The following is a 51526-nucleotide window of genomic DNA, read 5'->3' as shown; positions in this document are numbered from 1 at the left end:
GTGGCACAGCTGGGTAGCTATGTGCGGAATGGATAAGCGCTGAAGGCATCTAAGCGCGAAGCCAACCTCAAGATAAGATTTCCCACTTCATAGAAGGTAAGATCCCAGAAAGACTATCTGGTTGATAGGCCCAGGGTGTAAGTGCAGCAATGCATTCAGCTGATGGGTACTAATAGATCGAGGACTTGACCAATAATATTAAAACTTTGCAGTTTTGAAGGTTCGATAAATCTTCATAATGCAGTCATTATAGCGAGGAGGATACACCTGTTCCCATACCGAACACAGAAGTTAAGCTCCTTAGCGCCGAAGGTACTCGGACCGGAAGGTCCCGGGAGAATAGGACGTGGCTGCGTAAGTAATGAACTCTGGAAAATATTCCAGGGTTTTTTTGTTATATATGCATAAAATCAGGGGGAAGATATGAAAAACATTACAATAATAAAGGGTAATATAGCATACACAAAGACACTGGAAAAATTTGAAATACATGAAGATAGCTTTATTGTCGCCAAAGATGGAAAAATAGAAGGCATATATGCTGATATTCCGTCTAAATACAGATCGTTTGAAATCGAAGACTATGGAGACAGGATAATAATACCTGGATTTGTAGACCTCCATGTTCATGCTGCGCAGTATATGCAAAGCGGAATTGGAATGACAAGGCAGCTTTTGGAATGGTTAAACGACTACACTTACAATCTGGAGAGAAAATTCCAGGATGAGGAGTTTGCCGAGATGGCATATGAGGCTTTTGCAGACAAGCTCCTTTCAGTGGGAACGCTTAGGTCTTGCATTTTTGCATCATCTTCAACAAAGGGCACTCAGATACTCTTTGAAGCCCTAAGGAAAAAAGGGCTGGGCGCTTATGTGGGCAAAGTCAACATGGATACAAATGCTCCTGGCTTCATAATAGAGAGCACAAAAAATTCCATTGAGGGAACAAAGCAATTGATAGAAATGTATAAGGGCGAAGGGCTCGTAAAGCCAATAATAACGCCAAGATTTGCGCCTACAAGCACAAAGGGACTGTTAAAAGAGCTGGGGGATTTGGCTGTAAAATATGGCATTCCAGTGCAGTCCCATGTGAATGAAAACAGGGAGGAGATGGAGTGGGTAAGAGAGATTTTCCCAGACAATAAAAGCTATATAGATGTGTATGATTCAAACTCACTTTTCGGGCAGACTCCAACAGTTATGGCCCATGCAATATATCTTGAGGAAGAAGAGATAGAATACATGAGGGAAAAAGGCGTGTTTATAGCTCATTGTCCTGATTCGAATATAAACGTGCGAAGCGGAATAATGCCACTTAGAAAGTATATCGACAGAGGGCTTAAGATAGGCCTTGGAAGCGATGTGGCTGGAGGGCACAAAATAGGAATGAACGAGGCCATAGTAAGGGCGGTGCAGCTTTCCAAGATACTCAACATAATGGACAAATCGTATAGGCCTGTGGAATTTTCAGAGGCGTTTTACATTGGAACAAAAGGCGGAGGAGAATTTTTTGGAAATACGGGAAGCTTTGAAGACGGATACAGCCTGGATGCGCTTGTAATAGAGGATGAAAAGGCCATAGCGCAAAACTACTCTATATTGGACAGGCTTGAAAAATTCATATATACGGGAGACGACAGGAATATATGCGCCAGATATGTGGAAGGCGTGAAAATAGGATAGCATGAATATTCATGTACATGCTTTTTTCAGAGGCTTAATGTTATCCAGAATCTATATAGACTAAATTAATGAAAAATTAATTAAAATGGTTTTGATTTATGATAAAATGAATGTTATGGGGAAAATAAGCGGTATGTAAATAAATAGAAACACATGAATTGGAATTTTATAGAATGTAAAATACAAAATAAAGACTGCGAAATGAGGTACATGGTTATGAATTTTTTAAAAGAGCTTATATTTGGAGGAAATAAAAAAGAAATAAAAAAAGTAGAAAAGTTAGTAGACCAGATAGAGGCAATAGAGGACAGATTTACAGCTTTGAGCGACGAAGAGCTAAAAGGAATGACTGGAAAGTTTAAGGAAAGAATCCAAAAGGGAGAGAGCCTTGACGATATACTTCCTGAAGCGTTTGCAACCGTCAGGGAAGCAGGAAAGAGAGTACTTGGAATGAGGCACTACAGGGTCCAGCTCATAGGAGGAGTTGTGCTTCACCAGGGAAGAATAGCGGAGATGAAAACGGGAGAAGGTAAGACGCTTGTTGCAACGCTGCCAGTGTATCTAAACGCACTTACTGGAAAAGGCGTCCACGTTATAACTGTAAACGACTATCTTGCAAAACGTGATATGGAATGGATGGGCAAGCTTTATGAATTCTTGGGACTTTCAGTGGGGGTGGCTGTTCATGGACAGTCTCCGTCGGAAAGAAAATATGCTTATGCATGCGACATAACTTACGGTACAAACAACGAATTCGGATTCGACTATCTTAGGGACAACATGGTCATATACAAGGAGAGAATGGTCCAAAGGGAGCTAAACTTCGCAATAGTCGATGAGGTTGACTCAATACTTATAGACGAGGCGAGAACCCCTCTTATAATATCTGGGCCTGGAGACAAATCCACAGGACTTTATATACAGGCGAATACATTCGTTCAAATGCTACAGGGAAGAAAAATGGATCCGAGCGAGGAAAAACAGAGTAAATTCGACAGGGAGTACAAGGAAGAAACTGTAGACTTTGTAATAGATGAAAAGGGCAATTCGGTAATGATCACTGAAAACGGAGTGGAAAAGGCCGAGAAGTTCTTCGGGGTTGAAAACCTTGCAGACTCAAGCAATATGGAGCTTTCACACCATATAAACCAGGCCCTCAAGGCAAACAACCTTATGAAAAACGATGTAGACTATGTTGTCAAGGACGGCGAAATTATAATAGTTGACGAGTTCACAGGAAGGCTTATGTTTGGAAGAAGGTATTCAGACGGGCTCCACCAGGCCATAGAGGCAAAGGAAGGCCTTGACGTGCAGAGGGAATCCCAGACACTTGCAAGCATAACATTCCAGAACTACTTTAGAATGTACAGTAAGCTTTCGGGTATGACAGGTACGGCAAAGACAGAGGAAGAGGAGTTCAGGTCTATATACGGCATGGATGTAGTACAAATACCCACAAACAAGCCTATAAAGAGAAAAGACGAGCCTGACGTAGTATACAAGAGCGAAAAGGGAAAATTCAAGGCTGTAGTTGAAGAAATAGAGGAAAGATACAAGACAGGCCAGCCCATACTAGTGGGTACAATAGCTATAGAGACATCTGAAATGCTTTCTTCGGTTCTAAAGAGAAAGGGAATAAAGCACCAGGTCCTAAATGCAAAGCAGCACGAAAAAGAGGCCGAAATAGTGGCTCAGGCGGGAAGGCTTGGAAATGTAACAATAGCTACGAATATGGCCGGAAGGGGAACCGACATAGTACTTGGAGGAAACCCGGAGTTCATGACTAAAAAAGAGATGAGAAAACTTGGATATAGCGAGCACATAATATCGCTTGCAACAGGCTTTGCGGAAACAGATGATCCGGAAATACTTGATGCCAGAAATCACTATAGTGAAGTATATTCAAAAATAAAAGGTGAAACGGATGCAGAGCAGGAAAAGGTGAAAGCTGCGGGAGGACTATGCATACTTGGAACTGAAAGACACGAGTCAAGAAGAATAGACAACCAGCTGAGAGGTCGTGCCGGACGTCAGGGAGACAACGGTATGTCAAGGTTTTATATAAGCCTTGAAGACGACATAATGAGGCTTTTTGGAAGCGAGAAAATAAAGGGTGTAGTAGAAAAACTGGGAATGGACGATGACACTCCTATAGAACATGCTATACTTTCAAAGTCTATAGAGAACGCACAAAAGAAAGTCGAAGGAAGAAACTTTGGAATAAGAAAGCACGTACTCCAGTTTGACGATGTAATGAACAAGCAAAGGGAGATAATATACAAGGAGAGAAGAAGCGTTCTAGAGGGCGAGAACATAAGGGAAAACATAGTGTCAATGATACAAAAGACCATAGAGCACTATGCGGATATTTACACATCTGACGGAAGCTATCCAGAAGAGTGGGATATTGCGGGGCTTAAAGAGCATCTTTATTCGACATTCCTTCCAAAGGGAAGCATAGATTTCGGAGACATAGAGCAGCTTGACAGGCAGAAGATAAAGGATATGCTTATAGATACTGCAATGGGTATATATGAAGAAAAGGAACAGATGATAGGCGAAGAGCGAATGAGGGAGATAGAAAGGATAATGCTCCTTCAGGTAGTGGACACGAAATGGGTCGATCATATAGACGCCATGGACCAGCTTAGACAGGGAATAGGCCTGAGGGCGATAGGACAGGAGGATCCGGTAAGGGCGTACCAGTTCGAAGGATTTGACATGTTTGAAGATATGATAAGACTAATACACGAGGACACTATAAAATATCTGTTTGGATTTACAGTAGAGGAAAAAATAGAAAGAAAACAGGTAATAGATGTAGACAACCTTTCTCAAAGCTCGGGTGAAGACCAAAGGCAGCCTGTAAGCAAAGAGGACAAGGTTGGAAGGAACGATATTTGTCCATGCGGAAGCGGCAAGAAATACAAGAAATGCTGCGGTAAAAACAAATAAAAAGGGGTGATTATATGCTTAATCTACAAGAATACAACCAAAAGCTTGAAGAGATAAGTGAATCAATAAAAGAACTGAGGGTTTCTCTTTGACATAGATGCCATGAAAGAAGAGATGGAAAACCAGGAACAAAAAATGCTTCAGCCAGACTTTTGGAATGACAATGAAAAAGCCCAAAAGATGCTTCAAAGCAACAAGGCTCTTAAGGAAGACCTTGAAAACTACAGGGGGCTTTCAGATTCATATGAAGAGATACAGATAATGATAGAGCTTGCCCAAGAAGAAGATGACATGTCTCTTGAAAAGGAAGTGCAAAATGAAATTGAATCGCTTGAAGTAAAAATAGAGGGGATGAGAATAAAGACACTTCTTTCAGGGGAATATGACAAAAATAGCGCCATACTCTCAATTCATGCAGGTTCAGGTGGACTTGACGCCCAGGACTGGGCCCAGATGCTATTGAGACTTTACAAGAGATGGGCTGAAAGCAAGGGATTTTCAACTTCAATAGTTGACATTATACAAGATCCTGAAGCTGGAATTAAGAGTGCAACAATACTCGTGGAAGGGCTAAATGCATATGGATATCTGAAGGGCGAAAAAGGTGTCCACAGGGTGGTAAGGATTTCGCCGTTTGATTCTTCAGGAAAAAGGCATACCTCATTTGCATCTATAGACGTAATACCTGAACTGGATGAAAATGTTGAAATCGACATAAACCAGTCGGACCTTAAAATAGACACGTACAGGGCTTCGGGTGCAGGGGGGCAGCACGTCAACAAGACAGACTCGGCGGTCAGGATAACCCATATGCCTACGGGAATTGTAGTTCAGTGCCAAAACCAAAGGTCACAGCACAGTAACAAGCAAATGGCCATGCAGATGCTTACGGCAAAGCTCATAGAGATAAAGGAGCTTGAAAACAAGGAAAGAATAGAGGACATACAGGGCGAATACTCCCAGATAAGCTGGGGAAGCCAGATAAGGTCTTATGTATTTCATCCGTATAATCTTGTTAAAGACCACAGGACAAATGCTGAAATGGGGAACATACAGGCTGTAATGGACGGGGATATAGACCTCTTCATAAATGAGTATTTAAAGTCATTAAAGAATTTGAAATAAAAAGTGCAAAACGTAAAAAAGCTGGCTAGTGGATTATAACAATCTACTGTCAGCTTTTTGCTTTACATCATAACGTCCACTAAAAGCCCTCTTATGGAATCTATGCTTTTTAGAACTCTGGCGTGATCAATATGGTTTGTTATGAAGTCGCGGGTTATGGAGTCAAGCTCCCTGTCTACTTGCTTTACAATTGAGTAGACCCTGTGCCTTCCTCTTCTGTCAAGGAAGTTTTGCTGTGAGAAAACGTGTGAGTTTTCAACGGCAACTCCAAGAAAGTGCTTAACAAGTTTTTTATACTCCAAAACATCCTTAAGATACAGGTTGTCTTTGAGATGATCCGACTTTTCAACGATTTTTTCAAATATGCCCTCAAGCTTTTTTCTGACGTCGTCAGATTTTATCTTTTCAAATGTCTTGAGGAATTCGCTCTGTTTGGGTTTTAGTTTTTTTTGAACTGAATCCGTACCTTGAAGATTATGTATTTTAGGAATTTGAGATATATTGTTTATGGGTGCCAATTCATCACATCCTTATTAACGTGTATATAATACTATTATATATTATCGGCATATATTTTCACACTCTTTAATGGAATTTGCGACAATAAGCCCAAAAGCGGGGCGAACGGTTATTTGTTTTATTGTGTGGAATTAAAATTAAACAAATGCTCGTGGAATGACGATAAATAAATATAAGTAAAATACGCGAGGTGGCTTCGTATGATGGAAAAAGTTTTACAAGGCAAAGTCAGTGCCGCGGCAGACGCATACACTGCGCTTACCGCAGCGCCTAAAATAAGAGGAACATTGATTGAAAAGGATGAAAAAAACATAAAAATCGACATGGGTGATAATACCGTTTTGGAAGCTCAAGTTAAAGAGGAAATAGATTCAAGTGTCGGGGAAGTTGTGCTCATAGACAGAAAAAACATAGTAAAGTCAAAGCTGACAAGCAAAAAAGAGGACACGAGAGTTGAAAATGGAGAAAAACTTTTTTACTTTGAAATACTTAAAAAACATGGCATTGAGGCCAGCGAATATAACTTGAATGCGGCAAAGGAGCTTAATGTAAATGGAGTCGACCTGACTAGAGAGAACATCCAGTCTTATGCGGCAGGCAAGGTCTACCTTGACGAAATTGCAGCTTCGCTTGACTATGACAGTGCCATAAAGCTCGCCAAAATGGATGTTGACATTGAAAATGCATCCCTTCAAGAAATTGCCATTTCGCTGGAAGAGCTGAAGGAAGAAAAAGAGGGCTTTTCTATACTGAAGATGTTTGGCAAAAAGGAGATTACGACAGAAAAGGCGGAAAGCATAGCAAAGAGAATATATGGAAGCAGTATGGGAAAAGATATAACGGATATAATAAAATCACTTCACAAAAGAAATGTAAATATCACAAAAAAGAACATAGAAAAGATAAACGACGTGTTTTACAAGCTGGATAAGCTGCAATATGTAGAAAACTCCACTTTCATAGATACGCTTAAGAACAAGTTGGATGTAAGCATAGGAAACCTGTATAACATAAAAAGATTCGTAAAAAAGGGAAGTATAGAATCGGCCGGATTGGAGCAAAAACTCAATTTAAAGGGATATGCACCGGTCAAAATTGGAAAAACAAGGGTTACTGAAAAGGAACTTAGGCTTTTGAAGGAAGACATAGTGAGATTGCTTGGAGAATCTGGATTTGAGGCGTCTGATGAAAATATTAAGATCTCAAAGGATTTCATAAAAAGTGAAATAGATATTACAAAGGAGAACATAACCGGCATAAAAGATATGAAATCGGCGCTTTCAAGCATAATAAAGAATCTGGACAGGGACAAGGCGGCGCAGCTTGTAAAGGAAGGCGTGGACATAGAAAAAGTAGATATAAGGGAGATTGCAAAAAAGATAAGCCTGATGGAAAAGCATGCCAAGTCTGAAGCTGTGGAAACAGATGGAATGAAGATGGCGGAAAAAAAAGCCGGCGAAATACAGATAAATCAGGTGGCTATAGAGAATAAATACAGGCAAATGGAGAAAAGAGACTTTAAAGAAGCTTCAGCTCAAAACAGCTCAAGTGAAGGGAAGCAGTCTGAAAATACTCAAAACAATGACATTCAAAGCATAAAACCTGAAAAAGCCCAAAGGCCGCAAAATGGCGAAGATATAAAGCCTGTAGAACAAAATATGGAAGCAGAATATGAACAATTAAAATCAGCAGAGGATAAAGGCTTAAAAACTGAAACAAAAAACAGCGTAGAAGATATAATTGAAAAGGTTGAGATGCTGAAAAAAATAGATGAAAAAGACCTGTTAACGCTCATCAAAAAGAATGTAGACTTCAAGATAAGCAAAATAGAAAAGGTGTTGCTTGGAAAAAATGAAACTTCGCTTCAGCCGTCAGGTTCAGACTATTCACAGATACTGAGATTTCAAACAGGCACAGAATCAAATACATTCGCCCTTACAGCCTCCAAAGCAGGCAGCCTGGCGGCGGCGTTAAAAAACATAGGGGAACTTGATTTTAACGTAGTGGCGTTCCAGATGAAAAATCAAATCCCAATGACTATTAAGAATATTGAATCTAGCAGTGTTTTGCTTATGAGGCAAAACACACAAACTGATATTAAAGAGAAGAGATACATTAAAGATATGCAGTTTCCAAAGCTGCTGAGCGGTGAAAGTGAACGGGAGGTCAAAAGATATGTAAATCAACATATTGAGCCAAACAGGAATGCTTTAGAAGTTGCAAAGGCACTTGTTCAAAATGGGCTCGGCCTAAGCAGGTCAAATATTCAAAGGGCATATGATGTCTATGGAAACTATATGAATGTAAGAGGCAAACTGTCGGCGCCAATGGTTTTGGATAGTATTGTGAAAAATATAGATGTCGAAAACATGGATATCGATATGGTGTCTAAATACGTTGACAAATACGAGGAGCAGCATATTAAAAATGAACACTTAAACCCAAAAGTCAAACAAGAATCAGCAATAAAAAACCAACCGGAAAGCTCATTGGAGAATCCGGATGAAATCGCAAACTTAAGGGATTCAATTTTAAAAAGACTTGTTGACGACATAGGAACATCGGGTGCAAAGAGAGAAAGCACTTTGGCATTTTTGATAAAAAACAAGAGGCATATTTCACTGGGGGAGCTTCAAAAGACATACTCACTTGTGGAAAACAAGGGACAGCTAGGGCACAAGGTTTCGGAAATCATCAATTTTATAGATGAAAAAGGAGATATGGAAAGCCGAGAAAAGATAGATGGAGTTAAAAATACTATAAAAAAAATATCAAAGAGCATAAGGGAGTCAAACTGGAAGTTTGAAAAAGAATATGCAGATATTGAAGAGGCCCTAGGCGAGATTGAAAGCAGTATTAAACTTTCAAATGAAGAAGAAAGCAGCGCACTTAAAAGAAAATTCAAAGAACTGTCAGAGAAAATGCAAGAAAGCCAAAGGCTTAGCAGAGAGAGCAAAATATACCAGATCCCAGTATATATGAACGAGCAGCTGACAAATCTTAACATGTATTTCAGGGATAGAAAAAAAGGGTTATCAAGACTGAGCAGTGAAGACATGTCGGTAGTGCTTAGCATAGAAACGGAAAACCTTGGAAATGTAAACATGAACATAAAAGTTGACAGGAATAATGTGAATGTGAAAATAGGGCTTGAAAACGAGCAGGATAAAGGCCATATAGAAAATTATAAGGATATTCTGGAAAATCTTCTTGAAAAAAGCGGATATTCAATGGGTGAGATTTCATTTTATGATGAAGGAAACGCAGGCATATTGGATGCGAATATAAGTGAAGGTGAAGAAGAAAACCGAGAGCTATTTGAAAAAAGGGGAGTTTTAGACCTTAAAATATAGGAGTGTTGGCCTTGGACAATAGATTAAAACCTAGGAATTTAGAAGGATTTATGAAAAAAAATGCAGACTCTAAAGAATTTAAAATGCCTGATGAAGTCCCCAAAGAGCTGTTTGACATAGTTTCACAGGTTTTAAGCTTCTTAGAAAGAGTAGATGAAATTAAAAGCAAAAGAGATTAAAGTGTATAGGTGTTCCAGTCGATAAAGTATATGTAAACTTTAAAAATGCAGGGAGGAATGTTAAATTGAGAATAAATCACAATATATCAGCTATGAATGCCCACAGGCTTTTGAACAGAAACAATGCCGTGGGAAGCAAGACACTTGAAAAGCTTTCATCAGGAAAGAGGATAAATAGAGCAGGAGACGACGCTGCGGGAATGGCAATAAGTGAAAAAATGAGAGCCCAGGTTAGGGGACTTCAAATAGCTTCGAGAAACTCCCTTGACGGCGTGTCGCTTGTTCAAACGGCAGAAGGTGCAATGGCGGAAGTTCATTCTATGCTTCAAAGGATGAGGGAGCTTTCAGTACAGGCGGCAAATGGAACATCGGCAGAGTCAGACAGACAGGCGATACAGGATGAGATAAACCAGCTTACATCTGAAGTCAACAGGGTGGCAAACGGAACGGAATATAATACGAGAAATGTACTTAAAGGAAATGAAGGACCTGACTCAAATGCGCTAGTACACAGAATGTCTACAGGAGAGCCGGCACAGGTTACTGGAAACGTAGACGTTGAAGCGCTGGGAGCTGGAGACTTCAATCTTGCAAGCGAGCAGCTTTCCGTATGGGTAGACGGCGAGGAGAAGGTTGTAAACCTCACTCAGACAAACAATGCGACTACGCTAGACAACTTCATGGACCTTGTAAATGATGCTATTGGAGATTCTGCAAAAGCTGTTATAGACAAGAACGGCTTCATAGAAATAACAACGGCTTCCATGGGAGGACTTAGTAAAATTGAAGTAAAGGGAAGTGGAGATGCGGTCAAAATGATAGACTCTACATTCGACTCGGCAGCGCCAGTATACCCTACGGATACAGGCGTGGCGGAAAATGCGACAGGAACAGCTGCGGGAAGCTTTTATTTCGACGATATGCCTGAAGTTGGATCCACAATAAAAATAGGAAATGAGACCATAGAATTTTTTGACAGCAGCGTGGCGCCATATGTGGGTTCAAACAGACCTATAGACATAGCTGGCAAGGCGACTCCTGAAGCAGTTGTTGATGAGATAGTAAACAAATTTGCAACGGGTATAGATGGAGTTACAATGAGCAAGGACGCAAAATTTGACTCGGGAGCAGGAACATCTGACAATGCAAGGCTTATAGTTACATCGAATACAGCGGGGTTTGACGGAAACCTCATCTATCTTGAGGCAACGCCTAAAGAATTCACTACGAGCCTTCAGGTGGGTGCCAACACAGGTCAGGGGTTCAGGCTTGAAATCGGAGACATAAGGGCTCAAAAACTCAAGCTAAGCGCAGACAACCCTACAAGAAACCCGGGGGTAAAGGGAGCGTCGTATGTTAAGACGGGAGCGACTGTAACTGACGGAATTTCAGCAAGCATGGTTGAATATGCAGTGGACGTTACTTCGGAAGAAAAGGCTTCTGCTGCAATATCGGTATTTGACAATGCTATAGTACAAATTGCATCTGAAAGGTCAAGACTTGGAGCAACTCAAAACAGGCTTGAGCATACAATTGCAAACCTTGACAATACTGCTGAAAACCTTACTGCCGCAATGTCACGTGTGGAAGATACTGACATGGCTCTTGAAATGGCGAATTTCCAAAAGGTAAACGTGCTTCAGCAGGCCGGGGTTTCAATGCTTGCGCAGGCCAACCAGCAGCCGCAGTCGATACTTAAACTTCTAGGATAAAAGAGGTGCATTAGATGATAGAAAAGGAATATCTGGCAGGCAGGGTGGCGTCGGCCAATGATGCCCAGCTTGTGGCAATAGTATACGAGGGGCTTATAGATTCTTTAAATGAGTCCATAGACAATATTAAAAAGGGCGACATTCAAAGACTTGGCGAATCCATAAACAAATGCAGGGAGATATTGGCCGAGCTTATTGCAACCCTGAGCGGAGATTCTGAGATAGCAATGAACTACAAGAGCCTTTACATGTATGTAAATGAACTCATAACGAAGGCTCATATTTCAATGGATACAGAGAAACTTTACGAGGCCGTGAAAGTGGTAACTCCGCTTCACGAGGGCTGGAGCGAGCTTGGAGAAAAATTGTTCAAAGAGAGCATAGAAAATGGAAAAGCATCTCAAGCAGTATCTGGAATGACTTATGGAAACGGCTACCTGAACGAACAGTTCACAGGAAGCGGAAACAAATGGGAAAAAGGTTAAAATCAAAGGGTTAAAAACTAAAGGTCATTTCACTGGATTATATAAACTCCAGTGAAATGGCTTTTTTGTTGACTCCATATTTAAATGTCAAATTATAATCTGTTTTTTTCACCAGAAATTCCATATGTGATATAATTTATAGGACGAAAACAATACGATGCAAAACAGCATAAGTTGGGAGAGATTTTATGGACTTGATAAAGGTTCTTCAAGATGAATTTGAAATTTCAAAAGGTCAGGTTGAAAATACTGTTAAACTTATAGATGAAGGAAATACAATTCCATTTATAGCAAGATACAGAAAGGAAATGACGGGCGGTCTCAGCGACATCGTGCTGAGGCAGTTTGGAGAAAGACTTTCATATATAAAAAATTTGGAGGGCAGAAAAGAAGAGGTCATAAGGCTTATAGGCGAGCAGGGAAAGCTTGACGAAAATCTCAAAGATAAGATAATAAGGGCAAATACACTTCAAAAGGTGGAAGACTTTTACAGGCCTTTCAGGCAGAAAAAAAGCACAAGGGCCTCAAAGGCCAAGGAAAGGGGACTTGAGCCTCTTGCAGATGCGATAATGGATGGCCGGGAAGATATAGAAAGCTATGCGATGAGCTTTATAAATGCGGAAAACGAAGTGGGCTCAGCCCAGGATGCCATTCAGGGGGCCAAGGACATAATAGCTGAGGTCATATCAGACAAGCCTGAATACAGGGAGTGGATAAGAAAGGCTTCTATGAGAGAAGGGATACTCTCATCGAGGGCTGCAAACAGTGAAGAAAAGAGCGTATATGAAAACTATTATGAATACGAGGAGCCTGTTTCAAAGGTGGCCGACCACAGGATTCTTGCAATAAACAGAGGAGAAAAGGAAAAGTTCCTCAAGATCAAAGTGCTCATGCCTGATGACAAGGCGCTGGAGTATATAAAGAAAGGCGAGGCAATTGAGGGCAAAGTGTTCCAACAGGTTGAGGATGCAATAGAAGACGCATATAAAAGGCTCATACAGCCTTCGATAGAAAGGGAGATAAGGTCAAGCCTTACAGAACGCGCCCAGGAGAATGCGATAGAGATATTTGCCAAGAACATGAGCCCTCTTATAATGGCTCCTCCTGTAAGGGGAGTTAGAGTTCTTGCGATAGACCCAAGTTTTAGGACGGGATGCAAGCTGGCTGTTCTTGACGAAACTGGAAAGCTTCTTGAATATGCGACCATATATCCCAATGAGCCGAAGAATGAAACCCAAAAGTCAAAAGAGGTTCTTTTAAAGCTCATACAAAAATATGACATAGACATAATACCGATAGGAAACGGAACCGCTTCAAGGGAGACGGAAAGTTTCGTGGCTGAGAGCATAAAGGAGATTGAAAAGAAGGTATGCTATACAATAGTCAGCGAGGCGGGGGCATCTGTATATTCGGCTTCAAAACTGGCAAGCGAGGAGTACCCCGATGTGGACGTATCCATAAGAGGGGCAATATCGATAGGAAGAAGGCTTCAAGACCCTATGGCAGAGCTTGTTAAGATAGACCCAAAGAGCATAGGAGTAGGCCAGTACCAGCATGACCTCAATCAGAAAAGACTTGACGAGACTCTTGCCGGAGTTGTAGAGGATTGCGTAAATGCAGTGGGAGTCGACCTCAATACTGCAACAGTATCTCTTTTGAAATATATTGCGGGAATATCGGAGAGCATAGCCAAGAATATAGTTGCATACAGGGAAGAAAACGGAAAGTTCAATTCAAGAAAGCAGCTCAAGAAGGTAAAAAGACTAGGGGGAAAAACTTTCGAACAGTGTGCAGGATTTTTGAGAATATGCGACGGCGAAAACCCTCTTGACAATACATCGGTCCATCCAGAGTCCTATGAAGCTGCAGCATCACTGCTTGGCATGATCGGAATGAGCATAGGGGATATGGACAGAAAGACACTGGATGCTGTAGATATTGAAAACACGGCAAAAGAGCTTGGAGTAGGGGAGATGACACTCAGGGACATAATAGACGAGCTCAAAAAGCCCGGCAGGGACATAAGGGATGAAATGCCAAAGCCTATATTCAAAAGCGACGTATTAAAGCTTGAGGATCTTAAAGAAGAGATGATACTTTCGGGTACGGTCAGAAACGTAGTGGACTTTGGAGCCTTTGTTGACATAGGCGTTAAAAACGACGGACTTGTTCATATATCCCAGATAAGCAACAGGTTCATAAAGCATCCTATGGAGGTTTTAAGCGTTGGAGATGTTGTAAGCGTAAAAGTAATATCCGTAGACCTGGAAAGAGGAAAGGTGTCATTGAGCATAAAACAAGCGAAATAGAAGGAGAAAACATATGTTACTTATAAAAAATGGAAAAATATACACTATGGCCGACCAGATAATGGAAGGAGCAGATATACTTGTAAAAGACGGGAAAATACAAAAAATAGAAAAGAACATACAGACATGTGAAGATGTTCAGGTTATAGATGCAAGCGGCAAATACGTATTCCCTGGGTTTATAGACGCACATACCCATATGGGACTATGGGAGGACGGAATGGGTTTTGAAGGGGCTGACGGGAACGAGGAGACGGATCCCATAACGCCTCATATGAGGGCCATAGACGGAATAAATCCTATGGACAGGACCTTTTCAGAGGCGCTGCAGGGAGGAATAACATGCGTGGGCACGGGCCCAGGAAGCGCAAATGTAATGGGGGGGCAGTACATCGCGATAAAGACGCACGGGGACAGGATAGACGAGATGGTAATAAAGGACCCTGTGGGATTCAAGATAGCGTTTGGGGAGAACCCAAAGAGCGTGTATGGTAGGGATGACAGAACGCCTCAGACGAGAATGGCCATAGCGGCCCTTTTGAGAGAGACTCTCAGAAAGGCGGATGACTATATGGAGGAAATGAAGGAGTATATGGAGGACGAGGAGGCTGAGAAGCCTGAGTTTGACATTAAGCTCGAGTCTATGATGCCCCTGATGGAAAAAAAAGTTCCCCTGAAGGCTCATGCCCACAGGACTGACGACATATTCACTGCGATTAGGATTGCAAAGGAGTTTGGCCTCAAGCTGACGCTGGACCACTGTACTGAAGGCCATCTGATAGCGGACCATCTTTCAAAAGAGGGATATCCGGCGCTTGTGGGCCCTTCGCTTGGGGAAAGGTCTAAAATAGAGCTTAAAAATCTTGACTTCAAGACTGCCGGAGTGCTTTCGCAGGCCGGTGTAAAGGTTTCTATAATAACAGACCACCCGGTGGTTCCAATTCAGTACCTTCCGCTTTGCACGGCCCTTGCTGTCAAGGCTGGAATGGACAAGTACAAGGCGTTAAAGGCCATAACTATAAATCCAGCTGAAGTGCTGGGAGTATCAGACAGGGTCGGAAGCCTTGAAGAGGGAAAGGATGCAGACATAGTTATATGGGATGGATTCCCTCTTGAAATCCAAAGCAGGCCGGTATGCACAATAGTGGACGGAAAAGTAGTATACTCTGAATAAAGAGGCTGTAAATAATGATATGAGTGTATAAGCTTATATTGACATTTATTCCCTCGTATAATAGAATTAAGATGTAAACAAAATAAAATATTGATTGTTTCATAATCTTCAGGGCAGGGTGAGATTCCCGACCGGCGGTTAAAGTCCGCGAGCCGATAGGCTGAACTGGTGAGATTCCAGTACCGACAGTAAAGTCTGGATGGAAGAAGGTTTATAGATTTAAATTTTTAGGAAGCCCAAAGATTGCGGCTTCCTTTTTTGTTACCTGGATTAGGACAATCATATAGAGGAGGAAAAGAAATTGGATAGAGTTTTGGGTTTAAAAAGGGAAAGGCTTTTTACAACGTCAAACCTTGTGAAGATATCGGTGCTTGGAGTGCTTTCGTTTTTAATAATGTATATAGAGTTCCCTATAATGTTTTTCCCGGAATTTTTGCAAATTGACATATCGGACATTCCAGCAGTAATAGGAGGATTTGCACTTGGACCGGTGGCGGGACTAGTGATAGAACTCATAAAGAACATACTACACTTCATGTTCAAGAGCCAGACTGCAGGAGTAGGCGAAGTGGCAAACTTCCTTGTAGGAGGAGCTTTTGTATTTGTATCTTCTGGAATATATTTTGCATCCAAGACTAAAAAAATGGCTTTAATAGGATGTATAGCAGGAACTTTGGCCATGGGAATTGCGGGAGGGCTTGCAAACTATTTCATACTGCTTCCATTTTACACAAAATTCATGCCTATAGAGGCTATAATCCAAATGGGAGCCAAGTTTAACAATGCCATAGTCGATATTAAGACGTTCATATACTACTCCATAATACCGTTCAACATAATAAAGGGCACCATCGTGTCAATACTTACACTTTCAATATACAAGAAGATATCGCCGATTATAAAGGGATAGGCAGACAGGACATGGTTGGCATAAACGTTTGGATATTTTCAAGACTATATAAATAGGACAACATACTACAAAAATACGGCAGCAGGATTATGATTTTCCTGCTGCCGTATTTTGATTTTAGTCAGACTGCATAAATAAAAGCTCAAAAAAATAGTTATAAGCACGTCTTTTTTGTTATAATGAAGATTGGCAAATATGTTTTTATTTAATTATTTAAAATGAGGATTGGCAAATATATTTTGCCCGCTTAATTATGATGAATTTAAGGAGCTTTAAGATATGGAAAAGATTATACTAAATGGAGAAGGTGAAACCGCCAGGCTGGGATTAAAGCTCGGGCAGATACTCAAATCACCGTCTATCGTATGCCTTACAGGGGATTTGGGGGCAGGAAAGACCACCTTCACAAAGAGCATAGCTAAGGGGCTTGGCATTGAAGAGCACATAACGAGTCCTACGTTTACTATAGTGAATGAATACGAGGGAAGAGAAAAGCTTTACCATTTCGACGTGTACAGGATATCGTCACCAGAGGAAATGTATGAAATAGGGTTTGAGGAGTACCTGGCTGCAGATGGAGTATGCATAATAGAATGGGCAGATATGATAAAAGAGCTTTTGGAAGGCGTAGAGCTTTTGTGGATAGAGATAAGGTATACTGAAGACATGCAAAAGAGGGAAGTAGAAGTCAGTGCAGTAGGGGAAAAATACGAAAAAATTATCAGGGAGCTGTTATAGATATGAATATCCTTGGAATAGATACATCTTCTGAAGTGGCTGCAGTTGCAGTGATTAACGAAGAAAAACTCATAGCTGAATATATACTTAATTATAAGAAAACCCATTCTAAAAATCTAATGCCCATGATAGACCAGCTTTTAAAGTCATGCGACATGAAAATGGACGATATAGACCTTATAGGTGTGTGCACGGGCCCGGGTTCGTTTACGGGGCTTCGTATAGGGGTTGCAACTGCAAAGGCCATGGCCCATGTCAAAGACATACCTCTTGTATCTGTGGATACGCTAAGCGCGCTTGCTTTCAACATGAGCACGTCAAAGGGATATATAGTGCCGATATTGGACGCCCAAAGGGGACAGGTATACTCAGCATCATATTTATGGGAAAGTGGAAAGCTTCAAATGGTAAGGGAAATAAGGGTTGAAAAGCTGGAAGAGCTTATAGATTATGTTAAAACTCTGGAAGGCATTGCTGTAGTCCTCGGAGAGGCTGCAAATCTCTACAGGGAAAGCCTTGAATTGGTCCAAAACGTAGAGATACCGCCATCAAGCCACAGGCTTCCAAGGGCGTCGAGCATATGTGAGATAGCAAAGGAGAAATACAGCAGGGGAGAGACTACAAGCCATTTTGATATGAGTCCCCTGTATATAAGAAAGTCACAGGCTGAAGTGCAGTATGAAGAAAAGATGAAGAGGAAGAAGGCGAATGAGTAATATATTTTCAATTAAACAAATGGAAAAATCGGACATAGACGGTGTGATTGAGGTTGAAAATAAGAGTTTTTCAATTCCATGGAGCAGACATTCGTTTGAAAAGGAAATGGAAAATGAACTGGCCTACTATGTAATAGCCAAATATGGGGATGACGTGGTAGGCTATGGAGGCATATGGTTTATAGCCGGAGAAGGGCATATAACAAATATAGCAGTGCATCCGTCAGGCAGGAAAAAGGGAATTGGAAAAAAGATACTTGATGAACTTATCAGGGAGTCGCTAAAGAGGAATGTGCTTGCTATGACACTTGAGGTCAGGGTTTCAAACGAGGTGGCAATAGGGCTTTACAGCTCTTATGGATTCAAGCCGGCGGGCACAAGGCCTAAATACTACCATGATAACGGAGAAGACGCGCTTATAATGTGGAAGGAGCTAGACAATGAGCAGTATAGTGACACTGGCAATTGAAAGCAGCTGTGATGAGACATCCGCAGCCATACTTAAAGACGGAAGGCAGGTACTTTCGAACATAGTGGCCACACAGATCGAGGAGCACAAAAAATTCGGAGGAGTCGTGCCGGAAGTAGCCTCAAGAAGACATATAGAAAATGTTCAGCAGGTTGTGCAGGAGGCTTTAGACAGTGCAAATATGACGTTTTCAGATATAGACATAGTGGGGGTGACTTACGGAGCGGGGCTTGTAGGCGCGCTTCTTGTGGGGCTTTCAGCTGCAAAAGCGATTTCATTTTCACTTGGAGTGCCTCTTGTAGGGGTGAACCACATAGAAGGGCATATATGCGCCAATTTCATAGCACACAAGGAGCTTGAGCCTCCATTCATGTGCCTTGTGGTGTCGGGAGGGCACACCCACCTTGTGGAAGTAAAGGATTACGGAAAATACGAAATACTTGGCCAGACTCGTGACGATGCGGCAGGAGAGGCCTTTGACAAGATAGCAAGGGCGATAGGCCTGGGATATCCCGGCGGGTCAAAAATAGACAGGGCGGCAAAACTTGGAGACAAACAGGCGATAGACTTTCCGAGGGCATATCTTGAAAAGGACAGCTATGACTTCAGCTTCAGCGGGCTAAAGTCTGCGGCGCTCAACTATTTAAACAGCAAGAAGATGAAGAATGAAGAGATAGTTATAGAGGACATAGCGGCCTCATACCAGGAAGCCATAGTAGATGTGCTTGTGGAGAAGTCTGTAAGAGCATGCAAGGGCAAGGGGTTAAAAACCCTAGTGCTTGCAGGTGGAGTTGCTGCGAATTCAAGGCTCAGGGAAAAACTTGAGCAAAATGCCGCGGAAAACGGAATCGATGTAAAATACCCGCCTATAGACCTTTGTACGGATAATGCAGCAATGATAGGTTGCGCCGCATATTATGACTATAAAAATGGAAGGGTGTCGGGGCTGGATCTCAATGCAGTCCCAAACCTTAAAATAGGAAAACACATGGGATAAATACAAAGACCTCATATGCGTCAGTACATGACTGCCGCATATGAGGTCTTTTACATATCAGTTGAAAATTATATGAAATTTTCCCATTCAGAGTAAAGCTCGTCCAGTTTTTCCTGTACCTCTATTTTTCTATTGTGTATTTCCCTTGACTTTTCAGGATTTGAATAGACATCCTCTTGGCACATCAGCTCGTCTATGTCCTCGATCTCTGATTCTAGAAGCATTATTTCATCTTCTATGGATTTTCTCTGCCTGTCAAGCTGTTTGATCTCATTTTGAAGCTGTTTTTGCTTTCGCTTTTCTTCTTTTACCTGGGTTTTAGTCTTCTCGGCTGCATCCTCAGGAGAGTCCATTTCCTCAAGTAGTTTTTTCTTTTCGACATAATAGTCGTAGTTTCCAAGATACTCTGAGCAGCCATCATCTTCAAGCACTATTATCTTGTCTACAACCCTGTTTAGGAAGTATCTGTCGTGGGATATTACAAATACAGTGCCCGAATAGTTTAAAAGAGCTTCCTCCAAAACCTCCTTGGAGTCTATGTCCAGGTGGTTTGTAGGCTCGTCCAAAAGCAGAAGATTTGCCTTTGAAAGCATGAGCTTTAGAAGTGAAACCCTTGCCTTTTCTCCTCCGCTCAAAGAAGATATGCTCTTGAACACCTCCTCTCCTTCAAATAGGAATGCACCTAGAAGCGTTCTGATTTGAGTCTGCAAAAGAAGCCTGTTTTCCTCCCATATCTCGTCTATTATTGTATTTTGGGGGTTAAGATTGGACTGTTCCTGATCGTAATAGCCTACAGAGACGTTTGTGCCAAATGAAAAGCTTCCACTTGAAGGCTGGATCACATTGCAAAGTATCTTGAACAGTGTAGACTTGCCTTTTCCATTGGGGCCTATCAGGGCGACCTTTTCTCCTCGGTAGAGATTGAAATCCAGATTTTTGAACAGCTGCTTGTCTGAAAAACTCATTTCAAGTCCCTCTGTCCTTAAAACGTCTTTTCCGCTTTGGGACTGCGGTTCAAAGTTTATCCGTGCGCGTTTCCTGTGAATGGAAGGCTTTTCAAGCTCCTCAGTTTTTTCAAGCGCCTTTTCGCGGCTTCTGGCCCTTTTAACGAACTTTTCATTCCCGTAGCCCTTGAGCCTGTTTACAATTTCCTGCTGCCTTTTTATTTCGGTTTGTGCTTCTTCATATTTTTTAAGTTCAAGCTCTTCCTCTTCCTGCTTTCGCTTTACATAATATGAATAGTTGCCGTTGTATTTTCTCAGTGTCCTGTTGGATATCTCATATACGTTTCCGACAATCTGGTCAAGAAAATACCTGTCGTGGGATACCATTACAACAGTTCCGCTGTAAAGCTTTAAAAATGTCTCCAGCCATTCAACAGAATCTATGTCCAAATGGTTTGTGGGCTCATCCAGAAGCAGTATGTCGGGCTTTTGAAGCAGAAGCTTCGCAAGCAGAACCCTGGTTTTCTCACCACCGGAGAGTATGCTTACCTTCTTGGAAAGCTCGGAGTCTTTAAAGCCAAGCCCTTTAAGTATGCCGGTGACCTCGGACTTGTAGCTGTACCCGTTTTTGCTGTTGAAATCGTCAAGCAGATTTGAATATTCCTTCATAAGCCTTTCCAGGGAATCAGAGTGGCCTTTTTGTCCCTCCTGCGATATTTTGACCTCGAGCTCCCTTAGTATATTCTCATGTTCAATGAGATTTTCGAAAACTCCAAGAGCTTCCTCGTATACAGTCTTGTCAGAGTCAAAATGGGGATTCTGCTCAAGATATCCTATGCTGCTGTCCTTATTTATAAATATATCACCAGAATCGTATTCATAGGTTCCTGAGAGAATTTTAAACAATGTGGACTTGCCAGATCCATTTACGCCTACAAGACCTATTCTCTCCCCGGCGTTTATTGAAAATGTTATACTGCTTAGTATGGTGTCTATGCCGAAGCTTTTACTTATTCCGTTACAAGATAAAACTATCATATAAAAAATCCTCCTCCAGTAAGATAATTATAAGTTTTATGGAGAATATCTTCAAGCTTTAAGGCATTATACATATTGATATCGGCATTTAATGCAGATTTGACTTTAAATTAACACAAGTAATTGTAATAAATCAAAACGGAAAAACATATGCGCGTGCTCTTAATCATTGGAAAAGCACGTTAATAAGATTGAAATACGAGTAGCATTTTGAGTAGCACATATATTATAATTGATATATAAAATAATGATTTTCAATATAAAATCTCAAAAAGTGTTATAAATTGTTTTGTATTCAAAATGGTTTATGGTATAATTTTTCTTGCATATAAATAAATGCATACAAATAAAATAGCAGGAAATTAAAAGGATGAATTCATTTTACAATTTAAAGGGTTGAAAATTATTATTTAAATTTAAAAAAAAATGAACAAGATATTGACATACAGCACAGACTTTGTTATAATCATAACAAAGTTTAGAAAAAACAAACAGAAATGGGTGAGTTTTATGGCGAGACAAATATCAATGGCTGTGATAAGAAGGCTGCCAAAATATCACAGATATCTGAAGGACCTTCTTGAAAAAGATGTAAACAGAATATCATCTAAGGAATTGAGCAAGATAATAGGGTTTACAGCATCTCAAATAAGACAGGACCTTAACAACTTCGGGGGATTTGGACAACAGGGATATGGGTACAATGTGGAGGAACTGCACAGAGAGATAAGCAAGATACTTGGACTTACTGAAGAGTACAATACTGTGATAATAGGTGCGGGAAACCTGGGTCAGGCAATAGCAAATTATGCAGGATTCAAAAGTTCAGGATTCAAAATAAAGGCTCTATTTGACATCAATCCAAGAATGATAGGGCTTAGGATAAGGGATCTTGAAATACTGGATATAGAAACAATACAAGAGTACATAAAAGAGAATGACGTAAAGATAGCTGTAATATGTACTCCGAAGGAAAAGGCCCAAAAAATAGCTTCAGATATAGTTGAAGTTGGAATAAAGGGAATTTGGAATTTTGCACCTATAGATCTAGAACTGCCAGAAGAGGTAATAGTTGAGAATGTCCATTTGACAGAGAGTCTTTTCACGCTTTCATATCTATTGAATGAACAAAAATTAAAAGATGAAGAATAAAAAGTCTGCTGTTTTACAGCAGACTTTTGTTTTTGTTGTAGCGGTTAAGATATTAGAATACAGGGGTATAAAATAAAGTATTGGACTTATATCCACATAAAATCGTGAAGCGAGAACAAAGGGCAGGGTGATATTATATGAAAGAGAGAAAGATAGCCATAATAGCAGAAGACGAATTTGAGGATTTGGAACTTTACTATCCATACTTTCGCCTTATTGAAGCGGGATTTAGGGTTGAAATAGCGGGAGTTGCAGACCGGGAATACTATAAAGGAAAAAATAATTTTAAAATAAAAAAAGATGTGAATATTTCAGATGTCGACCCGAGTGATTATGAAGGCGTTATAGTTCCGGGGGGGTGGGCTCCAGACCGGATAAGAAGAAACAAAAATGCATGTGAGTTTATACGCGGAATTTATGAAAGCGACAAGCTTGTGGCATCAATATGTCACGGTCCCTGGGTCTTAATATCTTCAAAGGTAGTAAAAGACCATGTGATGACATCCACTAAGGCCATAAGGGACGATATTGAAAATGCGGGTGCAAAATGGGTGGACAAGTCAGTTGTAAGGGACAAGAATATAATCACATCGAGAAATCCTCATGACCTTCCCGTGTTTATGAAGGAGATACTCTTATTTTTATCATAGAGGAGTAAAAAGGAGACATATTGCTTATGGAAATATACGCACTTATAGGCCCAAGTGGTACGGGGAAAAGCCATAGGGCTTTAAAAATCGCATATGAAAACGGCGTGGATTATATAATAGATGACGGAATATTAATATACCAAACTAAAATACTTGCGGGCATATCTGCAAAAAATGCAAATACAAAAATGGAAGCGGTCAAAAGGGCAATATTTGAAAATGAGAGTCACAAAAGAGAAGTCAAAAGGGCGATATTCGAAAATAAAGTGGAAAAGATACTGATAATAGGGACATCTGAAAGGATGGTCAACAAGATAATAAAAAGGCTTGACATAGGCGATGAATATCAAAAGATATCAATTTTCGACATAGCTTCTGAAGATGAAATAAACGAGGCCATAAAGATGAGAAAAGGGCAGGGCATACATGCAGTTCCACTTCCGACATTTGAAGTTAAAAAGCATTTTTCAGGAATACTGAGAAATCCTATAAAACTCATATTCAAAATAAAGGACACAGATGAAACCAAGACTTTTGAAAAGACTTTAATAAGGCCGAATTTCAGCTATATAGGTAAATTTTTCATTTCAGAAAGGGCCATAGTGCAGATAGTAAAGAATGAAATGGATAAGTTTAGCGATATAGTGAAAGTATTTGCAATTGATGTAAGTCAGAATAATGACGGCATAGAAATAGACGTATCAGTTGGAATGAAGCCCTGCATGCTTAATGAAACTGCAAAAGATGTTCAAAAGAGCATATCTGAGGCAGTGGAAAATATGACTTTGATAAACATAAAAAATATAAATGTAAATATAATTAAAGTTTATACGAGGTTAAAAATATGACGAAATACAATGAGGATCATTGCATACAAGGATTGTCTATTTATAAACAAAAAAAGGAAAACTAGAATGAAAAAAACATGGATACAGACATTCAAAAGTTTTAATTTTCTGAAAATACATCTTTATACAAGTATACAAAAAAACATAGGCCTTGTATAGCGCTTGAAATTAAATAAGAAGTATAAATATTCAATTTAAATACAATATTATAATTCTTCTTGATTTGACACTAAAATATCAAACTTAACTTGTTTACATGCAAAAATAGCTGTGTTATAATTTAGCTAACAAAGGGGGAAAATGTTTTCACTTGTTTTCCTCTTCTCTTTGTGGGGCAACATTGTTTATTGTTCTACATACAAATATATAAAAAAATATATTATTAAAGAGGAGATGTAAAGATGAGCTACGTTGAAAGTGTATTGGAAAAAGTTAGAAAAAGAGATGCGGACCAACCAGAATTTATTCAAGCTGTTGAAGAGGTTCTAGCATCACTAGCACCAATAGTTGAAAAGAATCCTGCATGGGTTGATGCAAACCTTCTAGAGAGATTTACAGAGCCAGAAAGACAAATAATGTTCAGAGTTCCATGGGTTGACGATGAAGGAAAAGTTCAAGTAAACCGTGGATTCAGAGTACAGTTTAACGGAGCTATAGGACCTTACAAAGGTGGACTTAGATTCCATCCAACTGTTTACCTTGGAATAGTAAAATTCCTAGGATTCGAGCAAATACTTAAGAACTCACTAACAGGACTTCCAATAGGCGGAGGAAAAGGTGGATCTGACTTCGACCCAAGAGGAAAGTCTGATGCAGAGATAAGAAGATTCTGTGAAAGCTTCATGACAGAACTTTACAGACATATAGGACCAGACGTTGACGTTCCAGCTGGAGACATCGGTGTTGGAGGAAGAGAAATAGGATTCCTTTACGGACAGTACAGAAGAATAAGAGGAGCTTTCGAAAACGGAGTTCTTACAGGAAAAGGACTTTCTTACGGAGGAAGCTTAATAAGACCAGAGGCTACTGGTTTTGGAGTAACTTACTTCTGTAACGAAATGCTTAAGCATGAGGGAACTACTTTCGAAGGAAAGACTGTTGCAGTTTCTGGATTCGGAAACGTTGCATGGGGAGCTTGCCAAAAAGTTAGAGACCTAGGCGGAAAAGTTGTTACGCTTTCAGGACCAGACGGATACATCTACGATGCTGACGGAATCGTAACTGACGAGAAGATAAACTACCTTGTTGAAATGCTTAACGAAAACAAAGGTGCAAGAGTTAAGGACTACGCTGACAAGTTCGGATGCGAATTCGTTGCTGGAGAAAAGCCATGGGGAGTTAAAGTTGACATAGTAATGCCATGTGCTATTCAAAACGACATAACTATAGAGCATGCTAAGAAGATAGTAGAAAACGGAGTTAAGTTTGTTGCAGAGGGTGCTAACATGCCTTGTACAAACGAAGCTGTTGACTACTTCCTTGAAAAAGGACTAGTAGTAGGACCTGCTAAGGCTGCTAACGCTGGTGGAGTTGCTACTTCAGCTCTTGAAATGTCACAAAACAGCATGAGATATGGATGGACTGCTGAAGAAGTTGACGCTAAGCTTCATCAGATAATGATCAACATACATGACAACGCTATGAAGGCTGCTGAAGAGTACGGATTCGGATACAACCTTGTAGCTGGTGCAAACATAGCTGGATTCCTTAAAGTAGCTGAAGCAATGATGGCTCAGGGAGTTTACTAAGATATAGAATATAATATTCATATAAAAAGATAAGGACCGCCAGAGGCGGTCTTTTGTCTTTTTTCAGCAGTATTCACCAGATGCTTCAGATTTAGCGTTTAAAACAGTTATAATAAGGTATATATAATATAAGAGAGATATAATGACACTCAACAACTTAATATGAGAAATCGCATTAGTTAAGAGGTGTAATAGAGAAATATCAATGCTTATGCCTCACACAATGAAGATAACAACAAAAGACTAAAAACTATTGGAAGAAGGTAACCTGTTTATATGCCGATAAAGGGAGGTTTGTTGATGGAAGAAAACCTTAAAAATGTAGATTGCTGTGATTGTCTCATATTAAAGAGTTGTGAAGTATAAAGGGCTGGATTTTCAATAGAGATTGAGGATTCAGCCCAATTATTTGCCAAAAACTATTATATTCAGAATTAAACAGAGCATTATTTTTAGCAGGTGAAGGGGTGAATTGTCAAATTGAGATTGAACTTTAAAGACCAAAATGATACACTTATCCTAGAAGGATGTGAAGAAATGAGAATACTCGTAGTAGATGATGCAGCATTTATGAGAGAGTTCATATCATCAAATCTTATTGATGTCGGATACGATGTCGTGGGAATTGCTTGTGATGGAAAAGAGGCTGTTGAAAAGTACATACAGCTTAAGCCGGATATAGTTACAATGGACATAAATATGCCTAAAATGGACGGGATAGAGGCTCTTGAAGAAATATTAAAGCTTGATAAAAATGCGAAGGTAATAATGATATCGGATATAGGCCAGCATTCTAAAATAATAGAGGCAATAAAAAAAGGAGCTGTAGACTTCATAGTCAAACCTCTTCATCCAGACAGACTTAAACAGTCACTTGAAAAAGCAAGGATATAGCTTGCTTTTTTTTATTTTTTGATTTAAAATACCTTCAAGGGGTATAAAGTGATAATAGTTTTCAAGTGTGTATAAAAATTTTACAAATTGAGAGGATGTGGGATGTTTTGGCTGTCGAAAAATTTAAAGTTACGGGAATGACATGCGCTGCATGTGTCAGTGTTGTTGAAAAAGCCGTATCTTCAATAGATGGAGTAATCAGTGTCAGTGTAAACCTTGCTACAGAGGATATGAATGTGGAATACGACGATAAAAGACTCGGAGTGGAAGACATAATAAAAGCTGTCGAGAAAAGAGGATATGGAGCGAGCCTTAAAGAAGATTTGCGAGAAATAACAATACCGATACAAGGAATGACGTGCGCTTCGTGCGTAAGGGCGGTAGAAAAGGCACTTTCAAAATTGGATGGGATTAAAACTGCCAGCGTCAACATAGCTACGGAAAATGCAAAAATTGTGTATGATGCCGACGAGGTTAGAATATCGGGGATTAAAAAGGCCATAAAGGATGCGGGTTATGAACCTTTGGATATAAGTGTTGAAAGCGTTGATTCGGACAAGGAGGAAAAGGAAAGGCAAATAAGGAGTATGAAAAAAAGATTCACTGTTGCAGCATTTTTTGCAGTTCCCCTGCTGTATATAGCAATGGGCTCAATGATGGGCCTTCCGGTTCCAACTGGAATAAGCCCACAGCACAGTCCGCTTACATTTGCAATAGTCCAGATACTCCTTGTGATGCCTATAGTTATAGCGGGCAGAAAATTCTATACGGTGGGGATTAAATCCCTTGTGAAAATGAGCCCCAATATGGACTCTCTTGTCGCCATAGGAACAGGGGCGGCCATTGTATACAGCCTATATTCGACATACATGATATGGAGTGGGAACTATCACTATGCACACAACCTGTATTTCGAGTCCGCAGGAATAATAATAACTCTCGTAATGCTTGGAAAATATCTAGAGAGTAAATCAAAGGGAAGAACATCAGAAGCCATCAAAAAGCTCATGGGGCTTCAGCCAAAAAAGGCAGTCATAGTGAGCGATGGCGAAGAAATTGAAATCCCTATAGAAGAAGTGGAAAAAGGAGATGTGATTGTCGTACGCCCCGGGGAGAGGATACCGGTTGACGGGACTGTAGTTGGAGGACATACTTCGATTGATGAGTCAATGATAACGGGTGAGAGCATACCGGTAGAAAAGGCAATAGGAGACAATGTAATAGGTGGAACTATAAATAAGCAGGGCATGATAAAGTTTGAGGCCACAAATGTAGGCAAAGATACGGCCCTCTCGCAGATAATAAAGCTTGTCCAAGATGCCCAAGGTTCGAAAGCTCCAATAGCAAAGCTTGCAGATATAGTGGCGGGATATTTCGTACCGGCTGTCATAGCTGTAGCGCTTATATCATCGTCTCTTTGGTACATCATTGAAAAAAACAGCGTATTTTCACTTACAATATTTATATCGGTGCTTGTAATAGCCTGCCCCTGCGCACTCGGGCTTGCAACTCCCACTGCAATAATGGTTGGAACTGGAAAAGGCGCTGAAATCGGGATACTTGTAAAAAGTGCACAGGCGCTTGAAGGCGCACACAAGATAAATGCGGTAGTTTTCGACAAGACTGGAACAATCACAAAGGGAAAGCCGCAAGTTACAGACGTTGTAAGCTTTGGTATGGATACGGATGAATTTTTGAAAATCGTGGCATCGGGAGAAAAGGCATCCGAACATCCTCTTGCAGAAGCGATAGTGAGGCATTCAAATGAAAAAAATATAAGGCTAGAAGAGGTCACAGGATTTTCAGCGGTGACAGGAAAGGGTATAATATACTCGGTAGACAAAAAAGACATAGCACTTGGCAATAAGGCGCTTATGGATCAAATGGGCATAGATGTTTCAAATGTTGATGAATACGAACATATGGCGAGGCAGGGAAAGACCGTTATGATTGCAGCCGTTGATGGCAAAGTGGAAGGGCTTATAGCCGTTGCGGACACAATAAAGGAGACTAGTAATAAGGCCGTTGAAAATCTGAAGAAAATGGGCATAGAAGTAATAATGATTACAGGAGACAATGAGGTTACAGCAAATGCCATAGCAGGCCAGGTTGGAATAGAAAGGGTGTTTTCGCATGTGCTTCCAGAAGGTAAGGCCCAGAAGGTAAAGCAGCTCCAGGAAGAGGGGAAAAGAGTGGCGATGGTCGGAGATGGAATTAACGACGCGCCGGCACTTGCCATGGCCGATATAGGAATAGCGATAGGTTCTGGGACCGACATAGCGATGGAGTCCGCAGACATAGTTCTTATAAAAAGTGACATACTGGATGTTCCAAGAGCAATATCCCTTAGCAAAAAGACAATAACAAATGTAAAGCAGAACCTGTTTTGGGCTTTCATATACAATACCATTGGAATACCTGTGGCGGCAGGACTTCTCCACATATGGGGAGGACCTCTTTTGAATCCCATGATAGCGGGTGCTGCCATGGCTTTTAGTTCGGTTTCTGTTGTTACAAATGCATTAAGGCTTAGAAATGTAAAGCTGTAGAATATATATTGGGAGGGGTAATATTGAAAAAGATTATAAGTATAGAAGGTATGAGCTGCGGCCACTGCGTAAAGCATGTTGAAAATGCGCTTGGAGAGATTGAGGGCATAAAGGCTATTGATGTGAGCCTTGAGGCTAAAGAGGCCGTTGTAGAAATGGACGGCGAAGTTTTGGATGAAGACATAAAGGCTGCAATTGAGGATTGGGGCTATGAAGTGACTGGAATTAAAAAGGTTTAAATACTGGACATGGGCATCTCAAAAGAGATGCCTATTTGTCATTGGAAACGCAAATGCAAGTGAATTGAGAAATATAGGCAAAAGGGGAATATATTATGAAACTGTATAGTGAAAAAAATAGGGTTATAGCAAACGGGATGCAGGACTTTGATCCGAAACACGTATTTGAATGCGGACAGTGTTTCAGATGGGACAGGGAAGAAGACGGCTCGTATACGGGAATTGCCCATTCTAGGATTTTAAATGTGAAAAAGGAAGATGACATAGTAATATTTGACAACACCACTGTGGAAGAATTTGAAAAAATATGGGTGGATTATTTTGATCTGGAAAGGGATTACTCTATTATAAAGGAAAGGCTTAAAAGATATGATGAGCATCTTGAGGCATCTGTTGAGTTTGGAGCGGGAATAAGGCTTTTAAGGCAGGATGTATGGGAGATGATAGTTTCATTTATAATATCTGCAAACAATGCCATCCCTAAAATAAAAAAGACAATAGAAAAGCTAAGCAAGGCGGGCGGAGAAAGCATAGGTATCTACAGGGGGGGTGAATACTATTCATTTCCCGATGTAAAGAACATATATAATCTGCAGCAGGAGGAAATAGAAAACTGCAAGGCAGGGTACAGGGCAAAATATATAAAAGACAGCTGCGGCATGATTGCAAGGGGGGATGTTGAAATTCAAAAGCTGAAAACCATGGATGCAAAAGAGTCGAGAAATGAGCTTTTGAGGCTTTCGGGAGTGGGACCCAAGGTTGCGGACTGCATAATGCTTTTTGGACTGCAAAAATACGAAGCTTTTCCAGTAGACGTATGGGTAAAAAGGGTAATGGAGCATTTTTACGTAGAAGAAGAGATGAGCCTTAAAAAGATGAGGGATTATGCAGTGGATAAATTTGGAGACCTTTCGGGGTTCGCACAGCAGTACCTATTCTACTATGCTAGGGAAAATGGGATAGGGAGAAAAAAATAGGGGGATTGTAATGGACGCAGCAAATATAATAACGATTATACTTGGATTTTTCATACTTTCTGCCATATTTGCATCGATACTCATATTCCTTGAAAATAGAGATCCATCAAGGACTCTTGCGTGGCTTTTGGTACTCATGGTGTTTCCTGTGGTTGGATTCATGATATACCTGTTCTTCGGGCAGAATATAAAGAAGAAGAAAATATTCAAAATGCAAAAGCTTTACTCGGATATAAAGGCGTCAAAGATATTTGACAGTATAAGGGATTTTGAAAACCTAATAGAAATACAAAAGCAGGCCATAATGGAGGACCTTATATTTGTTGACCCGGAAATAGATATAAAAAGAAGGATTATGAACCTGCTTCTTAATACTGGAAGGTCCCCTTTCACACTCAACAACAAGATAAAAATACTCAAAAACGGCGACGAAAAATTTGAATGCCTTATTGAAGATATATCAAATGCGAAAGAGCATATACACATGGAATACTACATAATAAAGGATTCCCAAATAGGAAACCGCATAAAGGACGTTCTCATACGAAAATCGAGGGAAGGTGTGGCGGTAAGGATACTTTATGATGATGTGGGATGCTGGAATATGTGGTTCAAGAGGGGTTTTTTCAAGCAGATGCAAAAGGAAGGCATACAGGTGGAGCCCTTCCTTCCTGTGTTTCTTCCGTTTTTAAACAGGAAACTCAACTACAGGAACCACAGGAAGATAGTTGTAATAGACGGAAAGATAGGCTATGTGGGGGGGATAAACATAGGGGACGAATACCTTGGAAGGAGCAGTGAATTCGGTTTTTGGAGAGACACCCATATGAAAATTGAAGGTGAGGCCGTATACATGCTTCAGCTTACATTTCTTCTGGATTGGTATTTCTCAACAAAACACAAGCTGTTTGACCCCAAGTATTTTCCGCCCATATCGTACTGCGGCCACGATGTGATGCAGGTGGTGGCAAGCGGCCCGGATTCAAACTGGGAGGCCATACACAAGGCTTATTTTACAGCCATAACGCAGGCGAAAAAGGCCATATACATACAAACACCTTATTTCATACCGGATGAAAGCCTTCTTATGGCCTTGAAGACGGCATCACTGAGCGGCGTGGACGTTCGGATAATGTTTCCGGGAAAGCCCGACCACAAGATGGTGTATTATGCATCTTTTTCGTATTTTGAAGCCATACTAAAAGCTGGAGGCAGGGTTTTCATATATGACAGCGACAGGTTCATACATGCAAAGGTCATGATAGTGGACGACGAGGTGGCGTCACTTGGAACTGCAAATATGGACCTTAGAAGCTTCATGATCAACTTTGAGATAAACGGGTTTATATACAGCAAAGATGTGGTTTTGAGGCTCAAAGAGGATTTTATGGATGACCAGGAGGGCTGCAGGGAGATCACAATTGAAGAATATAATAGCAGGGGAATTGTGCAAAAACTGAAGGAATCCACTTCTAGGCTTTTTTCTCCTATGCTGTAGCGGGCACAAGTGCATTACAAGCGCCCGCTTTTTATGTGTATAGGCAAAAGAAAAAGCATAAAAGGCTTGCAAAATCAGGAATTGATTGAAAATGGGAATAAAAATGAGTAAAATGAAGCAAATTGGATATAAATGAACATGAATGGCTTGAATGGCTTGTAATCGAAAAAATATACTCTTGCCAACAGGGAGCCTTTTTTATACTATTATATATGTGATTAGCACTCGACGCTGATGAGTGCTAACATTAAAAATGAACATAAGATGTAAAAATATAAAAATATATCCAGGGAGGTTTGTAATATGAAGATAAGACCACTTGCAGACAGAGTAGTAATAAAGAGACTAGAGGCTGAAGAAAAGACTAAAAGCGGAATAGTGCTTCCAGGAAGCGCTAAAGAGCAGCCGCAAATGGCAGAGGTTGTTGAAGTTGGACCAGGCGGAGTAGTAGATGGAAAAGAGATTAAAATGGAAGTTTCAAAGGGAGACAAGGTTATATTCTCAAAATACGCGGGAAGCGAAGTCAAAATCGATGGAGAAGAATACACTATATTAAGACAAAGCGACATACTGGCGGTAGTTGAATAATACAAACACAAAATAGAAATACAATAATAAATTTCACTCAGGGAGGGTTTATAAATGGCAAAAGAGATTAAATTCGCTGAACAAGCTAGACGTGGACTAGAAGCTGGAGTAAATGCACTTGCAGATACTGTAAAGGTTACGCTTGGACCAAAGGGAAGAAATGTAATACTTGACAAAAAATTCGGAACACCTCTTATAACTAATGACGGAGTTACAATAGCAAAGGAAATAGAGCTTGAAGACCCATATGAAAACATGGGAGCGCAGCTTGTTAAAGAGGTTGCTACAAAGACTAATGACGTTGCGGGAGATGGAACTACTACAGCTACAGTTCTTGCTCAGGCCATAATAAGAGAAGGGCTTAAGAATGTTGCTGCAGGATCTAACCCTATAATACTTAGAAAAGGAATAGCTAAGGCCGTAGAAGCTGTTGTAGGAGAAATACAGAGCGTTTCGAGACAGATACAAAACAAGGAAGAGATAGCTCAGGTTGCCGCAATCTCAGCAGGAGACGATGAAATAGGAAAGCTTATAGCTGATGCAATGGACAAGGTCGGAAAAGATGGTGTAATAACTGTAGAAGAGTCAAAGTCTATGATGACAGACCTTAAAGTTGTTGAGGGAATGCAGTTTGACAGAGGATATCTTTCTCCATACATGGTTTCAGATGTTGAAAAGATGGAAGCTGTCATAGGTGATGCATATATACTTATAACAGACAAAAAGATATCAAACATACAGGAAATACTTCCTGTTCTTGAGCAGATAGTTCAGCAGGGAAAGAGACTTCTTATAATAGCTGAAGACGTGGATGGAGAAGCTCTTGCGACTCTAGTTGTAAACAAGCTTAGAGGAACATTCGAAGTAGTAGCTGTCAAGGCTCCTGGATTTGGAGACAGAAGAAAGGCCATGCTTGAAGACATAGCCATACTTACTGGGGGAAGAGTTATATCTGAAGAAATAGGACTTGAACTTAAAGAGGCTACTCTTGAAATGCTTGGAAGAGCGGAAACTGTAAAGGTTACAAAGGAAGAAACTACAATAGTAAACGGAGCTGGAGAAGAGTCGGATATAAAAGACAGGATTGCTCAAATAAAAACTCAAATTGAAAACACTACTTCAGACTTCGACAGGGAGAAGCTTCAGGAGAGACTTGCAAAGCTTTCAGGAGGAGTTGCGGTAATAGAGGTTGGAGCTGCCACAGAATCAGAGCTTAAGGAAAGAAAACTTAGAATAGAAGATGCCCTTAATGCGACTAGAGCGGCGGTTGAAGAGGGCATAGTAGCCGGTGGAGGTACTGCACTGGTAAGTGCTATACCGGTTCTTGAAAAGCTTATAGAAGAAACAGAAGGCGAAGTTAGAACAGGAGTTAAGATCGTTAAGAAGGCCCTTGAAGAGCCTCTAAAGCAAATAGCTATAAATGCAGGTCTTGAAGGTGCTGTAATAGTTGAAAAGGTTAAGAATACAGAGCCGGAGATAGGATTCGACGCACTTAAGGAAGACTATGTAAACATGGTTGAATCGGGAATAGTTGACCCTACAAAGGTTACAAGATCAGCTCTTCAAAACGCAGCTTCAGTTGCAGCCGTATTCCTTACTACAGAGGCTGCGGTTGTGGATTCGCCAAACGAGAAAGAGGCTCCAATGATGCCAGGCGGAATGGGTGGCGGAATGCCAGGAATGATGTAATCAGGGTTGAAAAACGTTTAAATCAACACGTTCAAACGTTAGAAATATATATTTGCTAACAATTTGTTGACAATTTAATTATTAAAATAATGAAAAGGCCTTTCGAAGTTATATGAACTTTTGAAAGGCCTTTTTTTATATTCGAAATTTTTTTAGTTATTTAGCTGTGAAAGATTTTTGGATGAGATTTTACATTTCATCGAACATCCTTTCAAAATATCAAATCAATTTATATATGCGTATTTATTGAAAAAACAAAGAGGCTCTTTTCATATAATGCAGGTCTTTTCGATCCTGAAATTAAATGAATAAGCCTCTTTGCGCTTTGACAAATTCCCTTTTTATTGGAATCTGCCTCCTTTCTTGATAAACTCCAGTTTTGGAATTTACCTTTTCCAACTAAAATCAGCTTTGGTTAAATATAATGTTTTTGAAAGGTCATTGCCTTGATGCATTAACCTTAGCCTATCAAAACTTTTTAAATAGATTGTCCATATGGAATGATAGTCAAACGAACTTTCATTCCTGCCGGTAGACATGAATTTAAAATTATTTGCTTTGACCTACTTGAGGCGACCATCACAAGCTGTTCTTTCGGAGTATATTTTGTAAAAGCTTAGTTTTTAGTTGTAATATATTATTACCCGGGAAAATTGATATTAAACGAAAAATAAAAGAAAAATTTATAAAATACACTAAGGGAAATGCGAATATATCGCATAAAACACGTAGAATAAAATTTAGATAATAATATAAATATTTATAAAAAATTTTTTTTAATTGACAGTAAAAAAATGATGCTGTATAATTTTACTCAAATTGAACTTGTAAATCTGTTGACGGGAAGAGTAGGTATGATTGTTGTTTAAGCGAGGCGGCGTTTGGTGTGAGGCCGTTATCAATGACTTACTGAAGCGTATCCCTAAGGAGCCTTTTTGAAATCATAGTATGAAGGGCCGGCGTTCTCCGTTAAAGAATAATGAGTGGGTGCTTTGCGCCAATAAGAGTGGTAACACGGATTATAGCTTTCGTCTCTTAAGAGTATTATTTCTTTGAGGGCGGGGTTTTTTTTGTTTTCCGGCATTATTTGGAATATTAAAAACAAAACATTAGAGAACTAGGAGGTTGTGAAAAATGTCTAAGAAATTTAAAAGTTTAGTTGCAATTTTAATGATGGCTTCAATGTTGTTTACTCTTACAGCATGTTCTTCATCTCCAAAGGAAGAAGGATCTGATTCGGCTGCTGCAGCAAAGGTGGAGCAGATAAAGGAAAAAGGCAAGCTCGTGCTTGGAACAAGTGCAGATTATCCACCATTCGAGTTTCACAAGCAGATAGACGGGAAAGACGAGATCGTTGGATTTGACATTGAAATAGCAAAGGAAATAGCAAAAGAACTTGGCGTTGAACTTGAGATAAAGGATATGAAATTTGACGGTCTGCTGGCTGCGCTTCAGACTGGGAAGGTCGATGTTGTAATAGCTGGGATGAATCCTGATGAAGACAGAAGAAAGGCAGTGGACTTTTCAGACGTATACTATAAAGAGGTTCAAAGTGTAGTTACAAAGACTGACAATGTTGACAAAATAAAGACCCTTGACGATCTTAAGGGCAAAAAGGTTGGAGTTCAAAAGGGAACTACAATGGAGTCGATAGCACAGGAGAAAATGACAGAATCGGAAATAAAGGCTCTTGGTAAGGTTACAGACATAGTGCTTGAACTTAAAAACGACAAGGTTGATGCCATAGTTATGGAAAAGCCCGTAGCAAAGGCATATATATCTGCAAATCCAGACATTGCAATGACAGGAATAGAGCTTGAGCCGGAGGATACAGGTTTTGCGGTTGCGGTGAAAAAAGGAAATGAAGATCTTGTTTCAAGCATAAATGACGTTCTTAAAAAGCTTTCGGACGAAGGGAAGATAGACCAGTTCATAGCTGATGCAAACATACTTATGGAGCAAGAATAGTACTTAGGGGCAAATACTTTGTATTTGCCCTGATTAACGTATATGTTTAGGAGGGTGCAAGGTGGATTTTAGTTTTGTTAAGGACTATCAGATGTTTTTTGTAAACGGAGCCAAGATAACGGTATTTCTTGCGGCGTTTACAGTGATTTTTGGAGTCGCGCTGGGAATAGTGCTTGCTCTTATGAGGCTTTCAAGCAAGAAGATACTCAATGTGATTGCAGGAGCGTATATAGAATTTTTAAGGGGTACTCCTCTTCTTGTCCAGCTGTATATAGTTTATTATGGACTTCCTGTAATAGGGATAGATCTTCCGGACTTTCTGGCAGGGGTTATAGCCCTTTCTATGAACAGCGGAGCCTATGTTGCGGAGATAATACGTGCGGGCATACAGGCGGTGGACAAGGGGCAGACGGAGGCGTCGAGATCTCTTGGGTTCACATACGGGATGACAATGAGATATATAATAATACCTCAGGCGTTTAGAAACATACTTCCTGCGCTTGGAAACGAATTCATAGTTGTAATAAAGGAGTCGGCAATAGTTTCAATAATAGGTATACACGATCTTATGTACAATGCCGATACAATAAGAGGCAATATATACAGGCCTTTTGAGCCTCTTTTAATAGTTGCTTTGATATATTTTGCAATGACATTTACGCTTTCAAAGCTTCTGGGAGTTGTTGAAAGGAGATTGAGAACTGGTGATTAGTGTAAAGAATCTTCATAAGAAATTTGGAAGTCTGCATGTCTTAAAGGGTGTGGACATAGAAATAGAAAAAGGAGAGGTTGTGGTTGTAATAGGGCCTTCGGGTTCTGGTAAATCAACTTTCCTAAGATGTTTGAACCTTTTGGAGGAGCCTACGGATGGAGAGATAATATTCGAGGGAGTTTCAATAACTGACAAGAAAAACGACATAAACAAATTGAGACAAAACATGGGAATGGTGTTCCAGCAGTTCAACCTGTTCCCTCATATGAGCGTGCTTAGCAACATAACGCTTGCACCTATGAAGCTCAAGGGGCTGAGTAAGGAAGAGTCGGAAAAGGTCGCCATGGACCTTTTGAACAGAGTAGGGCTTGCTGACAAGGCTAACAGCTATCCGGGACAGCTTTCAGGAGGACAAAAGCAAAGGATAGCAATAGCAAGGGCTCTTGCCATGTCTCCTGACGTTATGCTTTTTGACGAGCCTACATCGGCTCTTGACCCTGAAATGGTAGGAGAGGTTCTTGAGGTTATGAAAGAGCTTGCAGCCGAAGGTATGACAATGGTGGTGGTAACTCACGAGATGGGATTTGCAAAAGAGGTTGGAGACAGGCTTGTGTTCATGGATGGAGGAGACATAGTAGAAGAGGGCGATCCGAAAGAAATATTTGCAAACCCTCAGCATCCTAGGACTCAGGATTTTCTTGGAAAAATTTTATAGCATAAAACATATAAGTAGTCAGCCGCACTCGTGCGGCTGTTTTTTATTGAAGTACAAAAAAATGTATAAATAAAAAAATAATACGGAGTGACAATGGTAAAATTTTGTCTGTCTCAGCATTTTCAAAAGGAATGATACTATACTGAATATTCTAAAAATTCCATGCGTGTTGACATGGATAGCTAATTTTGATATATTATGAGGAACAAAAACTGAATATTAAATATATAATCCCTCATATACATTCGGTAATATGGGCCGACTGTCTCTACCGGAAAACCGTAAAAATTCCGACTATGAGTGGAATTGTTATTAAATCTTAAATAAGATGATTTTGTGTGATTGGTTTTCATTTGTCGGGGTATCGCGAAAAAATATCCCTGTCTTGTCGTCTTTTTGATTTATGCCTGAATAATGATTCTGCTCTTTACTTCATTGTTCAGGTTTTTTTGATATAATATAGAATATAAATAAAAATAAAATTAAAATTCGGAGGTATACAATGGCAAAGATACTGAAGGAAGCCTTAACTTTTGATGATGTGCTTTTAGTACCGCAAAAATCAGAAATACTACCAAGAGAAGTTGATACGGCTACGCATCTTACAAAGAAGATAAAACTGAACATCCCACTTATGAGTGCGGGAATGGATACTGTAACGGAGTCGAAAATGGCAATAGCAATAGCAAGAGAAGGTGGAATAGGAATAATCCACAAGAACATGAGCATAGAAGAGCAAAGCCTCGAGGTCGACAAGGTAAAAAGAAGTGAAAACGGGGTTATAATAGATCCGTTCTATTTGAGCAAGGAGCACACGATAGCTGATGCAGACGAGCTTATGGGAAGATACAGGATATCAGGTGTTCCTATAGTGGATGAAGGCAAAAAGCTAGTTGGAATAATTACAAACAGGGACATAAGATTTGAAGAAGACTTTTCAAAGAAGATTGACGAAGTAATGACTAAGGAAAACCTTATAGTTGCAAAAGAGGGAACTACTATGGAGGAGGCTCAGACTGTACTAAGAGCCAATAAGATAGAAAAGCTTCCTATAGTTGACGACAACTTCATACTAAAGGGACTTATAACTATAAAGGATATAGAAAAGAAAATAAAATTCCCTAACTCTGCAGTAGACGAAAGAGGAAGACTTCTTTGCGGAGCTGCAGTTGGAATCACAGGGGACATGCTGGACAGGGTCGAAAAGCTTATGAAGGCTCAGGTTGACGTTATAGTTCTTGACAGTGCACACGGACATTCAAAAGGTGTTATCGACAGCGTTAAGAAGATAAAGGAAAAATACCCTGAAGCTCAAGTGGTAGCAGGAAATGTCGCTACAGCTGAAGCTACAAGGGAGCTTATAGAGGCGGGAGCTGACTGCGTAAAGATTGGTATAGGACCTGGCTCAATATGTACTACAAGGGTTGTTGCAGGAGTAGGAGTTCCTCAGGTAACTGCAATAATGGACTGCAGCGAGGCGGCAGCTGAATATGGAATACCTGTAATAGCAGACGGTGGAATAAAGTACTCGGGAGACATAGTGAAGGCTTTGGCATCGGGCGCTGACGTTGCCATGATGGGTTCTATGTTTGCAGGAACAGAAGAAAGCCCAGGAGAGAAGATACTCTTCAAGGGAAGAACTTTCAAGGCTTACAGGGGAATGGGTTCTGTAGAGGCCATGAAACACGGTTCGAAGGACAGATACTTCCAGGACAACACTAAAAAGCTAGTTCCTGAGGGCGTTGAAGGAATGGTTCACTTCAAGGGTGCAGTTGCGGACATGATATTCCAGCTTGTAGGCGGAATAAGAGCCGGAATGGGATACTGCGGCTCTAAAAGCCTTGCTATTTTAAAGGAAAGAGCTACATTTGTCAGAATTACGGGAGCGGGACTTAAGGAAAGTCATGCACACGATATTACAATAACTAAAGAATCGCCAAATTACAGTGTACAGGGAGAGGTTTAATAATGAATAAAGAGCTTGTTTTAGTTGTAGATTTTGGAGGGCAGTACAATCAGCTTATAGCCAGAAGGGTGAGAGAAGCGAATGTCTACTGCGAGGTAGTTCCATACACATACTCAATAGAGCAGATAAAGGCAAAAAACCCTAAAGGGATAATATTCACAGGAGGACCTTCAAGCGTATATGGCGAAGGCGCTCCAAGAGTCGACAAGGAGATATTCAGCCTTGGCGTTCCTGTACTTGGAATATGCTACGGAGCCCAGCTTATGGCGCATACACTTGGTGGAAAAGTGGCAAAGGCTGAAAAGAGAGAATATGGAAAGACTCGCATAGAGTACAAGGATTCCGTACTGTTTGAAGGAATGGACAAGTCTAACCTGTGCTGGATGTCACATACCGACTATATAGAAACTGCACCAGAAGGCTTCGAGGCAGTGGCAAGCACTGAAGACTGCCCTATAGCTGCAATGCAAAACACGGCTAAAAACCTTTATGCTGTCCAGTTCCACCCAGAGGTTGAGCACACAGTTGACGGATACATGATAATAAGAAACTTCCTTCACGCGGTATGCAAGCTTGAAGGAACTTGGACTATGGGATCATTCATAGACGAGAAGGTAAAAGAGATAAAGGACAAAGTAGGAGACAAGAAGGTTCTATGCGCCCTTAGCGGAGGCGTTGACTCTTCTGTTGCAGCTGTACTTGTACACAGGGCAATAGGGGACAACCTTACTTGTGTATTTGTTGACCACGGCCTTCTGAGAAAGGACGAGGGAGACCACGTAGAGGCTATATTCAGGGAAGAATTCCACATGAACCTCATAAGGGTGAATGTACAGGAGAGATTCCTTTCAAAGCTTAAGGGAGTTACAGAGCCTGAGAGCAAGAGAAAGATAATAGGAGAAGAGTTCATAAGGGTATTCGAAGAAGAGTCTAACAAGCTTGGAAAGATGGACTTCCTTGTTCAAGGAACAATATACCCTGACGTAATAGAGAGCGGATCGGGCGACAGCGGTGCATCTGTAATCAAATCTCACCACAACGTTGGAGGTATTCCAGAAGACATAGAGTTTGAAATAGTGGAGCCTTTAAGAGAGCTTTTCAAAGACGAAGTTAGAAGACTTGGACTTGAGCTTGGAATATCAGAAGAACTTATATTCAGACATCCATTCCCAGGACCAGGACTGGGAATAAGGGTAATAGGAGAGGTTACACAGGAAAAATGCGACATACTAAGAGAAGCCGATGCAATATACATGCAGGAGCTTAAGTCTGCAGGACTTTACAAGGAAATATGGCAGGCGTTTGCAGTTCTTCCGGACGTAATGACTGTAGGAGTAATGGGAGACGAGAGAACATACGCACATCTTGTAGGAATAAGAGCCGTGGCGAGCAGCGACGGAATGACAAGCGACTGGTACAAGATACCTTACGAGGTGCTTGAGAGAATTTCAACGAGGATAGTTAACGAAGTTGACCATGTAAACAGAGTTGTTTACGACATAACTTCGAAGCCTCCTGGAACAATAGAATGGGAATAAGAACTATTGGATGAGAAATACAACATAATGTTCGGAACATAACGAACTTACTTGAAAAATAAATTGAATAAAATACACAAAAATATTGACTTTTATCTTCTACCTGATATAAAATAAGTATGTAGTTAGGCAAGTGGATAAAAAGCATTTTGCTTTGCTCATATAATCCCGGTAATACGGTCTGGGAGTTTCTACAGGAAAGCCGTAAAATTTCCTACTATGAGCAAAACTTCTTGAAAAGAGTCTGATGGAGGTTTTGCTTATAATGGGCAGGGCCTCCATATTATTTTTTGGAGAGCCCAGCCTTTGAGTGATCCATGAATCCATTAGATTTTCTCCCCCGAGAGGGCATTTAGGGCTTTTGCCTTTAGAAAAAAATCTGAGGAGGAAAACTAAAAAATGGAAAACAGCAATATCAGCAAATCTGCTGGAAATGGAATTTTGGAAAATTTATTTAAGCTTTCACTGCATGAAACCGACATGAAAAGGGAACTAATTGCAGGAATCACTACGTTTATGACAATGGCGTACATACTTGTTGTAAACCCTCTTATACTTGGAGATGCCGGAATGGACAAGGGAGCTGTATTCGTGGCCACAGCACTTTCAGCAGCACTTGCAACGTTCATAATGGGATTCTTTGCAAACTATCCTTTCGTACTTGCTCCGGGAATGGGACTTAATGCATTCTTTGCATATGGAGTAGTAATAAACATGGGCTACAGCTGGCAGTTTGCACTTACTGCCGTTTTGATTGAAGGTATTATATTCATACTTCTTACTTTCTTCAATGTGCGTGAAAAGATAATAAACGCAATACCTGTATTCCTTAAAAACGCAGTTACAGCTGGAATAGGACTTTTCATAGCGTTCATAGGACTTGCAAATGTTGGAATGATACAGGCTGGAGGGGCCATAGTAACTCTTGGGGACATGAAGAGCCCTCTTATGATACTTACACTGTTTGGAATAATATTCACATCAGTGCTGCTTGTCAAAAATGTAAAGGGATCTTTCCTTATAGGAATGGTAGTTACATCTGTTGCAGGAATGGTACTTGGACTTGTAGATTCCCCTAATGGTTTTATGAGTACTCCACCGTCACTTTCGCCTATAATGATGGCATTCAAAAACGTACCTGTTGCTGACATATTCAGCTTTGACATGGTCGTAGTAGTGTTCACTTTCCTGTTTGTAGACCTGTTTGATACAATAGGCTGCCTTGTAGGTCTGGCATCAAAGGCAAACATGCTTGATGAAAAGGGACAGCTTCCAAGAGCAAAACAGGCGCTTTTCGCAGACGCTATAGGTACTACTGTGGGAGCTATGATGGGAACTTCGACGGTTACAACATTTGTAGAGAGTGCATCGGGAATAGCAGAAGGCGGAAGAACAGGGCTTACCGCGGTTGTGGCAGGGTTCATGTTCCTTATATCTACGCTGTTTGCACCAGTATTCACTGCGATACCGGCTCAGGCGACTGCACCTGTACTTGTACTTGTAGGAGTTATGATGGCTTCATCTGTCCTTAGAATAGACTTTGAGAACTTTACAGAGGCCATACCAGCATTCCTTACAATACTGATGATGCCTCTTGCATACAGCATAGCAGAAGGTCTTGTATTTGGTATTGTTTCATATACGCTTATAAAGCTGTTTACAGGCAAGGGAAAAGAAGTACAAATATCTCTATATATATTATCGTTCTTGTTCATATTAAAATACGCTTTTATGGCGTAAAAGTGAATAAAGCCCCATTAAAATCGATGGGGCTTTTAATGTACAAAAATTAGGGTACAAATACGAATGTAATGTAAAATTAGCGACATAAAGTTCGCCTAGTATGAACTTTTGAAAAATTTTGTTGGAGGGATGGAATATGAAGGTATCTATACTAATGGGTTCAAAGTCTGATTATCCAAAGCTTGAGGAGGCTGTAAAGTTTCTAAGAGAGCACGGGGTACATGTTAGTGTGAGAGCGCTTTCAGCGCACAGAACGCCAAAGCAGGTTTTCGAGCATATCGAAAACATTGAAAGAGAAGGATACGACCTTATAATAGCGGCTGCAGGCAAGGCTGCTCATCTTCCAGGCGTGGTTGCAGCACACACTTTGATGCCTGTAATAGGAGTTCCAATAAAATCATCCACACTAGACGGAATGGATGCACTTCTTTCAATAGTCCAAATGCCAAAGGGAATACCTGTTGCGACAGTTGCAATTGACGGAGGGCTTAACGCCGCTATACTGGCTCTTCAAATAATGGCACTTAAATATCCTCAGCTTAAGGAAGCGCTTAAAAAGCACAGGGAAGACATGATGAAACAGGTTCTTGAAGACGACGCATCAATACAGTAGATATATTTTAAGACATTGTGAAATAGACAGTTTGTTGATTCTGATTGATTAAAGGCACATGCCGCATTTTTGAAAAAGAATAAACAGGAGGAGATATATAATGAAAAAAGAGCTTTTATACGAGGGAAAGGCAAAGCAGGTTTACAAGACAGAAAATCCTAAGGAGTACGTTGTGTACTACAAGGACGATGCAACTGCATTCAACGGTGTTAAAAAAGACACCATAATGGAAAAGGGAATGATAAACAACAGCATATCGTCAATACTATTTGAACTGCTTGCTAAAGAAGGTATTTCAAGCCATTTCATTAAAAAGCTGTCTGACAGAGAGATGCTTGTAAAGGCTGTTGAAATAGTGCCTCTTGAGGTCATAGTAAGAAATATCTCCGCAGGTTCTATGAGCAAGAGACTTGGAATAGAAGAGGGAATAGTGTTTTCAGAGCCAATATTTGAGCTTTGCTACAAAAACGATGACCTTGGAGATCCGCTTATAAACGACGACCATGCAGTTGCAATAGGACTTGCGACAAGAGAAGAAATAAAAGCCATAAAAGAGCAGACTCTGAAAATAAACGAAGTTATGAAGGCGTTTTTCGAAAAGGCAGGACTAAGGCTTGTTGACTTCAAACTTGAGTTTGGAAGATACGACGGAGAGGTAATACTTTCAGATGAGATATCTCCTGACACTTGCAGGCTTTGGGATATGAGCACTAATGAAAAGATGGACAAGGACAGATTCAGAAGAGACCTTGGAGATGTAATAGAAAGCTATAAAAAGGTTCTTGAGAGAATAGAGGACAAATAGGGGGCTTTTACAAATGTGTGGAATAGTTGGAGTTTATTCTGATGAAAATGTTGCAAAGGACGTATACTATTCGCTTTTTTCACTGCAGCACAGGGGTCAGGAGAGCTGCGGTATAGCAACGCTTAACGGAAGGATCAACCATCACAAGGGGATGGGGCTTGTAACAGATGTATTCAAGGAAGAACAGCTTAAGACGCTAAGTGGAAACATAGGTATAGGCCATGTAAGGTATTCTACGGCAGGAGGAAGCCACCCTTCCAATTCACAGCCGCTTGTGGGGATGTGCAGGGGCGGAAAGATAGCAATAGCCCACAATGGAAATCTTGTAAACAGTGACGTGCTCAAGGAAAGACTTGAAGACGACGGGCTTATATTTCAAACATCAATAGATTCCGAAGTCATACTGTACCTTCTTGCAAGATACTACAAGGGCGATGACATAGTGGATGCTGTAAAGAGGACAATGTCACTTATAAAGGGGGCTTACTCGCTTGCTATAATGACTGAAAAGGAACTTGTTGCAGTAAGGGACCCGAATGGATTCAGGCCTCTTAGAATAGGCAAGAGAGGAAATGACTATATAGTGGCGTCGGAGGACAGCGCAATAGATGTAATAGGTGCGGAAATAGTAAGAGATGTAGAGCCCGGAGAGATAGTGCTTATAAAAGATGGCAAGATGGAGTCGTTCTTTTATGAGACGGACTATGCGAGAAGAAGTTGCTGCATATTCGAACACGTATATTTTGCAAGAAATGACGCTACAATAGACGGAATAAACGCATACAAGTTCAGGGTAGAAACGGGAGAGCTGCTGGCAAGGGAATCGTTTGTAGATGCTGACGTGGTTGTTCCGGTTCCGGACTCTGGATGGGCGGGAGCCATAGGATACTCCAAGGAGTCGGGCATACCTTTCATGGAAGGGCTTGTAAAGAACAGATATGTTGGAAGGACATTCATAAAGCCCACTCAAAAGGAAAGAGAAGTTGGAGTAAAGCTTAAACTAAACCCTCTCAAGGAAGTCATAAAGGGAAAAAGAGTAATACTTGTTGACGATTCAATAGTCAGGGGAACAACTTCCAAGCAGCTCATAGAAAGCATAAGAAAGGCCGGGGCTAAGGAAGTCCACCTTAGAATAACATCTCCGCCAGTAAAGTATTCTTGCTATTTCGGAATAGACACTCCAAGAAGGAGCAAGCTTATAGCTTCAAGCAATCCTGTGGACAAGATATGTGAGATAATAGGAGCGGACTCACTAAGATTCATATCAATAGATGGAATGAGATCTGCAACCCATGGAAAGCTTAGCTTTTGCAGCGCATGCTTTGACGGGGACTATCCAATAGACCCAATGGTGGAGAGCATATAGTGTTTAAAAAATAGATTTTGTAAAAATATTAAAATGCACCTAAAGACCAATCTGTCGGGAGGAATAAAAATGGAAGAAAAGATAAGCTACAGCCAGTCAGGCGTAAACATAGATGAGGGAAATAGAGCGGTTGATCTGATAAAGAAAAAAGTGAAGTCGACATATGATTCAAATGTCATAGGAGATCTGGGAAGCTTCAGCGGACTTTACAGCCTTAAAAACTTCATGGGCATGAAAGAGCCTGTGCTTCTTTCATCTACGGACGGAGTAGGCACGAAGCTTAAGATAGCCCAGCTTATGGATGTTCACGATACTGTGGGAATAGACCTTGTGGCAATGTGCGTAAACGATCTTATATGCCAGGGCGCTGTGCCTCTTTTCTTTCTCGACTACATGGCGGTTGGAAAGCTTGACGCGTTGAAGGCTGAAAAGATAGTGTCGGGAATAGTTGAAGGCTGCAAGATGTCTGAAATGGCACTTGTAGGCGGAGAAACCGCAGAAATGCCTGGAATGTATTCTGAGGACGAGTATGACCTGGCAGGATTTTCAGTAGGAATATGCGACAGAGAAAAGATAATAACAGGCGAAGGGGTAAAAGAGGGAGATGCTGTAATAGGAATAGCTTCAAGTGGAATTCACAGCAACGGTTACTCTCTTGTAAGAAAGCTTTTCATAGAAAAGCTTGGATACAGCCTTGACAAGAAGTTTGAAGGCATTGACGAGACTCTTGGACAGATGCTCCTAAGACCTACAAAGATATATGTAAAGGCAGTGAAAAGCCTTCTTGAAAAATATGAAATAAAGGCCATAGCTCACATAACAGGAGGAGGACTTGTGGAAAACGTTCCAAGAGTGCTTCCGGACGGATGCTGTGCAAAGATTAAAAAGGACTCATGGGATATGCCAGACATATTCACTGTAATACAGGGACTTGACATGGTTGAGGAAGAGGAGCTTTACAGAAGCTTCAACATGGGAATAGGGCTTGTGCTTGTGGTTGACAATAAAGTTGCGCAGGATATTGTAAATACAGTGCAGCAGGCCGGTGAAAAGGCATATGTAATAGGCGAGATAACATCTGGAGGAAAGGGTGTTGAGCTATGGTAAACATAGCTGTACTCGTTTCGGGTTCAGGAAGCAACCTCCAGGCTGTAATCGATGCATGTGAAAACGGACATATAAACGGTCGTATAAAGATTGTAATATCAAACAGGGAAGAAGCCTACGGCCTGCAGAGGGCAAAAGATGCAAGCATAAATGCAGTATTCGAAAAAGACGAAAAAAGGGTAATAGATATAATTGAAGGCGAAGACATAGACCTTGTAGTTCTCGCTGGGTACCTTAAAATACTCAGCCCGGATTTCATAAAAAGATTTGAAAACAAGATAATAAACATACACCCTTCGCTAATACCATCCTTTTGCGGCAAGGGATACTATGGTAAAATAGTACATCAAAAGGCAATAGAATACGGAGTGAAATTAAGCGGGGCCACTGTCCACTTTGTAAACGAAGAGCCCGATGGGGGGCCTATAATACTTCAAAGAGCGGTTCCCGTATACGATGAAGACAATGCAGATTCACTCCAAAAAAGAGTACTTGAAATAGAACATGAACTAATAGTAGATGCGGTAAAGCTTTATTGCGATGGAAAACTTAAGATAGTCGGAAGGAGAGTACACACAAATGGCAAATAAGAGAGCGCTTATAAGTGTTACAGACAAGACGGGGATAGTTGAATTCGGGAAAGAGCTAGAAAAACTAGGGTACGAAATAATATCAACAGGCAATACTCACAAAATGCTTAGTGAAGCGGGAGTGAATGCCATTCAAATAGACCAGCTTACGGGATTTCCGGAGATACTGGACGGCAGGGTTAAAACTCTAAACCCTTATGTTCACGGAGGGATACTGTATAGAAGAGACATAAAGGAACATGTTGAAACTGTGGAAAAGCTGGAGATAAAGTCAATAGACATGGTCGTAGTCAATCTTTACAATTTCGAAGGCTGCCTGAAGTCGGGGGCTGGCATGGAAGACATGATAGAAAACATAGATATCGGCGGTCCTAGCATGATAAGGTCTGCGGCAAAAAACTACAGGGACGTCATAATAGTTACAGACCCGTCTGACTACGGACTTATAATAGAGAGTTTAAAAGAAGGGGAGCTTTCTCAAGAGGAAAGACTGAACCTTTCATACAAGGCATTTTCGCTTACAGCTCACTACGACTCTATAATATCAAACTATTTCATGGAGCTTGTGGGAGACAGACACCCAAAATACCTAAACCTTACATTTGAGAAGGAAGAAGAGCTTAGATACGGCGAAAACCCACACCAAAAGGGAAGCCTGTACAAGGAGAACTTCGTGCTTGATACAAAACTGGATTTTGAGCAGCTTCACGGAAAGCAGCTTTCATTCAACAATATAAACGACCTTAATGCGGCGCTTGAGATACTAAGAGAATTCGAGGGCGGCGAAAACATTGCGTCTGTAGCAATAAAGCATGCAAACCCATGCGGAGTTGGAATAGGCAAAGATTCATTCGAGTCATTCAAAAAGGCATATGAGGCAGACAAGACTTCCATATTCGGTGGAATAATTGGAATAAATTCAACTGTAGACCTTAATACCGCAGAGCTTTTAAGTGAAATATTCTTTGAAATAATAGCGGCATACGACTTTACAGACGAGGCGCTTGAAGTGCTAAAAGCTAAGAAAAACCTCAGGATACTAAAGCTTAAGGATCTAAGTCCAAAGACGAGAGGATACGACTTTAAATACCTTGATGGAAAGCTTCTGGCTCAGGACAAGGACGAAAAGCTTTATGAAGACTTCAAAACGGTTACACAAACAGTGCCTACAAAAGCTCAAATAGACGACATGGTATTTGGAATGAAAATAGTGAAGCATATGAAGTCAAATGCAATAGCCATAGTCAAGGACGGAATGACAATTGCGCTTGGACCTGGACAGACTTCAAGGATATGGGCCCTTGAAAATGCAATAGGAAATAATAAAGAGAAGGATTTTGAAGGTGCGGTACTTGCATCTGACGCATTCTTCCCATTTGACGACTGCGTAAGATTTGCGGCTGAATATGGAATAAAGGCCATAATACAGCCGGGAGGGTCGGTAAAAGATCAGGACTCAATAGATGCTTGCGACGAGCTTTCAATAGCAATGGTATTCAGTGGAATAAGACATTTCAAACACTAGGAGGTGCATCATGAAAATTCTTGTAGTAGGAAGCGGCGGAAGAGAACATGCAATAGTGTGGAAGCTTTGTAAAAGTCAAAGGGTAAGCAGCATATACTGCGCACCTGGCAATGCGGGAACGGCGGAGATTGCCCAAAATGTGGACATATCTGCTGATGACGTAGAAGGCCTTTTGGGTTTTGCAAAGGAAAAAGGAATAGACCTTACAATCGTGGGACCTGAGGTAGCTCTTGTAATGGGTATAACTGACATGTTCGAAGCAGAAGGACTTAAGATATTCGGACCCGACAAGATGTGTTCAAGGCTTGAGGGGAGCAAGGCTTTTTCGAAGGAGTTCATGATAAGAAACAACATACCTACAGGCAAATACGAAGAGTATACAGATTTTGACGAGGCCGTTAAAAATGTAGATAAGTTCGGCTATCCTATAGTGATAAAGGCCGACGGGCTTGCGGCAGGAAAAGGCGTACTAATAGAAACTGAAAGAGTGGAAGCCGTAAAAGACCTTGAAAACATAATGCTTTCAAAGGTATTTGGAGAATCGGGAAAGAAAGTTGTAATAGAAGAGTTCCTTTCAGGTATAGAGGCTTCGATACTTTGCTTTGTAGACGGAAAAACCATAGTTCCTATGACAAGCGCACAGGACTACAAGAAGATATTTGATGATGACATGGGACCAAACACCGGGGGAATGGGAAGCTATTCGCCAAGCATGATATATGATGAAGAGCTTTCAAACAGGGTTGAAAGGGAAATACTCACCCCTATAATAGATGGATTCAAAAATGAAGGGATGAACTTCAAGGGAATACTGTTTGTGGGACTTATGATAGGAAGTGAGGGACCTAAGGTTCTCGAGTTCAACGTGAGGTTTGGAGACCCTGAAACACAATCTGTACTTACAAGGCTTGAGACTGACCTTGTAGACATAATAGAGAGCATAATCGAAGGAAGACTCGACCAGCAGGAGATAAAGTGGAGCGACAAGAAAACAGTATGTGTTGGGATGGCTTCAAAGGGATACCCTGGAATGTATGAAAAGGGCAAGGAAATAACAGGGTTTGATAAAGTGGACAGTGACGTAATGGTATTCCATGCGGGAACAAGGCTTGAAGATGGCAAAGTCCTCACAAACGGAGGAAGAGTTCTTGGGGTTACGGCGTATGGCGAGAGCATAGAAGAAGCCAGAAACAAGGCTTATGAAAATGTAAGAAAGATACAGTTTGAGGGAGCTCAATACAGAAGCGACATAGGCAAGATAATAGGCAGATAGTATATCATTTTAATACAAGTATACTTACAAAGGAGCATTTGAAATGGGACAAAATGTAAAGAGAATATTTGTGGAGAAAAAAGAGGGGTTTGACGTTCAGGCCCAGGGGCTTATGTCTGACATAGTAGAGCATCTTGGAATAAATGGTCTTAAAAGAATCAGGATTATAAACAGATATGACATTGAGGGGATTTCAGATGAAGTATATGAAGCTTCAAAGGCTACAATATTTTCAGAACCGCCAGTAGACTATGTATATGACGAAGAGATGAGCCTTGAGCAAGGTGAAAGGGCATTTTCTGTTGAATACCTTCCGGGACAGTACGACCAAAGGGCTGATTCTGCATCGCAGTGTATTCAAATACTTACTCAGGAGGCAAGACCCGTTGTCTCCGCAGCAAGGGTATATGTGCTCAGCGGAGAACTTAGCGAGGATGAATTTGAAAATATAAAGGCGTACTGCATAAACCCTGTGGATTCAAGGGAGGCCAAGCTTTCAAAGCCGGATTCACTTGAACTGGAGTATGAAAAGCCTGAAAAGGTTGAAATACTAAATGGATTCAATGAGCTTGACGATACGGGTCTTAAAAGCTTTATGGACAGCAGGGGCCTTGCGATGAACTTTGAAGACCTTAAATTCTGCCAGGGATATTTCAGGGATACTGAAAAGAGAAATCCTACGATAACTGAAATAAAGGTGATAGACACATACTGGTCAGATCACTGCAGACATACCACTTTTGCAACTAACATCACAGATGTTGACATAGATGAGAGTCCTTATACAGATGCTCTTAAAAAAGCTCACAGCGATTACATGGAGAGCAGAAAATACGTATATGGAGACAGGATAGACAAAAAAGACGTATGCTTTATGGATATTGCAACTCTTGCAATGAAAGAGATGAGAAAAAGAGGAACACTTGAAGACCTTGAGGTTTCCGAGGAGATAAACGCAGCTAGCATAGAGGTTGACGTCGATATTGACGGGCAGACTCAAAAATGGCTTGTAATGTTCAAAAATGAGACTCACAACCATCCAACAGAGATAGAGCCTTTTGGTGGAGCGGCAACATGTCTTGGAGGAGCCATAAGAGACCCGCTTTCAGGAAGATCATACGTATACCAGGCAATGAGGGTTACAGGAAGCGCAGATCCGAGAACTCCTATAGAGGACACTCTTGAAGGAAAGCTTCCTCAAAGAAAGATCACCACTGAGGCGGCTCACGGATATAGTTCTTATGGAAATCAGATAGGAATAGCTACAGGACTTGTATCAGAGGTTTATGACGAGGACTTTGTCGCAAAGAGAATGGAAGTGGGCGCTGTTATAGCTGCAGCGCCAAGAGAAAATGTAATAAGAGACATTCCTGTGCCTTCAGATGTTGTAGTACTTGTTGGAGGAAGAACGGGAAGAGACGGATGTGGAGGGGCCACTGGATCTTCAAAGGAACACACCGAGGAATC

41 protein-coding genes, 2 rRNA genes, 3 riboswitches and 1 other annotated feature (1 of these 47 running past the window's edge) are annotated in these 51526 nt (G+C 40.7%); of the genes, 41 read left to right on the top strand and 2 right to left on the bottom strand.

The features are described from left to right. The 5 genes from BUQ87_RS11520 to prfB all read left to right on the top strand — a co-directional run. Positions 1-193 (top strand): 23S ribosomal RNA (locus BUQ87_RS11520); the annotation flags it as partial. Between the two features lie 46 nt (positions 194-239). Continuing rightward, positions 240-356, top strand: a 5S ribosomal RNA gene (gene rrf, locus BUQ87_RS11515). A 67-nt stretch (positions 357-423) separates the two neighbouring features. Then, positions 424-1683 carry an amidohydrolase family protein gene (locus BUQ87_RS11510; protein WP_038266913.1) on the top strand — a complete coding sequence of 420 codons (1260 nt, stop codon included), beginning with the start codon at positions 424-426 and terminating at the stop codon, positions 1681-1683. A gap of 216 nt (positions 1684-1899) precedes the next feature. Beyond that, a complete protein-coding gene (gene secA, locus BUQ87_RS11505; RefSeq protein WP_038267125.1) occupies positions 1900-4638 on the top strand; it encodes a preprotein translocase subunit SecA in 2739 nt (912 codons plus the stop codon). 14 nt (positions 4639-4652) lie between these two features. Next, a protein-coding gene (gene prfB / locus BUQ87_RS11500; protein ID WP_143182467.1) for a peptide chain release factor 2 occupies positions 4653-5763 on the top strand; the annotation gives its coding sequence in 2 pieces (ribosomal slippage) (positions 4653-4727 and positions 4729-5763; 1110 coding nt in all). Between the two features lie 62 nt (positions 5764-5825). Here the strand turns inward: prfB and BUQ87_RS11495 are convergent. Beyond that, positions 5826-6281 carry a YaaR family protein gene (locus BUQ87_RS11495; RefSeq protein ID WP_038266920.1) on the bottom strand — a complete coding sequence of 152 codons (456 nt, stop codon included), beginning with the start codon at positions 6279-6281 and terminating at the stop codon, positions 5826-5828. Between the two features lie 201 nt (positions 6282-6482). Here BUQ87_RS11495 and BUQ87_RS11490 point away from each other — a divergent pair, with 201 nt between their 5' ends. From BUQ87_RS11490 to tsaD, 11 genes are all read left to right on the top strand, one after another. Continuing rightward, positions 6483-9635, top strand: a complete 3153-nt coding sequence (locus BUQ87_RS11490) for a DUF6240 domain-containing protein (protein ID WP_038266923.1) — start codon at positions 6483-6485, stop codon at positions 9633-9635. 11 nt (positions 9636-9646) lie between these two features. Beyond that, on the top strand, positions 9647-9814 hold the full coding sequence (locus BUQ87_RS15300; protein WP_159434327.1) for a hypothetical protein: 168 nt from the start codon (positions 9647-9649) through the stop codon (positions 9812-9814). A 65-nt stretch (positions 9815-9879) separates the two neighbouring features. Then, complete coding sequence (locus tag BUQ87_RS15695; RefSeq protein WP_038266926.1) at positions 9880-11526, top strand: flagellin N-terminal helical domain-containing protein; 1647 nt, start codon at positions 9880-9882, stop codon at positions 11524-11526. A gap of 14 nt (positions 11527-11540) precedes the next feature. Next, the gene (fliS, locus tag BUQ87_RS11480) at positions 11541-12011 is read left to right on the top strand and encodes a flagellar export chaperone FliS (protein ID WP_038266928.1); all 471 of its coding nucleotides are present in this window, start codon (positions 11541-11543) and stop codon (positions 12009-12011) included. Positions 12012-12199: 188 nt separating this feature from the next. After that, positions 12200-14320 (top strand): Tex family protein, encoded by a 2121-nt coding sequence (locus BUQ87_RS11475; RefSeq protein ID WP_038266931.1) that lies wholly within the window; start codon positions 12200-12202, stop codon positions 14318-14320. 13 nt (positions 14321-14333) lie between these two features. After that, positions 14334-15494 (top strand): amidohydrolase, encoded by a 1161-nt coding sequence (locus BUQ87_RS11470; RefSeq protein WP_038266934.1) that lies wholly within the window; start codon positions 14334-14336, stop codon positions 15492-15494. Between the two features lie 100 nt (positions 15495-15594). After that, positions 15595-15709, top strand: a riboswitch (FMN riboswitch). Positions 15710-15795: 86 nt separating this feature from the next. Further along, on the top strand, positions 15796-16404 hold the full coding sequence (locus BUQ87_RS11465; RefSeq protein WP_242943839.1) for an ECF transporter S component: 609 nt from the start codon (positions 15796-15798) through the stop codon (positions 16402-16404). A 279-nt stretch (positions 16405-16683) separates the two neighbouring features. Continuing rightward, on the top strand, positions 16684-17142 hold the full coding sequence (gene tsaE, locus BUQ87_RS11460) for a tRNA (adenosine(37)-N6)-threonylcarbamoyltransferase complex ATPase subunit type 1 TsaE (RefSeq protein ID WP_038266937.1): 459 nt from the start codon (positions 16684-16686) through the stop codon (positions 17140-17142). A gap of 2 nt (positions 17143-17144) precedes the next feature. Continuing rightward, positions 17145-17858, top strand: a complete 714-nt coding sequence (tsaB, locus tag BUQ87_RS11455) for a tRNA (adenosine(37)-N6)-threonylcarbamoyltransferase complex dimerization subunit type 1 TsaB (RefSeq protein ID WP_038266938.1) — start codon at positions 17145-17147, stop codon at positions 17856-17858. Next, positions 17851-18327 carry a ribosomal protein S18-alanine N-acetyltransferase gene (rimI, locus tag BUQ87_RS11450; RefSeq protein ID WP_038266940.1) on the top strand — a complete coding sequence of 159 codons (477 nt, stop codon included), beginning with the start codon at positions 17851-17853 and terminating at the stop codon, positions 18325-18327. Before tsaB ends, rimI begins: the two co-directional genes overlap by 8 nt. Beyond that, positions 18299-19324 (top strand): tRNA (adenosine(37)-N6)-threonylcarbamoyltransferase complex transferase subunit TsaD, encoded by a 1026-nt coding sequence (tsaD, locus tag BUQ87_RS11445; protein WP_038266943.1) that lies wholly within the window; start codon positions 18299-18301, stop codon positions 19322-19324. The genes rimI and tsaD overlap by 29 nt, the downstream gene beginning before the upstream one ends. A gap of 68 nt (positions 19325-19392) precedes the next feature. On the opposite strand, the gene BUQ87_RS11440 is transcribed toward tsaD, so the two are convergent. Further along, complete coding sequence (locus BUQ87_RS11440; RefSeq protein WP_038266946.1) at positions 19393-21306, bottom strand: ABC transporter ATP-binding protein; 1914 nt, start codon at positions 21304-21306, stop codon at positions 19393-19395. Positions 21307-21816: 510 nt separating this feature from the next. Here BUQ87_RS11440 and BUQ87_RS11435 point away from each other — a divergent pair. The 25 genes from BUQ87_RS11435 to BUQ87_RS11315 form a co-directional block, all read left to right on the top strand. Beyond that, a complete protein-coding gene (locus BUQ87_RS11435; protein ID WP_038267131.1) occupies positions 21817-22458 on the top strand; it encodes a redox-sensing transcriptional repressor Rex in 642 nt (213 codons plus the stop codon). A gap of 137 nt (positions 22459-22595) precedes the next feature. Then, positions 22596-23108: a type 1 glutamine amidotransferase domain-containing protein gene (locus BUQ87_RS11430; RefSeq protein WP_038266949.1), complete on the top strand. Its 513-nt coding sequence runs from the start codon at positions 22596-22598 to the stop codon at positions 23106-23108. A 26-nt stretch (positions 23109-23134) separates the two neighbouring features. After that, positions 23135-23956 (top strand): isopentenyl transferase family protein, encoded by an 822-nt coding sequence (locus tag BUQ87_RS11425; RefSeq protein WP_038266952.1) that lies wholly within the window; start codon positions 23135-23137, stop codon positions 23954-23956. Between the two features lie 401 nt (positions 23957-24357). Next, complete coding sequence (gdhA, locus tag BUQ87_RS11420; protein ID WP_038266955.1) at positions 24358-25704, top strand: NADP-specific glutamate dehydrogenase; 1347 nt, start codon at positions 24358-24360, stop codon at positions 25702-25704. A 537-nt stretch (positions 25705-26241) separates the two neighbouring features. Beyond that, on the top strand, positions 26242-26598 hold the full coding sequence (locus BUQ87_RS11415) for a response regulator (protein ID WP_038266957.1): 357 nt from the start codon (positions 26242-26244) through the stop codon (positions 26596-26598). A 95-nt stretch (positions 26599-26693) separates the two neighbouring features. Next, entirely contained in the window at positions 26694-29147 is a 2454-nt protein-coding gene (locus BUQ87_RS11410) for a heavy metal translocating P-type ATPase (RefSeq protein WP_038266960.1), read from the top strand. A 23-nt stretch (positions 29148-29170) separates the two neighbouring features. Continuing rightward, entirely contained in the window at positions 29171-29386 is a 216-nt protein-coding gene (locus BUQ87_RS11405; protein WP_038266963.1) for a heavy-metal-associated domain-containing protein, read from the top strand. Between the two features lie 95 nt (positions 29387-29481). After that, the gene (locus BUQ87_RS11400; protein WP_038266966.1) at positions 29482-30363 is read left to right on the top strand and encodes a DNA-3-methyladenine glycosylase family protein; all 882 of its coding nucleotides are present in this window, start codon (positions 29482-29484) and stop codon (positions 30361-30363) included. A gap of 10 nt (positions 30364-30373) precedes the next feature. Next, on the top strand, positions 30374-31861 hold the full coding sequence (gene cls / locus BUQ87_RS11395; RefSeq protein ID WP_038266969.1) for a cardiolipin synthase: 1488 nt from the start codon (positions 30374-30376) through the stop codon (positions 31859-31861). Between the two features lie 303 nt (positions 31862-32164). Next, positions 32165-32449 carry a co-chaperone GroES gene (gene groES, locus BUQ87_RS11390; protein WP_038266972.1) on the top strand — a complete coding sequence of 95 codons (285 nt, stop codon included), beginning with the start codon at positions 32165-32167 and terminating at the stop codon, positions 32447-32449. A gap of 54 nt (positions 32450-32503) precedes the next feature. Then, positions 32504-34138: a chaperonin GroEL gene (gene groL, locus BUQ87_RS11385; RefSeq protein ID WP_038266974.1), complete on the top strand. Its 1635-nt coding sequence runs from the start codon at positions 32504-32506 to the stop codon at positions 34136-34138. 827 nt (positions 34139-34965) lie between these two features. Further along, positions 34966-35177, top strand: a binding site (T-box leader). Positions 35178-35272: 95 nt separating this feature from the next. Next, positions 35273-36106: an ABC transporter substrate-binding protein gene (locus tag BUQ87_RS11380; RefSeq protein ID WP_038266977.1), complete on the top strand. Its 834-nt coding sequence runs from the start codon at positions 35273-35275 to the stop codon at positions 36104-36106. Positions 36107-36167: 61 nt separating this feature from the next. Next, positions 36168-36818: an amino acid ABC transporter permease gene (locus tag BUQ87_RS11375; RefSeq protein ID WP_038266980.1), complete on the top strand. Its 651-nt coding sequence runs from the start codon at positions 36168-36170 to the stop codon at positions 36816-36818. Further along, positions 36811-37533, top strand: a complete 723-nt coding sequence (locus BUQ87_RS11370) for an amino acid ABC transporter ATP-binding protein (RefSeq protein WP_038266983.1) — start codon at positions 36811-36813, stop codon at positions 37531-37533. The genes BUQ87_RS11375 and BUQ87_RS11370 overlap by 8 nt, the downstream gene beginning before the upstream one ends. 215 nt (positions 37534-37748) lie before the next feature. Then, positions 37749-37850: riboswitch (purine riboswitch) on the top strand. Positions 37851-38035: 185 nt separating this feature from the next. Continuing rightward, a complete protein-coding gene (gene guaB / locus BUQ87_RS11365; RefSeq protein WP_038266986.1) occupies positions 38036-39499 on the top strand; it encodes an IMP dehydrogenase in 1464 nt (487 codons plus the stop codon). A 2-nt stretch (positions 39500-39501) separates the two neighbouring features. Next, a complete protein-coding gene (gene guaA, locus BUQ87_RS11360; RefSeq protein ID WP_038266989.1) occupies positions 39502-41037 on the top strand; it encodes a glutamine-hydrolyzing GMP synthase in 1536 nt (511 codons plus the stop codon). A 138-nt stretch (positions 41038-41175) separates the two neighbouring features. Then, positions 41176-41277, top strand: a riboswitch (purine riboswitch). A gap of 159 nt (positions 41278-41436) precedes the next feature. Then, positions 41437-42777, top strand: a complete 1341-nt coding sequence (locus tag BUQ87_RS11355) for an NCS2 family permease (RefSeq protein ID WP_187655951.1) — start codon at positions 41437-41439, stop codon at positions 42775-42777. A gap of 139 nt (positions 42778-42916) precedes the next feature. Then, complete coding sequence (gene purE / locus BUQ87_RS11350) at positions 42917-43393, top strand: 5-(carboxyamino)imidazole ribonucleotide mutase (protein ID WP_038266992.1); 477 nt, start codon at positions 42917-42919, stop codon at positions 43391-43393. Between the two features lie 100 nt (positions 43394-43493). Beyond that, the gene (purC, locus tag BUQ87_RS11345) at positions 43494-44198 is read left to right on the top strand and encodes a phosphoribosylaminoimidazolesuccinocarboxamide synthase (protein WP_330391346.1); all 705 of its coding nucleotides are present in this window, start codon (positions 43494-43496) and stop codon (positions 44196-44198) included. A 13-nt stretch (positions 44199-44211) separates the two neighbouring features. Continuing rightward, entirely contained in the window at positions 44212-45564 is a 1353-nt protein-coding gene (gene purF, locus BUQ87_RS11340) for an amidophosphoribosyltransferase (protein WP_038266998.1), read from the top strand. A gap of 69 nt (positions 45565-45633) precedes the next feature. Further along, positions 45634-46671, top strand: a complete 1038-nt coding sequence (gene purM / locus BUQ87_RS11335) for a phosphoribosylformylglycinamidine cyclo-ligase (protein ID WP_038267001.1) — start codon at positions 45634-45636, stop codon at positions 46669-46671. After that, positions 46665-47261 (top strand): phosphoribosylglycinamide formyltransferase, encoded by a 597-nt coding sequence (gene purN / locus BUQ87_RS11330; protein ID WP_038267004.1) that lies wholly within the window; start codon positions 46665-46667, stop codon positions 47259-47261. Before purM ends, purN begins: the two co-directional genes overlap by 7 nt. Continuing rightward, positions 47251-48786, top strand: a complete 1536-nt coding sequence (gene purH / locus BUQ87_RS11325; RefSeq protein WP_038267007.1) for a bifunctional phosphoribosylaminoimidazolecarboxamide formyltransferase/IMP cyclohydrolase — start codon at positions 47251-47253, stop codon at positions 48784-48786. Before purN ends, purH begins: the two co-directional genes overlap by 11 nt. 10 nt (positions 48787-48796) lie before the next feature. Next, entirely contained in the window at positions 48797-50059 is a 1263-nt protein-coding gene (gene purD, locus BUQ87_RS11320; protein ID WP_038267010.1) for a phosphoribosylamine--glycine ligase, read from the top strand. Between the two features lie 43 nt (positions 50060-50102). Then, positions 50103-51526, top strand: partial view of a phosphoribosylformylglycinamidine synthase gene (locus BUQ87_RS11315; protein WP_038267013.1) — the beginning only. Its footprint extends 2353 nt past the window's final position; the window shows 1424 of its 3777 coding nt (coding positions 1-1424); its start codon is at positions 50103-50105; its stop codon lies off the right edge, out of view.

It is taken from the genome of Peptoclostridium litorale DSM 5388 (genome assembly GCF_900141635.1).
In the GTDB taxonomy this organism is placed as follows: Bacteria; Bacillota; Clostridia; order Peptostreptococcales; family Peptostreptococcaceae; genus Peptoclostridium; species Peptoclostridium litorale.
Note: the sequence above shows the minus strand (reverse complement) of the source record. Positions and strands in the feature narration are given on the sequence as shown.

Bases quoted from the DNA above. Each gene is read 5' to 3' on its own strand.
- purD (WP_038267010.1), top strand. From the start codon at position 48,797: ATGAAAATTCTTGTAGTAGGAAGCGGCGGAAGAGAACATGCAATAGTG.
- BUQ87_RS11440 (WP_038266946.1), bottom strand. From the start codon at position 21,306: ATGATAGTTTTATCTTGTAACGGAATAAGTAAAAGCTTCGGCATAGAC.
- BUQ87_RS11435 (WP_038267131.1), top strand. From the start codon at position 21,817: ATGGCGAGACAAATATCAATGGCTGTGATAAGAAGGCTGCCAAAATAT.
- BUQ87_RS11380 (WP_038266977.1), top strand. From the start codon at position 35,273: ATGTCTAAGAAATTTAAAAGTTTAGTTGCAATTTTAATGATGGCTTCA.
- tsaB (WP_038266938.1), top strand. From the start codon at position 17,145: ATGAATATCCTTGGAATAGATACATCTTCTGAAGTGGCTGCAGTTGCA.
- BUQ87_RS11415 (WP_038266957.1), top strand. From the start codon at position 26,242: ATGAGAATACTCGTAGTAGATGATGCAGCATTTATGAGAGAGTTCATA.
- BUQ87_RS11475 (WP_038266931.1), top strand. From the start codon at position 12,200: ATGGACTTGATAAAGGTTCTTCAAGATGAATTTGAAATTTCAAAAGGT.
- BUQ87_RS11470 (WP_038266934.1), top strand. From the start codon at position 14,334: ATGTTACTTATAAAAAATGGAAAAATATACACTATGGCCGACCAGATA.
- gdhA (WP_038266955.1), top strand. From the start codon at position 24,358: ATGAGCTACGTTGAAAGTGTATTGGAAAAAGTTAGAAAAAGAGATGCG.
- guaA (WP_038266989.1), top strand. From the start codon at position 39,502: ATGAATAAAGAGCTTGTTTTAGTTGTAGATTTTGGAGGGCAGTACAAT.
- cls (WP_038266969.1), top strand. From the start codon at position 30,374: ATGGACGCAGCAAATATAATAACGATTATACTTGGATTTTTCATACTT.
- purE (WP_038266992.1), top strand. From the start codon at position 42,917: ATGAAGGTATCTATACTAATGGGTTCAAAGTCTGATTATCCAAAGCTT.
- BUQ87_RS11400 (WP_038266966.1), top strand. From the start codon at position 29,482: ATGAAACTGTATAGTGAAAAAAATAGGGTTATAGCAAACGGGATGCAG.
- BUQ87_RS11490 (WP_038266923.1), top strand. From the start codon at position 6,483: ATGATGGAAAAAGTTTTACAAGGCAAAGTCAGTGCCGCGGCAGACGCA.
- secA (WP_038267125.1), top strand. From the start codon at position 1,900: ATGAATTTTTTAAAAGAGCTTATATTTGGAGGAAATAAAAAAGAAATA.
- BUQ87_RS11510 (WP_038266913.1), top strand. From the start codon at position 424: ATGAAAAACATTACAATAATAAAGGGTAATATAGCATACACAAAGACA.
- purF (WP_038266998.1), top strand. From the start codon at position 44,212: ATGTGTGGAATAGTTGGAGTTTATTCTGATGAAAATGTTGCAAAGGAC.
- BUQ87_RS11425 (WP_038266952.1), top strand. From the start codon at position 23,135: ATGGAAATATACGCACTTATAGGCCCAAGTGGTACGGGGAAAAGCCAT.
- BUQ87_RS11430 (WP_038266949.1), top strand. From the start codon at position 22,596: ATGAAAGAGAGAAAGATAGCCATAATAGCAGAAGACGAATTTGAGGAT.
- BUQ87_RS11355 (WP_187655951.1), top strand. From the start codon at position 41,437: ATGGAAAACAGCAATATCAGCAAATCTGCTGGAAATGGAATTTTGGAA.
- groES (WP_038266972.1), top strand. From the start codon at position 32,165: ATGAAGATAAGACCACTTGCAGACAGAGTAGTAATAAAGAGACTAGAG.
- rimI (WP_038266940.1), top strand. From the start codon at position 17,851: ATGAGTAATATATTTTCAATTAAACAAATGGAAAAATCGGACATAGAC.
- purN (WP_038267004.1), top strand. From the start codon at position 46,665: ATGGTAAACATAGCTGTACTCGTTTCGGGTTCAGGAAGCAACCTCCAG.
- purM (WP_038267001.1), top strand. From the start codon at position 45,634: ATGGAAGAAAAGATAAGCTACAGCCAGTCAGGCGTAAACATAGATGAG.
- guaB (WP_038266986.1), top strand. From the start codon at position 38,036: ATGGCAAAGATACTGAAGGAAGCCTTAACTTTTGATGATGTGCTTTTA.
- fliS (WP_038266928.1), top strand. From the start codon at position 11,541: ATGATAGAAAAGGAATATCTGGCAGGCAGGGTGGCGTCGGCCAATGAT.
- tsaE (WP_038266937.1), top strand. From the start codon at position 16,684: ATGGAAAAGATTATACTAAATGGAGAAGGTGAAACCGCCAGGCTGGGA.
- BUQ87_RS11410 (WP_038266960.1), top strand. From the start codon at position 26,694: ATGTGGGATGTTTTGGCTGTCGAAAAATTTAAAGTTACGGGAATGACA.
- tsaD (WP_038266943.1), top strand. From the start codon at position 18,299: ATGAGCAGTATAGTGACACTGGCAATTGAAAGCAGCTGTGATGAGACA.
- groL (WP_038266974.1), top strand. From the start codon at position 32,504: ATGGCAAAAGAGATTAAATTCGCTGAACAAGCTAGACGTGGACTAGAA.
- purC (WP_330391346.1), top strand. From the start codon at position 43,494: ATGAAAAAAGAGCTTTTATACGAGGGAAAGGCAAAGCAGGTTTACAAG.
- purH (WP_038267007.1), top strand. From the start codon at position 47,251: ATGGCAAATAAGAGAGCGCTTATAAGTGTTACAGACAAGACGGGGATA.